We start from the raw sequence: 57,671 nt of genomic DNA on the forward strand, positions 1-57,671 counted from the left end.
AAAGCTCATTATCCGGTCGAGTTCATGGCAGCGCTGCTGTCGAGTGACATTTCAGGACGAAACTTCAAACGCAAGGATGCGCTCGTGGAGCATATGGAGGATTGCGACCGGATGGAGATCGAGATCGTTCATCCCGATGTGAACACCAGTGATGCGGATTTCTCGGTGGCCGATTCAAAGATCTTTTTTGCCTTGTCGGCGATCAAAGGTTGCGGCGGTCCCACGGCGATTTCGATCACCGAAGAACGAAAGAAGCACGGGCCTTACAAAGACATTTTTGACTTCTGCGAGCGTGTTGACCAATCCGCATGCAACAAGTCTGCAATCGAAACGCTGATCAAGGCGGGGGCGATGGACAGTTTCGGCGGCAAGCGAAGTCAATTGACCGCGGTGATTGAACGCGCGCTGCAATCGGGTGCGGCAATGCAAGCCGATAAGAAGAGTGGCCAAGCGAGCTTGTTTGGCGCGCTCGAGGAACAGGAAGACCATTCCGAAAAACCCGTCATCACTCCGCTGCCAGAGATGGACGAGTGGCCCGACCGAGAAAAACTGCTCGCCGAAAAGGAAGTCCTGGGGTTCTATCTCGACAGCCACCCGTTGGCGGAATTCGAAATGAAGCTAGCAACCTTTCGAACGCACACCACCGACGGGCTCGCCGACGTGAAAGACCGTGGAGAAGTGACCCTGGGCGGTATGATCAGTTCGATCAAAATCGCCCACACCAAGAACCCCAAACCCGGCGCCCCGTCAAAGTATGCCAACTTTGATCTGGAGGACATGCAGGGAGCGATTCGCTGCATCGTTTGGCCCAAGGGTTTTGTCGATGTCGGCGACCACGTCCAACCCGACGCCGTTGTGCTCGCCCGTGGCAAAGTGGATCGTCGCGGCGGAGGCGACGAAGCCAATTTGATCATTGACGAGCTGATCCCGCTTGAAGGGCTCGACCAGCGTTACACCCACGGCATGCGCGTCCGCATCGACGAACAAGAACATACGCCGGAAACGCTCAATCGATTGCGAGAAATCCTGCGTGGTTACCCAGGGCCAAAGGAAATGCTGATCAGCTTGAGTCTGATCGAAGGTGAAATCGTCCACATGAAGAGTGACAAGTACAAAGTTGACATCACACCCGAATTGCGGACACGCATCGACGATTTGCTCGGAACCGGTCACTACAAGCTGATGATGAGCAAACCGTCGGGAAGATGATACTTCGTCTTACAGGTATTCGCGTTTTTTGACCAAACCTGGCATCGGAATGCTGTAGCGGCCTTCGGCGTTGGCTTTTAACGGCGATTCGGACTCCAATGTCAGCTTGTCGATTTCGGGTGCAAACTCGTGATTCTGTGACATGAAGTGCTCGAGCGTGATTTCTTGTCCGGTGTGAGCCGCCATCCGCCCCATCGAAGTGACCGCGCTGGCCATCACCCCCCGTTCGACCTCGTTGTAAGGCGTGTCGGTTCGAATCGCTTCAATCAGATCAACCCATTCTTCGTAGTAGGGGTTCGGTTCCGGTTGTGGGAACGCCCATGTGATCTTGCTCTTGTCGAAATTGTGACCTTCGTAAATGCGAGATTTCGCCGGCGTGTGCGAGGCACTGCTGATCACGGCCAAGCCCTTGGTACCATGCGCAAAGCTGGCAAATTCTTGTTTGCATCCTGGAATGGTTCGACCATCGACCATCAACTTCGTTCCATCAGCAAACGTGTATTCGATTCCGTAGGAGTCGAAGTTTTGGTCGACACAATCGCCTCGGTAATGGCGTCCGCCGACTGCAATCGCCTTAATAGGCCAATCGTTTTTCATCCAGCACGACTCGTCGATGTTGTGGATCAAGAAGTCGCTGACCGCACCACCGCTGAGCCACAAGAAACCGTGGAACTTACTGATCTGGTACATCAAATCACTCAACCCCGTGTCGTTGGGCGGAGCCGCAGCCGAGCCCGTTGGACCCGCCATTCGGTACGCTCGCATCATGGTCACGTCACCGATTTCGCCGTCTTGAATCCGGTCAAACAACTCTTGGCGACCCTTGCAGTGGCGGCACATCAACCCCACGCCGACTTTCAAGTTCTTGTCGAGTGCCTGCTTGTTTAGTTCAAGCATTCGATTCGAGGTGGGCCCATCAACCGTGACCGGCTTTTCCATAAAGACGTTCAAGCCTTTTTCGATCGCATAGGTGAAGTGAACCCAGCGGAAACCGGGAGGCGTTGCAAAGATTGCGATGTCGCCAGGCCGCAAACAATCGAGCGCTTTCTTGTAAGCATCGAAGCCGACAAATTGACGCTCTTCGGGAATGTCCACTTTCTTGCCAACCTTCGCGTGTCCCGACAGTGCGGCATGCGTGCTTTTCAGGTTCTTCTCGAAGACGTCGGCCAAGGCAACCAACTGCACCGGACCATTCTCGACCTCCAAACAATTCATTGCGGCTCCGGTTCCTCGGCCGCCACACCCGACAAGGGCGACACGAAGTGTGTTGTCTTCCGCCGCGTGAACCGGATTCGACGCAGCGGCAACGAATGTGGATGCCGCCGCGATGGTTCCCGTACTCTTCAAGAATTGACGACGGGAGGCATGAGACGCTTGGAGTGGATTCATAGCAAATTCCTTAGGGTAGGATCGAAAACAAGGAGGGGAGGGAAACGATGGTTTGGTGGTTACTCTTGGTCGATTTGCAGCGGCTCTGTCTTGCCCCACTTTTCGGCCTTTTCTTGATCCGAAGGCTCAACGAGTGGACGGACAACGCGGAAACCGACGCCGAGCGCATCAGTAAGGTACCAGATGCTCTGAGGCAATTGAGGATCTTGTTCTTTCCACGCCTCGGAAGATCCTTCGCGGACCGCACAGCGAAGCATCTCGGGATCGTCATCCCAACCGCCGCCACGAACCACGCGAGGGAAAAGAGTGTTAGGGATGGCAAGTGGATTCTTTGCTTTCTCGCTCTGTGAGTAGAAATCCTCGACATACTGATCCAACACCCATTCCGCTACGTTGCCGTGCATGTCGTGAAGCCCCCATGGATTGGGCTGTTTCTGCCCCACCTCGTGATAGGTGTCGTCGCTGTTGTCAAAGTACCAAGCGTAATCGTCCAGATCGGCCGGATCGTCGCCAAACGAATAGGCGGTTTGGGTGCCGGCACGAGCCGCATACTCCCATTCCGCCTCGGTCGGCAACCGATAGTATCGCCCCGTCTTCACCGACAACCATTTACAGTACGTCCGTGCAGCGTGCTGCGTCATGCAAATCGCGGGGAATTGCTCCTTGCCCATCCCGAAGCTCATGTCCGTGTAGGGTTCGGTTGGTTTCGAGACACCATCGACCAACGCGTCTCGTGGCGTTGCCGCCAACGACATCATCCGCCGACGAAGCTGGTCCATTTGTAGACCCCATGTATCGTATTGGTCCCAGGTGATTTCGCATTTCCCCATCCAAAACGGATCGATCGTGACCTCGCGTTGAGGACCTTCGTCCTCGTTGCGGTCAGCTTCGGTGTCGGGACTGCCCATCCGAAAGGTCCCACCGGGAATGGGGACCATTGCGATCTCTTGCTCCGTATGCTCGATCGGTTCGAGATACGGCTTCATCTCGGCTTCGGAGGTGGCGACGGCTTCGGGAAGCGGAAGTACCGCATCCTCCGCTGTGGAGATCGCGGTCGAGATCCATCCCGAAAGCGACGCAAAACAGACGAGAATACAGGTAAAAACGGAGCGAGCCGGTGGAGGGGCCAGGTGCATCGACGAAAGAATCCTGAGAGGTGGGAACCCGGACATCGCCAGACAAAAGTGATGTCGCGGAGGGAGGGTGAGGGAGACACAAGGTTAGCACGTGATCGTTGCGTTGACTATTCTAATCAGTTTCGCCGACGGAATCATGTCCGACGACGAAATCATGGCAACCGCAGCAGAGAAAAGCCTCTCTATTTTTTTGCAGCGGCTTCCCCAGCCATCCCGAATCCTCATACTATCTTGCTTCGATCACCATGCACTTCACACGAGGGCTCGACCCCATGCGACGGACTACATTTGCTGCTCTGTGTCTCCTGCTTCTGGGAAACCGCCTGCTCCAAGCCGAGCGGCTGACGCCGGAAAAGCTCTGGGACTTAGCTCGCATCGGCGACGCAGCCGTTTCGCCCGATGGAAAGACCCTAGCCTATTTGGTCACACGCTATGACCTGGAACAGAACGAGGGGACGACCAGTTTAATGCTGCAACCGCTGCCGAGTGGCGATCGCATGGGGGGTGACAAAACGGCGATTGCATTCGAAACCATGCTATTGGCACCGAAAGCGACCACCCTGCTCAAAGACATCAAGGGACTCGGCTCGCTGGGTTGGCTGAATCATCCGTCCGGTGCCAAGCTGGTCTACATCGCTCCCGCCTCGGACGACATGAACGGTGGCGACGAAGCAAGCAAGAAGGAAGCGGATCAAGGCGAGGAGGTAAGCGACAAGGAAGCCGACAAGGACGACGACAAGGAAGCCGAAGGCAAACCCCAGGTTTGGACACTGGATCCTAATGGGGGCGATGCTCAACAATTGACTCATGTCGAGCAAGGCGTTGCCAACTTGAAACCATCACCCCGTGGAGACGCGATTGCGTTCACCGCCGATGTCAAGTTGGACGCCAAGGTTCCAGAGGTCTATCGGGATTTGCCCAAAGCGGACGCACGAATCATCGACTCCTTGATGTATCGCCATTGGAACCAATGGCATGACTACGCCTACAGCCATGTGCATGTTGTTCAGCTGGATGAACAACTCGAAGCATCCGAGCCCATTGATTTGATGGAATCGTTAAAAGCAGATTGCCCACTGCCACCGTTCGGAGGATCCGAGCAGTTTGCATTCTCGCCCGATGGCAAGGAAATCGCACTCACAATGAAATTGGTGAACAATCCTGCCGAGAGCACCGATAGCGGTATCTACTTGGTCAGCGTCGATGGCGGGACGCTGAAGAACGTCACTCCGGGGATGCCCGGCTATGACATGGATCCCGCCTACTCCCCAGATGGACGTTTCTTGGCATTTCATTCCATGCGACGGGCTGGATTTGAATCGGACCGAAGCCGAATCATGCTTTATGACCGAAGCAGCGGCGAGATCGATGAGTTGACGGAGGGGCTTGATCAAACGAGCCACCATGCGACTTGGAGCCACGATAGCCAGCGGGTCTATTTCTCGAGCGAAACGCGCGGAACGACCCAACTGTTTTCCATCGCTCTGGACACCGGACTGTTAGAACAAGGATCGAATGGACGATTTGACTTTTCCGTTGTTTCGGCAATTCCTGACTCCAATCGGATTCTCCTTCGCCAACAAAACATGTTGCGACCGACGGAATTGGCTGTCCTCGACGCGTCAACCAAGCAATTGGCCACCATCACCGACGTCAACGGCAAACTGTTCGACCGTTTGGAATTGCCGAAGATCGAACAACGCTTCTTTAAGGCTACCGATGGCAAGATGATTCACAACTGGGTCATTCTGCCACCCGACTATGACAGCGAAGCGGAGCGTCCGTGGCCCATGCTGACGTACTGCCAAGGCGGTCCCCAGGGACAAATCGGTCAATGGTTCTCCTATCGCTGGAATTTCCACATGATGGCCTCGCATGGCTATGTGGTTTTGGCGGTGAATCGACGTGGCATGCCAGGTTTTGGGCGCGAGTGGAATGACCAAATTAGCGGTGATTGGGGCGGCCAGGCGATGCAGGATATTTTGGCGTCAACCGATGCGATGATGGCGGACCCCAAGATCGATCGAGAACGCGTCGCCGCGATTGGAGCCAGTTTCGGCGGCTACACGGTCTATTGGCTGATGGGCAACGATGCAAATCGCTTCTGCGCGATGGCTGCCCATTGTGGTGTTTACAACCTCAATTCGATGTATGGTGCGACGGAGGAGTTGTTCTTTGTCAACCACGATCTCGGCGGACCTTACTGGAAGAGTGAAGCGATTGCGGAGGAATATGAGCTCTTTTCGCCGCACACCTTTGCTGGAAATTGGAAAACGCCGCTGCTGGTGATTCACGGCGAAAAGGATTTCCGCGTGCCGGTCACCCAGGGAATGGAGGCGTTTACGGCGGCTCAGGTTCAAGGGGTCGAGAGTCGCTTTCTGTATTTTCCCGAGGAGGGCCACTGGGTACTTTCCCCTCAAAACGGGGTATTGTGGGGACGCGTCTTCTTTGACTGGCTCGATCGCTACTGCAAGCCCTAAAACCGAGCGGATGCGGCGGCACCGTTGGCCGACAGCAGGTGCCACCTTTCGCATTTTTGGTTGGTAAGATACGTTTTATGCCGATTGGGAGAGTTTGCGAGGATGCCGAAAAGAAGGGTCTCCGCAATTTGGCTCGATTCTTATTCGACGGTCCGGGGGGGTGCAGATAGACTGGATGCCGATGTTTGCATGACGCTCGGCCCCAATCTGCCGCATCCTCGCAAAAGTATCGACCGTGATCTTCAGTCAAAAAACGCCAATGAACCAAGAATCCAACCCCAGTATCGATCTTGATCGTGTTGTCGATATGGGTGTCGGCCCCAACGCCGTGCTCTTTCTGCACGGGCTGTTTGGGACACCGGATCATTACCGCGAGGTGATGGAGAACCTGTCAAGTCAGTATCGGGTGATTGCTCCTCAGTTGCCAATCGACCCACAGCCAGGTCGCCGCAAACGCGGGATGAAATCGGTTGCTGATCTAAGTGAGGTGGTGGCCCAGTTTGTGGACGAGCTCGAATTGGATCGCTTTGTTCTGTGTGGTAACTCACTGGGTGGCCTTGTCGCGATCGACTTGTGCGTTCGCCATCCCGACTTCGCCGAAGGTCTAATTCTTGCCGGCAGCGCGGGGCTCTTCGAACGCAGCCCGATTCGTGGACTTCGTTCGCGTCCCACACGCGAGTTTGTTCGAAAAACGGTCACAGGTATTCTGTACAACGATTCGCTAGTCTCGGAAGAATTGGTCGATCATTGGTATCAATCGGTCATGGATCGTGACTATGTTCGTTTCTTGCTTCGCGTTTCGCGAGCGACACGCGACCGATCGGTAGAAGAAGAACTCGGGTCATTGGATCTTCCCACCATGATCATTTGGGGCAGCGATGATGAGATCACGCCGCCATCGACCGGCGAAGACTTCAAACGTTTGATCCACGGCTCGAAGTTAGAGTTCATTGACCAGTGTGGGCATGCACCCAATTGGGAACAGCCGGCTGCCTTCACTCGGCTGCTTGAATCATTTTTGCCGGAATGCTTTGCGTGAATCAGCGACGGACGCGCTACGCCAAATGGACGCTTGGGTTGATGGCCTGCGCCGCACCGCTGATTCTGTTTGCCGCGATCTCGGCTCTACGAAGTACGTCAAACGATCCTCGTCAATGGCTACCCAAATCGTTTGACGAAACGGATACCTATGATTGGTTCGGCGAGCACTTTGGAAGTGACGAAATCGCGGTCGTCAGTTGGCCCGGCTGCACGATCAAGGATCCACGTGTGCCAAAGGTCGCGGATGCGATTTCTGCGTCACCTTACTTTGACCGCGTCTTGACCGGTCCCAGCGTGCTGGCGGATTTGACATCGCCTCCGAGTGGCATGAGTCGCGGGTCGGCACTGCGGCGACTACGAGGAATTTTGGTCAATCCGGACACCGAAACGACTTGCTTGATTCTTTCGACTTCGCTTGCCGGTCAAGCGGATCGCGTGGAAGCGATCAAGCAACTTGAACAAATCGCTGCGTCGGAGTCTGGGGTACTTGCCAGCGAACTTCGCTTAGCGGGGCCTACGGTGGATGCAGCCGCCATTGATATCGAGAGTCGCCGTTTGTTGTTTCAGCTAGCAGGTTTCTCGGCGCTGTTATCGTTTCTCGTTGCGTCGTTTCGAATGCGCAGTGTTCGATTGGCGGTGATTGTCTTGATCGTAGCGGTCTACAGCACGGGGGTGGCATTAGCGATTCTGTATCTCAGCGGTAGCAAGATGAACTTGCTGATGACGATGTTGCCGCCGCTGATTTATGTCTTGAGTATTTCCTCGGCTGTCCACTTGGCCAACTATTATCGCGATTCGGCTAACACCCCTCGGTGCCAAGATCCGCTGCGGACCGCGATTGCCCACGGTTGGCTGCCGTGTGTTCTGGCGGCAACGACCACTGCGATCGGATTGGTTTCACTCGTCATGAGCAAGATCGAACCGATCCAATCGTTTGGACTCTATTCTGCCTTGGGAGTGATCTCAAGCATGGTGGTCCTATTCACGATGTTGCCAGCGGCCTTGCATTTATTTCCCCCCAAGGTTGAATCGGGCGCGACAAACGAATCCAGTGCAGGGACACGAAGTCAGCAATACATGGGATGGGTCAACCGACACCATTGGCTGTTGCTGATGGGCTGCTTAGCCGTGATGGCATTTTGTGGATGGGGGCTGCCATACGTTAAATCGACCGTAAAGCTGCAAGATCGGTTCCTGCCCGGCAGTGATGCGATTGAGGATTACCGATGGCTTGAATCCAACATTGGCCCGATGGTCCCGTTGGAGGTCGTCATTCGGTTTGGCAAGGAGGATCCACGAGACACGTCACAGCAATTGCAAGTCGTGGCGAGGGTTCAGAGCAAAATCCACGGGTCGAATGAATCGGTGGCAACGATGTCCGCTGTGAATCTATCATCGGCGCTGCCGTCGGGAAGCAGTCTGCGAGAAGTCATGGAGCGGAAGATCATCAATAGCCCTCAAACGATTCAACGATTGACGGACTCGCATTTTATCGCTGAAACCGATGGCGAGCGGCTTTGGCGAATCACCGTCCGCGCGCCGGCGATCGGCGATTTGGACTATGGTCAGTTTGCCGAGTCGTTGCGTCAGCGCATTGCGCCGCTGCTATCCGAGCAGAACGCGACCGGCACGTTCACCGGCGTGATCCCGCTGATTTACAAGGCCCAACGACAATTGTTGCAGGATCTGTTTCGCAGCTTCATCGCCGCGTTCGCCGTAATTGGTGTCGTCCTCGTGTTGGTACTACGGAGCGTCACGGCTGCGATGTTGGCCATGATTCCGAACCTGTTTCCAGCGGTGGTCGTTTTCGGAGGCCTGGAATGGATTGACATTCCCATCCAGATCGGATCGGTGATGACCGCCAGCGCAGCGTTGGGGATCGCAGTGGACGACACCGTTCACTTTCTGACCTGGTTTCGTCGAGGGGTCCATCAAGGATTGACGCGTGCAGCTGCTCTTGAAGATGCCTTCAATCGCTGCGCCGGTGCGATGGCTCACACGACGCTGATCTGTGCCAGCGGTTTACTGGTCTTTGCAGCCAGTTCGTTCGTTCCGATCTTGCACTTTGCGTGGTTGATGGTTGCGTTACTGCTGTCGGCGCTCGTTGGCGACTTGGTTTTGCTTCCATCCATTTTAGCCGGACCACTCGGCAAGCGTTTCGAAACTCGCACCACCGACTAAGCGACCCTGCGTGTTTCGCCTGTTTGAGCCAAACAGGCATAGCACGCATCGCGAACGGCTTTTTCCCTTGGGTCGTCCGACAAGCGAAACCCCATCTTGTTCGTCAGGTAGGCGAACCCAAGCTGTAACGTGGGGTCCCCCATCCCAAAAGAACCGCCCGCCCCAGGACATCCAAACGCGCGGTGATCGCTGCCAAATTGGAAGCCACGGCTCGGCCGTGAAAAGCCGAAATGGTAACGCGTGTCGATCTTCAAAATCGCATCGTACAGTCCGTCTCGCGGCGAAATTGCCGGGGCGACCAACTCGTGCCACGTCGATCCCTTGATGCCGAGTTCCTTGCCGCCACGTGCCAAGCAGTCATAGATTTTGGCTACGGCCGAGGCCGTTCCAATCCCATTGGCCGAAGGGATTTCGAGCCCTCGGTACTCGGGGCCACTCATGTCAGCGGGATTTTGCAGCCGCAGGGTCCGTATGGATTTCGAAACCAAGGATCCCGGCCAAATCCCCGACAACACCATCATCGGTGGTAACTCGTTCAGATGCCCGAGCATTTCAAGGCGGTGGAACCCCTTGATCGTGCTCACTCGGTTGGGCGAAATGTCCTCGGGAAGCCCGATGTAGAACTCGACGCCAAGCGGCGTGGCCACTTCGTCTTGAAAGTAGACTCCGAGGCTACGGCCTTGTGGATCGACTCGACGCAACAGTTCGTTTTGATACCAACCGAGCGTCAGTGTGTGATACCCATGCCGTGTTCCAGGATCCCACTGGGGGCTTTGGGCCGCGATGATTTCGGCCATCGCGTCGTGATCGGATAACTCCTCGGTCGAAAGCGGACGGCCTGTGGTGATCAAGCCCGCTTGATGGGCCAACAATTGGCGAATCGTAATTCGATGCTTGTTCGCCTGGGCAAAATCTGGCCAATGCTCAGCAACCGGGGTTTCTAAATCGAACAGCCCCTGGCTGTGTGCGACCGCCATGGCTGCAGCCGCCATACCTTTTGTGACAGAGAAGCACAGTGTCAAGGTCTCGGGAGTCCAGGGGTGTCCGCCCTCGGCACACTGTTGGCCACCCCATAAATGGACGACCTTCCTGCCTTGATGAAACAACGTACAGGCGGCGCCGCGTTCACCACGATCGCGAAAATTACGTTCAAATTCGACTCGAACGCTCTCGAAACCTGGCTCGACGGTGCCGGCGATTTCTGGGGGGGCTTGATGCTGACGGTACATAATCGATCCCGAATATGCAAAACACGAGCCAATCGAGTCAACACATCCGCTGGACCGCTCCGGATGCGCGACGCCGATTGGTACGCGAGGCTTGATAAGTTGTGAAACAGCGCCTTGCGGAATGCTAGGAGCTAGACAAGCAGGGGGCAACGCCAATCTGGACCAAATCGCTCTGGAAACTTGCGTTCGAATTCTCTACCTTCGCGCCGAGCCATTCCTCTTCTTTCGTCAAAGAGATCGCGCATGATTCAATCAACACGCTCGTTTTGTTTCATCTTTGTGATGATGTTCCTGTTCGACACTTCGTTTTCCCCCATTTCAGCGCAGCAGGCCACGACGGTTTCCAGCGTCAATCGTCTGCAATCCAACACCGAGCATCCGCTCGATCCCGCTCTGGAAATGGCGGAAGCGAGCCTCCAGCACGTTCGGGCTGATGTTCGCGATTACCGTGCCTTGTTCGTCAAGCGGTGCCGCGTTGATGGTGTATTGCCGGAGCTCCAGTATGCCCAAGTGAAGATCCGAAATCGCAAGGTCGACGGTGGCCAAATCACGACTCCCTTGTCGGTCTACCTCAACTTTCTCAAACCGGATGCCGTCGCAGGGCGAGAAGTGATTTGGGTCGAAGGCCAAAACGAGGGCAGGATGGTCGCTCACGAATCAGGCCTGAAAGGCATGATCAACGTCAACCTGGACCCGAATGGCTATTTGGCAATGCGTGGTCAGCGGCATCCGATCACCGACATCGGGATCGAGAATTTACTGGTCAAACTGATCGAAACCGGCCAGCGTGAACGGCAGTACGGCGAGTGTGAAGTTCAGTTTTATCCCAACGCAAAGATCAAGGACATCGCCTGCACCATGTTGCAGGTGGTTCATCCCGTCAAGCGACCTCACTTCGAGTTCTACACGGCGCGAGTGTACTTCGACAACGAACAGAGGATGCCGATCCGTTATGAGTCGTGGTCATGGCCGACCACGGCGGGTGGCGATCCCGTTCTTGAAGAGGAATACACGTATTTGGACGTCAAAGTGAATGAGGGCATGACGAATCTCGATTTTGACATCCGTAACCCGGCCTATCAATTCCGCTAGCGGGCGATGGGTTTTGTTCAGTACACCCATCGACGCCGTTTGGTGTTAAGCTAACGGAGACACCACGCTGGTGTTCTCGGTGTTGAGATTCTCGACCGACAAGTTTTGTTTTTGAAAGGCGTCCCGCAATGACCGACTCACCCCAAACTCTGCATAAGCCGGAGATTTTTCGAGCATTAAGTAAGATCTGGTGGTTACCACTGCTTCGTGGCATCTTCCTAATCCTTCTCGGTCTGTATGCGTTCTTGAGTCCAGGCATGACGATCGCCGCGCTCGCACAAGTGCTGGGCTTCTTTCTGATTCTCGACGGTGTCATTGCCGTCATCGCTGGGATCACGGGTGAAGTCCCTTCGCGGGGCTGGATCATCATCCGCGGTTTGGTCGCCATCGTGATCGGGATTTTTGTATTCGCAAACCCCGTCATCGTTGCCGGTTTGACGGCGATGACGATCATGTACTTGATTGCCTTCTCCGCGATTTTCACTGGCGTGATGGAAATCATCTCCACGATTCGCGACCACAAGGAAATCGAAGGAGACTTTGGTTTTATCCTCGGCGGTATTTTATCGATCGTGTTTGGTGTCTTGCTGCTGATGTCTCCGTTCTTTTTCGGGATGGTGATGGTTCGCGTGTTGGGGATCGCGGCAATCGTGGTCGGAATCGCAATGGCGACCCTCGCGTTCCGACTCAAGGGACTCGAAAAGAAGATCGAAGCAAGAGTTGCCGAAACGAACGCCGGCAGCCAAAGTGCTGCTGCCGAAGAAGATGCCTAAGCACAACCCTTGCTAGAACAGCTTCGATAGGTTCGGCGGCAGATGACGGGATTGGTGCATCCGAGCCGCGTTGAGCAGTTCGATGGCGACGCGGGATTCGATCGTGACACCCGCTCGGACGCCGACGCAGGGGTCATGACGTCCTTTGTCGAGCTCGAAGTCAATTTCTTCCAGGTTCTTTCGAACGGACTTTTGTGGCAAATTGATCGTCGACGTCGGTTTAAATCCGACTCGCATCACCAGCGGCATGCCGGTCGTGATCCCGCCAATCATTCCGCCGTGGCTGTTACGCGTGTACCCGCGACTGCGGATGGGGTCATTGTTTTCGCTTCCAAATCGGGCGACCACGTCTCGCCCTGCACCGACTTCAACCGATTCTGCCGCGTTGATCCCACCCAGCGATCCCATCAACCGAAGCTTCAAGCTTTCGTAAAGCGGATCACCGAGTAGCGGCGGCACATTGACGGCAACCACCTCAACCATCGCTCCCACGGAATCGCCCTTGATCCGCGTCTGTTTGATCAATTCAGCCGCTTCGTCGGCAAATTCGGCGTCGATCGATTGGATAGTGGCAGCGGCCAGCATGTTTTCGATGGATGCGATTTCGGTTCGCTCGATCGGCACGCTAACGTTACCTTTCATCAAGTCCGCGACTCGCGACGCAAGACTTTGTTTCGCCATCAAGGAACCGACTTGTGAAATTGACGACAGAATCGCTGTTCCAAAATTCTGCGCCAAGACAATGCGGGCAATCGATCCCCCCACGACATCGGAAATCGTGACTCGGTAACTCGATCGTCCCCCGCCACGAATGTCTACAAAGCCACCGGATTGATGGTATTTTACAAGATCGGTGTGTCCTGGACGGACCTCTCCGGTCGGCCCGGTGAACTGGGTGTAGTCAGCCGACTTTTTGGAGGTTGAAAGCACAATCGCAGCGATCGGCTCACCCGTCGTGTAGCCTTCTTCGAAGCCTTCACTTTCAAAGGTTGCTCCATCCACGTTGACGGTCACGGTTGCTCCGTTGAGCAATCGAGTGGTGTCGTCTTGATAGATCCCCGACAAGAAAACAACTTTATCCTTTTCGTTACGAGGCGTTCCATGGCGATTTCCGCCTGGTCGACGACGATCGAGAAAAGGCTGCACATCGGTGCGACGGAGGTATTGACCGGGAGGGCAACCGAACACAATCGTCGTCACCGCGGGACCATGAGATTCACCAGCGCCGGCAACACCGAAAAGGGGGCCACCAAGTATTTCCATCAGAACGGCTCTCACAAGTAAAAGGCCTGCGACGCGAATCGCAGAGCAGGAATCAATCGGCAAACTGTGCGGTCAGGGGAGTGTCGAAGGGAGCTGCAGCTTTGCTGCGAGCACCGTATTGTGCAACAGCATCGCGATCGTCAGCGGACCGACACCGCCAGGAACCGGCGTGATCGCGGACGCGACTTGCTTGGCTTGCTCGAAAGCGACATCTCCGACCAGTCGACCGTCAACGCGATTGATTCCAACGTCGATCACAACCGCGCCGGGCTTGATCATATCGCCTTGGATCATTTCCGGTACTCCGACGGCTGCGATCAAACAATCCGCCGAGCGGCACATCGCGCCGAGATCCTCCGTGCGACTGTGAGCAATCGTCACCGTTGCGTTAGCCACGTCACGGCCACAGCTGCTGTTGCGCTGGGCCAACATCATGGCCATCGGCTTACCCACAATATCGCTTCGGCCAACGACCACCACGTGCTTCCCCGCGACCGAGATCTGACTGCGATGCAGCAGTTGGACGATCCCGTGCGGTGTACAGGGTAGAAAACGGGCTCGGCCTTGCATCAGCAGCCCGACATTCACCGGTGAAAAGGCATCGACGTCTTTGAGCGGATCGATCGCGTCGAGTACCGCTCGTTCGTCGAAGCCAGAGTCTCCGCCACCGGTTTTGGGAAGCGGCAGCTGCACCAAGATGCCGTGGACGGAAGGATCCTCGTTCAATTGCTGGACCAAATCCATCAACTGCTGCTGGGTCGCGTCGACCGGTAAGCGGTGGGTTCGGCCCTCGATCCCAGCCTTTTCACAAGCCCGCTGCTTGTTGCGGACGTACACCTGGCTGGCCGGATCTTCGCCGACCAGGACAGCGACGAGGCAGGGGTGAAAAGGACGTTTGAGCGCAAAACGAGTCTTTTCGACCTCCTCAGCCACTTCCGCTCGAATTTCGGCAGCGATTCGTTTTCCATCCAGTATTTCCGCGGTCATTTCGGCTCCGTATTTGGGCATTCATCGGTGGGTTTGACGACATTTGTGAACGCCATAGTGGCATTTCCGCTCTCTCGTTATAGTAAACGTCAGCCTCGAGGTGACCGGGGGCAAGAAATCGTTAAGCCAAGCGACCCTCGAAATCCTATCAAATTACGCTACACCAAATCACATAGAGTTTGTGTCTCGATGTCTACCGATACCCCAAAACTGCACGCCAACGAAGCCCTCAAGGAAGAAAGCAACTTTCTGCGAGGGACGATCCAGCAGGAGTTGGCCGAGTCGACCGATCAATTCAACAAAGGCAACCTGCAACTGCTGAAGTTCCACGGAACGTACCAGCAAGACGACCGCGACGCACGGGCAACCGCGAAAAAGACCGGTGGCGGAAAGGAGTATTCGATGATGGTTCGCTGTCGGATTCCGGGCGGCCGAATCACTTCGGATCAGTTGTTGGCTCAATTGGATCTGTGCGACGAACTTGGCAACGCGACGCTAAAAATCACAACTCGTCAAACGTTGCAACTGCACTGCATCAAGAAACAGGACCTTCACGCGGCAATCCAGCGGATCAACCACGTTCAGCTCTCCACGTTGGCGGCTTGTGGTGACGTCAACCGAAACATCATGTGCTGTCCCGCGAAACGCACGGGCAGCGTCCATGCCGAGCTTGAAAAACTAACCGACGATCTGACCGTTGCCCTGGCTCCCCAAACGCCGGCGTATCACGAGCTTTGGGTTGCAGATCCCGAAACAGGGGAAAAAACGCTGGAAGGCGGCGGCCCCGCGGTCGAACCCCTTTATGGGCCACGCTACTTGCCGCGTAAATTCAAGGTCGGCATCGCGTTGCCGGAAGACAATTGCATCGACATTTACACACAAGACCTCGGCTTTTTGGCAGTGGTTCGCGATCACAAAATCATCGGCTACAACGTGTTGGTCGGTGGGGGAATGGGGACCACTCCCTCGGCCAAAAAGACGTTTCCTGCGCTCGCCAAACGGATGGCATTTGCGAAACCGGACCAGGCCATCGAGGTCGCCAAGGCCGTTTTGAAGGTGCAGCGAGATTATGGCAATCGCGAAGATCGTAAGGTCGCCCGGATGAAGTATTTGATTGCGAATTGGGGTATCGAAAAATTCCGTCGTGCGGTGGAAGAGTATTTTGGCCAGCCCCTTGCCGATTGCACCGAAGACGAGGTGACCGGATTTGACGATCACATGGGTTGGCAAGAACAGGGTGACGGTAAATGGTCGTACGGCCTCAATATCGAAAATGGGCGTTTGTACGACAACGAAAACCATCAGCTCAAAGCGGCTCTGCGAGCGATCTGTAATGAGTTCAAGACGGAACTTCGTATGACCGGTCATCAAAGCATCATCGTGACCGATATTGAGGAACGCGACAAAGACAAGCTGATTTCGCTGATCCAACAGCATCACACGCCCACGACCGAGCAAACCAGCACCGTGCGCCGCTGGTCGATCGCTTGTGTTGCTTTGCCGACATGCGGATTGGCGATCACCGAAAGCGAGCGACGATTGCCAACGATCATCGACAAACTCGAGCAACCACTCGCGAAACTCGGGCTCGATAAGGAACGTTTTACGCTGCGAATGACGGGATGCCCCAACGGCTGCGCACGGCCGTACAACGCAGACTTGGCGCTTGTCGGCAAAGCAAAGGACAAGTACACGCTTTTTGTGGGCGGCGGATGGCTTGGCAACCGTTTGGCCTATGTCTACAAGGATCTGGTTGCCGACGACGTCGTGGTCGATGAGCTGATCGCAATCTTTGCGGCGTTCAAAGCGAACCGTGAACCCGACGAGTCACTTGGCGATTTTTGTGCCAGGGTTGGCCGAGACGATTTAGAAACGCTCGCTGCTGCGGCGCCACGACCCTAGTAGCGATGCACTCCTCCCTGCACCCTACCACTACGCTTTGACGTCGACGTGTCCTTGGGCGAGCTGTGACTGGAGTTGCTTCGACTGCTCAAGCATCGCGTTGATTGCATCGCCTGATTGCTTTTGAGCGTCAAGCTGCTTCGCAAGACATGCGATCTGCACTTTTTGCCCGAGGGCGTCACTTCGAGCCTGAAGAACGTTGGCGACTGCGGAAGGAATGGAAGACATGCTTAGGGCCAGTGAACGCGAGGAGAGCGGCGTGACAAAACACAGTCGTTTTCGAAATCGTTCGGTCGTCCGGAACCCGTTACGCTAGACCATTCAGAAAAAACCGTTGAATCAGTAAGTCTTAATGCGGAGAATCGTTTTATTGGGAACTTTTTGGGAGCGAGTGGGTCCATTCGCTTTACAATGGCGTTCAAAACGCCCGTTCACCTGATCCGCTTTTCTGCCTCCAATCCAACATGCCGTCGTCCCGTTTTGCGACGAGAACCTCTCTACCTATGCAAGATTCACTCATCAAGCTGCGAACGATCTCGATTTGGGTCTCCGCAGCGATCCTGACGTCTTTGCCATGTTTGGTCGCGCTCGATTATGCGGGAGTCCTGAAATGGACCCAATGGGCTGCGGCCATCGCGATTTTCGTCGCAGCCTTGTTCGCTTTGCCGGCCCTGAACGATCGTGAAAACCAAGGAAACCCTGGTTTTCATTGGTTTTTCTGTATTCTTGTGGGTTGGGCCGGATTCGCTTGGTTTCAAACGCTACCGCTTCCTGCGTCGATCCAGTCGCTGCTGAGTTCCGGATCGGCAGAGGCCTACACGACTTGGATTATTCCGATCGTCGGCTCGGCCGCCACCGAATCGATGCATCCGATTTCAATCGATCCGTGGAATAGTCGGCACGGAGTTGCCGTGTTATTGATGCTGGCGACGTTGGCATGGACTTCGGGGACGGTGTTCCAAACTCGCGCTCGCTTGGCGACGGTTCTCGTCGGATTAGCAGCCGGTGCTGCGATCCACGCCGGACTTGGTATTTTCAGAATGGTCGTTCCCGACGCGGATGCATTAGGGATGGATGTGGTTCGCTACGGGTCTCCCTTCGCAGGCTTCGTTTGCCGTAACAATGCTGCCTTGCTGATGAACATTGGCGTTGGCACCAGTTTAGGACTTTTGGCTTGGCGTTTATCTGCACTGATTGGTCAAGAAGTGGATGATGAACATTTTGAGGTCAATGACTTGATCTCGCTGGTGAGCGACCGTGACAGCAGCATCGCGCTGGGAAGCTTGGTGCTGTGCACCGCGGCATTGTTGGTGTGCGGGTCGCGGGGAGGGCTGGTTGCGGCATTGTTCGGTTTTCTGTTGGCGTTTGGTTGGATCCGGGCACGACGAGGATTGCTCAGCATTCCCGTTATTCTCGGGGTCGTCACGATTGCGACGGTTTTATTGCTCGTTCCCTTGAATCTGGATCTCAAATCGATTCAACGTCTGGAGCTGTTTGTCAATCGTGACAACTCGACGTTGCTACACGATGGTCGCATTCCCCATTGGACGGACGGTTTCACAGCAGCGAAGGCCTATTTGCCAATGGGCAGCGGATTAGGCACCTACGCCGACGCTCACCTGCCTTATCTGGATCGCAGTGCAGAGGCATGGTTTTACCATGCCGACAACCTTTACCTCGAAATGTTGACCGAACAAGGGATCGTGGGCATCCTCCTAACGATCGCGATTTTGGTCGGGCTCGTGATCTCACTTCATCGATTGAAGGAATCACCGGACCCAGTCGACCACGGCCTGCGGGTTGCCGGTTGGTACATCCTTGCTGCGCTGGTGGTTTCCCAGTTTTTCGACTTTGGATTGATCATCCCGGCCAATCTGATTGCCTGCTGCGTTTTCTTTCCCATCGTCGCCAGCCGTCGTTTCCTGCTCGCCAGTCACATGACCGAAGAAGATGAGCGATTGGATGATTTGGAGGCATACGAGGATGATGCTGCCTATAGGGACGAGGCTGCTTATGAGGATGAGGATCGTGAGCAAGCCCTTGCCGCGGCGGAGCAGCCTCCACGGGTTCGTTTTCAAACTCCCCGCACGGTCGCGGTGTCAGCGGGCGTCGCTGCGGTTGCAATCGTACCGGCGGTCTGGGCGATCTCGGTTTTGGGTGCCGATGCGAAGGTCGATGCGCTCGCTCGTCAAGCTCGTTTTGCGTTGAATGACAACTCGGTTGAAGCCGAGGAGCTCGAAACCCTCACCGGACAGCTTGAGAAGATTGCGGATCAGACCGGGGCTCCCGAAGCTTACCGGGCTCTGTCGGACCTTCATCACCGCATCGGTCGTTACGACGAAGTCGCCAATTCCAATCCCAAGAGCATTGAACAGATCCAGGAGCTGTATCGCCAAACCTCACCGTTGATTCGCCGACAGTCTTGGCTCAAGACGCAGCCAGCGATTTCGACAACTTCCGAAAGCACCCAGATTCCATCAACCACCGATACGCAAACGATGGAGCCCTCCCCGACGAATCCTGTCACGTCAACCCACTACGTCATGGCACTCCAAAACGCAAAATCGGAGCTATTATCGAGGCCGCTGTCACGCGAGGCACGTTCGTCGAGCCTTTACCTCGATTTTGTCGATGAGGATCGAGAACGTACCAAGGCCTTGCTTAAGCAACTGCAATCGCTTTATAAGACCAACACTCCCGCGATGCAGAAGATCGGAAGTTTGGCACTCGACAGCAATGAACGCGAGATCGCTGCGGAGTGCTTCCGAACCGTCTTGAAACGTCGTCCGTCGAGCACCAATAGCATTTTGAATGTGATTCAATCCCACCCCGATTTGTCGGCAGCTGAGATTGTGCCACCGAGCGCCGTCAATTACCGAAACGCGGCGAGATTTTATATTTCGCGGCCTTCACCGGACTTAGGCTTCTTAGAAACGGCGTTCGGAGAACTCGCCTGCGATCAATGCCAAACCGTTGCCGAACGTGCTGCTTGCGAAGAACTCGCTGGCGATACCGCTTACGTCCTCGAAAAGTACACCGAGGCTTTCGAGAGCTATAAAAAGGCCATCGAATTCAAACCCAACGATGTTCGCTTAAGGATCAAGTTGATCGGCCGATTGCGAGCTCAAGGAAATCGTGATGAAGCGTTGGTTCAAGCGCGCGACGCAAGGAATGATATGCCGAACGAAGACCGCTTTGAAGTGATCATTCGTCAGATCCGTGACGCGGAATTGCAAGAGTTTGAAAAGCAGTAGTCGAGAATTCGGTGATCCTTTTGGAATGTCTCTCCGCGGATAACGACGCATGGGTTGTTTTTCCAGCGAAATGAGCAATCGTCTCAAACAGCGTGTCGGGTTCAATGGGTTTGGGGAGATGCCCGTCCATTCCTGCCTTGCTGCAATCCTGCCAGATTTGAGCGCCGCTATGGGCCGTCATAGCGATGATCGGAAGCAACCGGCTCGATTCACTCGGCAATTTTCGGATCGCCTTGGTCGCATCAATGCCGTCCATTTTGGGCATGTCGACGTCCATCAGACAAAGGTCGTACGTTCCGGATGACGCGAGCTGAACCGCCTGTTCGCCATCGTTTGCGACGACCACCTCATAGCCTTCCATTTCGAGGATACCGACGATCACTTCTTGATTGATGATGCCGTCCTCAGCGACGAGGATGCGTGTGGCACGTGATTCGCGCGCCGAGGCTTCGATTCCGAAGGTCAAAGGCGATGCTGGTTTTCCAGGGTTAACAATCCCGACGAGCGCGTTGTCCTCCGTCGCTTGACCCGCAGCGAATTCCTGAATCGTTTGCGGATCTGCGATTTGCATCGGAATCATCACGGTGAAGGTACTGCCCAAACCGACGGCGCTACTGAGCTCAATCGATCCCCCCATCATTTCCGCTAACTCTCGACAAATCGCCAGCCCCAATCCGGTGCCACCATAACGCCTGGTGGTACTACTATCGGCCTGCGAGAACGATTCAAACACCTTGGCCTGCTTGTCGGCGGGAATCCCCACACCGCTGTCCTGGACCTCGATGGAAATCATCACCGACAAATCGGCAACCGGACGCGATTGAATGCGAAAGGCAACGAAGCCGTTATCGGTAAACTTGATCGCGTTGCCAATCAGATTGACGATAATTTGTCGAAGTCGTGAGGGATCCCCCATTACGACATCGGGGACATCCGAAGCCACGTCACAGATCAGTTCAACCCCTTTTTGCCAAGCCGATGCAGCCATCAATCGACTAATCTCACCTGCCAACGGATCCAAGCCAAAGGGAATCTGCTCGAGCTCCATTTTGCCTGCTTCAAGTTTCGAGAAGTCAAGCAAGTCGTTGATCAGGGTTAGCAACGATTGGCCGCTTTCGTGAACGGTGTCCAGGTAGTTGGTTTGACGTGGATCTTGAGAGGTTTGTTGTGCGAGACGCGTCATCCCCAAGATTCCATTGAGCGGGGTACGAATTTCGTGACTCATGGTCGCCAAGAATCGGCTCTTTGCTTCATTGGCAGCATTGGCTGCTTTAATCGCCTCGCGAAGTTGTCCTTCGATTTCTCGCAGCTGATCGTTTCGTTCTGCTAGCTGTATTGCCCGCTCTTCTGCAGCCTGAGTGCGTTCAAAAACACGTTGCTCCAGGGTATCGTTCATTTGCTGCAACTGTTTGAACCCATCCGCGTTCTCCAAGGCTGCACCCGCCAACGTCGTGACAAACTCAGCGATTCGCAATTCATCGTTACCGAACAGATCTTGAAGCTCGGTATGCGAAACGAGCATCATTGCGACAATCTCACCACGAAAAACAATCGGAGCTGCGAGCGCGCTGCCGCTTGACGTACATCCCCTGGGCCGCTGCTCGGCATGGCAGACCGCGTGACCTTGATCAAACGCCGTTTGTAGCAATGCCCCATTGGCATCGATTCGGCATTGGCCATTCGCGTCAAGTCTTGCTTCACTCCAACAACAAAACTGCACATCTGTTTGATGGCGACGAATTAGAGCGATGTCAACGTGTTGAGCTCGCAGCAAACGGCGAGCCGAATCGCTGGTTTGTAAATAGACTCCGTTGGCTGTTAATGCCTGGGCGATTCGGCGACCGGATTGAAGCAACGTGACAAAACGATCCGCCAAGGACAGGTTGACGGGAATGCTGACGCTCTCGGTCAAGGGGCGATGCACCTCTTGAATGCATTCGTTCAGATGATCCAAACGGGCCCGCTGAAGCTTCGGAAACGAACCCAAGCGTTCCGGTTCATGTTGATACAAATCAGCAAGTATTTGCAGCGTATCACGTTGCTCAACGAGCTGGTTGAATTCGATTGCGACCGCCAAACTACGGTGCAGATGTCGTATCGACCGATCGGTCTTACCTTGCATTGCATCCAACAGCGCGATCTCACGAAGGCAATGAGCCCGATCGGCCGGGTAGGCTTTTGAGATCCGGTAGGCCTGTCGCGCCGCACGGCGTGCTGCTTTGAACCGACGCTGTAAACGTCGTCCGTCGCGGCGATCGGTTTCCTCGAAACGCTGTCGCATTGCGGTTGCCAGCCAAGCGTAAGCAGGGCTGATGTAAGTGTTAAGGTGTCCCGCAAGGCGACATCGCTCGATCGCTTCTTGCAAAACTTCAACGGCATCATTCGTGCGGTGATGGTGAAGCAGTACAACTGCGTAAGCCAATTGCGTTTGAGCGTGGCTCTGGGCATCAAGCCGATTTAAAGCCGCCTCATGTTTGACCAATTCCAAGGGCAGTGTCGATGGCGAACTGCGAGCCCAAACGTCCAAGCTAATCCCTGTCGCTTGCACATCCCCAATCTCCTGGCCAGAGTGGTACATTTTAGACGCGGTTTCGACTGCGCCTAACAGATCCCCGATGCGATACTGCGCATTGGCCGCCTGGTAGCGAGCCATGTTCATTTCCCAGAAGTCACCCGTTTGACGCAGCAGTTCCACCGCGGTGCTGGACGTATCAATCGCCTCTTGAAATTGGCACGCGGCGAGCTTGACGACGCATTGGTAATGCCGAGACTGGCCCTGTCCCCAAACATCACCTCGATCACGACGGATTTGGAGCGACCTTTCGATGTATTGGTCGGCCCGAGAGAACCAACGCAGCAAACTCATGACCGGGCCGTGTTCGCTATAAATGGCGGCCAGGGTCTCCGAGGGAGCGTATCGTTCCGCTTCGTTGAGGGAATGGAGATGGTTCCCAAGCGTCCATAGTCGATGTCGGCTAAACCAATACACTCGCGAAAGGCGGCTAAGCAGTTGCAATCGCAGTCGTTCGAGTTCCGACGGTGGGCCCAAACGTGCGACCAAAACGCGGGGTAACGCTGCGTGCATGACCTGGCGGACGACTTGAAACAACAAACACACCAACATCGTCACGACGTTGCTGGGGAGGTGAATGCCGGTCGTCACCAACGCCTGTTCGTACTCCGTTGCTGCATCGACGAAACGACCGCGTTTGAACGCAACTTCGCCGATTTGCTGCCGTACGCGCGATTTTTCGAGCGGTGTCTGAGCCAACGCCAAAGCCTCAGCCAAGAACACCGCGGCCGTGGTGTAGCGTCCGGTCAACAAATGGATCTCACCAAGCCCTTCGGAGATCAATAGACCCGTCGCCAAATCGTGGCGCGACACCCACCGCTTGGCGATGGTCAATTGGTCTTCGGCAACGCTCAGTGAGTGACGCTGGCGAGCATTTTGCGCTGCCTCGAGTGCGTACTTCAAGGCCGCACTGCCAATTCCCGCGGCATCATAGTGGAAGGCCAAATCGAAAACGTTGGTTGGATCTTGCTTTTCCTGATACAACGCGGTTTGCTGATGCAGCAACTGACGCTGCGATGAATCAAGACTCATGTAGAGTTGTTGGTGAATCTGATCGTTGGCAAAACGAAGCCAGCCCGCCTGTGCATCTCGCCACAACAATCGTCGGCTCAATGCGTCGGTAACGACTTCCAATGCGTCCGCGTATCGCACGCCTGCAACATTCGCGAGCACCCCCATTTCGAATCGAACGCCAACAACCGCAGCCGTTGCCATCACCTTCACTTCTCGGCTTGACAGTTCGGAAACCTGGCGTTCCAACAACTCAGCGAAGGATTCATCCACTCGTAACGCGTCGATCAGCAATCCCTCCGCCACCCATCCCTCGTCGGTGGGTCGGATCGCTTTGGAATCCATCATCCGTCGCAGCATTGCGGAAGCTCGGGTGGGACTGCCGCCAGCCACTTCAACGATCGAGTGTTTGATCGAATCATCAAGCTTGCCAGCGGAGGATTCAAGATGCAACCGCATGGCTTCATCGGTCAGCGGCGCTAAGTAGCGAACCGAATGGTTCTGAGTGTAAGGCAACGAAGCGGTTGAATCACACGTGATCATTAAGAACAATGAGTTTCCCGATTCCTGTTCTGCCCGCTCGATCAGAGAGCGGACCACGTTTCGCGTTAAAACGTCCGCTGAATCGAGGTCGTCGAATAGAATCGTGACGCCACCTCGCTCATGCGCCAAAGCGGCAAAGAGCTCTTCCAGGGCGATTTGTGCTCGTTGACTCCCGTAGGCATCGGGCCCTGTCACCTGATCGGCAGTGGGCCAAAGCGAAGCGAGGTCAGGCAATAATTCCGCTAGCGTTGCTGCGTGTTCGGTCGTGGCAAGGGAAAGCCGTGATGACAACGAAGCATCGCCTGCGCAAAGTTGGGCAATCGTTGCGAGCACCCGTTCAATCGACTGAAGTGGCTTCGGGTTGGTCGTGGTTGTGGTACCGCTACGGAGAACAATCATCGAGCGGGAAGTCGCAATCCGCTCGATCTCATCCACAAAGCTGCGCCGACAACTGGGCTCGGATCCCGTGACGATCTGAAGCTGGAATTCTCCCGAACATGCGGTTTCCATGGATCGCTGAGCTCCTGCCAAATCCGACTCACGGCCCACCAAGGCCGGTTCCGTCATGGCTTGCCGAACGTCCTGTGTCCCGATAGCGAATCGAGTGCTCCGGCCGTTCGGCGTATCGCACTGTGCGATCCAATCGAGGTCGTACCGTAATGCAGTGGCTGTTTGATAGCGGTCGCGAGGATCTCGCTGCAACAAGCGGCTGACCAGGTCGTCCAACGGTTTGGGGACATCAAGCCCCAATTCTCGTAGCCGAGGAGCCTCATCACACAATTGACGATTGAGATAGTCGCTTGCATTCGATGCCTCGATTGGCAATCGACCCGCGATCATGGTAAACAGCAGCACTCCGACAGAATACAAATCCGAAGCAGAGCGGATTTCCCGTGCCAACGATCCGCTCGATTCCGGTGATAGAAAGGCTAGATCCGCAAGTTCGAGGGTTAAGAAGTCGTCTTCCGCATGAAGGTTGCTTAGCGAAGCGTCTTGAATCTCAATCAAACCGTCGTCGCTGCGATACAGACAATGGCTGTTCAACCAACCGTGAACAAGCGACATCGCATGCCACTGCACCAAGCACTCCGAAACCTCGATCGCGGTAGCCAATGCCTCGGAAAGGCTGTAGCGACGTTCAAGAAGCCAATCACGAAGCGGCTGCCCCGTGGGCAAGGCAACCACGCGGGCCAGCACACCGTCGTCGTCGACCAGTAAGTGCTGACGCAGGCTACCTTTCGGTTGATGCTTCGCATTGTTGCGCCATTGTTTGCGAACCAAGGCGAACAACTCGGGCGACGTACGTGACTCGTCGAGCCACTCTGCGGTGTAGAGACCCGAAGACGAACTGGATTGCACGCGGCAAGTCGCGATCGGTCCAGCGAATTGGAGCTCTGACGCTGGAACATAACCACGAAGTTCAGGAAAAGTCGCCGCGACCTGCATCATCGTGTTCTTGCCCTGACAGAAACGTTTCCCCTCGTACCCTTTCGAAACTTAGCTCACAAAATCACGTCGAGCGCCGCTACTCACAAACCGCAGACATTTTTCAAAAATATCTTGACGGGTCCAGACCTCCTGCTGCAGAGTGTCTGGTGCGTGCCATCACGTGAAAACGATTCAGAAAAATCGAAATTCGAACGTTTCCAGAGAGAGTTATGACAATTGAAACGATTCGCATGGCTCTGACTTGCACCCAAGGACGCATCAAGATCTGGAAGTTGCCGTTCTGCTTCTCGAGATCGTTCTATGGCCTTCGTGTTGTGCGCGTCCTACGCGTTTGATGGCGATCGTTCGCGCTTGACAACTTCGTTTGTAAGGAGATATTGCCGTGACTGATTAGGGGATCGCCCGACGTGGCGTTCCCTCAGCACGTACAGAACACCTATCCACTTTCACTAGGGTCGCGGGGGCAACCAAAGATGAGCATAGTGACACCCGATCGTCTGGCACTTTCAGCAAGAGGTCAGCAGGTCTACCATCGCCAACAGCAGATTGAACGTCCTTCCCACGATGAACCTCTTGACTCACTACTTGATCAAGTCGATTCGGTATTCCGGTCACCCGAATCGAGGGTGAGCGTCATCGAGGATGCAGTGGATCAACTGTTTCGCGGGCTCCGCGGATTGCGAGAGAACGCTTCCGTGGAGCAGTGGAAGGCAATGATCGAAGCGGGACGATCCCATCCGGTATGCACACTCATCCACCAGGACCCCTTTACGTCTCGCGCATTTCACAAGCCACGCGGCTATGCCGGGGACGCCGTGATGATGGACTATATCTATGGACGTCAAGAAGGTTGGAAACAACCGAAAGCCTCGGCGCTCGGTTCGGCCATCTATCAATACACCACAGGTGCCCCGGCATCCGCAGGGGTGCGTGAACGGCGTTGCTACATCGCCGAATGGCTTGATCAAGCAGGACGACTTCGTTCGGATCAACATGTCCTTGCGGTCGCCGCAGGTCATCTTCGGGAAGCGAGCCTTTCATCGGCTGTGCGACGAAATCGCTTCGAGCGATTTGTCGCCATGGACGCTGATGCCCAGAGTTTGGAAGAGATCCGTCAGTGTTACGGACGGTTTGGTGTGGAACCGGTCGTTGCCAATATTCGGCGTATGCTGACCGGGCGACTCGATCTCGGGATGTTTGACTTGATCTACACAACAGGCCTGTACGATTATCTCGCGGACTCGACGGCGAAGAGGTTAACAGCGAATCTCTTCAAACATCTGCGTCCAGGAGGTCAGCTCGTGATTGCAAACTTCTTGCCAGGAATCCGTGACGTTGGCTACATGGAGATGTTCATGGATTGGCACCTGATCTACCGCAGTCGTGGCGAAATGATGGTTCTGGCCGACGACCTTGATCAGTCGCTGGTCGAAGAGGTACGGATTTTTGCCGAGAGCAACGAGAATGTCGTGATCATGGAAATGACGAAACGGTAAACCGTTTGACGGCAAGCAAAGGGCCGCCGCCACCTGCACGCAGGTGGCGCGTTAAGTACAAGCCGTGGCATTCGGTTGCGGTGATGATCGCATCGCGTCATTGCACTGACTCATCGGCAAAAACTCGGAATCCTCGTTTTCAGGAGCATCGTTCATCCGGCGTTTGATTGCTCGAAACTCGGACTCAAGTTTCAAGAAGGCTTGAACCAAGTTCGGATCAAAGTGAGAACCCGAACCGTCGGAGATGATTTGCACGGCTGTGTGGTGGCTGTATGCCGGCTTGTAGACACGCGGGCTTGTTAGCGCATCGTAGACATCCGCGATTGCAACAACGCGCCCGCTCAACGGAATCGCTTCGCCGGCAAGCCCATTGGGGTAGCCGGTTCCATCCCATCGCTCGTGGTGCGACATCGCAATTTCGTAGGCCATTCGAAGAAAAGCCGCCTCAGGATGAGCCTCGGCAACCGCTTGCAGCGTATCGCCACCGATCTTGGCATGCTGTGTCATGATGGCGAATTCTTCCGTCGTCAACCGTCCGGGCTTTAACAGAATTCGATCCGGGATCCCAACCTTTCCAATGTCGTGCAGCGGACTTGTTTCATAGATCGATTGGATATAGATGCCATCGATGGTGTCTTGGTACTGTGGCCAAGTGGAAAGCTCAAGGCACAGTGCACGACAGTACTCACGAATGCGATCGAGGTGGCTACCGGTATCGTGGTCACGACTGTCAGCGAGCTTTGCCAGCGCAAAGATCATCAAGTCGCGGCTTTCAAGCAACAAAATCCGCTCGCCAGCACGAATGCGCATTTGCATTTCCCGTGGTGAAAACGGTTTTGCAATGTAATCATCTGCACCGGCATCAAGTCCCTCTACGATGCTGGCGGTATCGCTGCGACTGGTTAGCAAAATCACATAGGTGTAGTCACAACAACCACGCTGCCGAATCTCACGACACAAATCGATGCCGTTCATCTGTGGCATCTCAACATCCGAAATCACAATCCGATATTTTCCACTGCGGACGTGCTCGAGCGCTTCGATCCCATTCAACGCGATGGTGCTGCTGTAGCCGAACTGTGAGAGTGCATGACACAACGTCTCGGCGGCAATCGGATCGTCGTCGACCACGAGTATTCGAATCGGACTCGCATGCCTTTTCATTCTTCTCGCCCTTGATTGCAGGGAAGGTTCGATAGTCCGATCTCTTCGATTCGGCTCACCTCGCCATGCAATTGACGTAGCTCGTCAACGAGCCCGAGCAATTCGGACGTTGAATCGCTGTGCGCTCTTCGCTCAAGTTCGGCGGCGACCTCCGCAACCCGAGGCATCGCCATGGTGCGAGCCGTTCCCTTGTGACGATGTGCAAGCGAGGAGAGCGTTGATTTGTCGCCCAAACGCACGGTGGATTCAAGATCGTCACAGTCAACGCGTGCAGTCTCTACGAATCGCTTTAACATGCGACTCGCCATTGCTGCGCTGCCCATCATACGATCAATCAGTTCGTCGTAGTCGATGATCGACGAGTTGGTGGTGGTTGTGGATGTCATTGGGTGCCCCTAGTCCTGCGGAGGATTCTTTTCCTTGCCTCGATTTCGCGATACAAAAAACATGGTCCGCTGTCAGGAAAAACCTACGTTGTCCTTTTAAATGCAGATCAAGATTTGTAGGCTTTTTAGTGACAGGGACGTTAGAAAGACAGGCTTTCATCTGCCTCGACGCGCCTGATCGATGCAACCGCTACATTCGGATGCGACCCCACGCGGCTTGCACCTGCTATCAGGTGAATGCTTGTTAACTGCGACGCGTTGTCCCCGGGCGGCAGGCCAGGCGGGTGGTTGCTGCCAGCGTTTTCTTGAACGACTGTGTCAGGGAAAAGATCCTCTAAGAACCTATCCGAAACGGGGTCTGACCTTCTCTTGGTCTGAGCGCATCGGCAGCGATTCCATTGGAAAACAACGAGTTTTTGAGCAATCGAAACGTCGGTCGACAAAGGGTCAGCCCCCTTTTCGGATAGGTTCTAAATGTCACGAGTCCCCTGAGGGGTCTGGTAGCGAACACCATACAGATCTCGGCGACGATCGTGCCAATTGGTCACGCTACCTTGCTCTCGATGACGACGTAACAGTTCGAGATCGACATCGTGAATCACGACCATTTCTACATTCGGGTTCGCTTCGGCTCCGATCGCGTCGCGAGCAAACGTCACGTCGGCAGGCGTGAAGATGGCGGATTGGGCGTAGTGAATGTCGGCGTTCTCTACGAAAGGCAAGTTGCCTGTGCATCCGGCAATGGCGACATAAAAATGGTTCTCAACCGCGCGAGCTTGAGCGCACAAGCGAACTCGCAAGTAGCCAAGTTGCGTGTCCGTATTGAACGGCACAAACACAAGGTTTGCCCCCTGTTCGGCTGCGATCCGCGAAACTTCCGGAAACTGGCAATCGTAGCAAACTTGAATGGAAATCGGACCACAATCGGTTTGGAACACTTCGACCTTGTCACCGCCCGCCACACCCCACCAACGCCGCTCCGATGGAGTAATATGCAACTTGTATTGCTTTTCGATGCTCCCGTCACGACGGAACAAATACGAGATGTTATAGAGGGTGTCGTCTTCAACCACGAAATGCGATCCTCCAATGATGTTGGTATCGAAAGAGACCGCCATCTCGGCAAACAACTCCAAGTACTGGGGCGTGAACTCCGACAACGCTCGCGCCGCGCTTCCAGGTCGCTGGCTCGGCAAACACGACAATAATTGCAACGTGAACAACTCGGGGAATAAAAGGAAGTCACATTTGTAGTCACCAGCAACGTCGACAAAGTAACGAGCTTGCTTCGCGAACTCATCAAAATCTTTGACTGCCCGCATCTGGTACTGAACGGCGCCAATGCGGACCAGTTCGACACTCCGGCGAAAGCGCCGACTCGGTACGGCCGAGTAGTCCAAGTTCTTCCATTCCAAGAATGTCGCGTAACCGCAACTCTCTTGATCCGAAGGCAGGTAGTTGGGGATCAAACCTTGCAAGGCGAACCCATTGGCAATCTGCGCGGTCAGGACGGGATCGTACAGCGACTTATCGATGACCCGTTCGACATACTCTCGGGCCGACATCGTATCGGCGTTCTTGTGGTAACCAGGGATTCGGCCACCGATGATAATGCGAGCAATATTTCTTTGCCGACAAAGATCCTTGCGAGCTTGATACAACCGGCGTGACAGACGCATTCCCCTGAATTCGGGGTCAACCATGATTTCGATGCCGTACATCGTGTCGCCATCTGGTGCATGACTTCGGATGAACCCACCGTCAGCCATCTTCATCCAATTGTGCCATTCCAAGTTGTCGTCGAAATTGACCAACAAAGAACTCGACGATGCGACCACCTCGCCATCACATTCGACCACGAATTGCCCTTCGGGAAATCTCGACAATTGGCTCTCGATCTGCTGCCTTGTCCAAGTTTCCATCTCGGGGAAACACTTATTTTGAATGCGGACCAGTGCAGGGTAATCCTCGATTCGAGTGGGACGGACGATCAGATTCCATTCGAACTGAGACAGATCAATCTCGTCGGTTAGTTCGCTGGCGGAAACTTCGTCCTGCATGGCTTCACGAGCGAGTGACTTTTGCAATACAGCATCCTTGTCAATCTTGTCATTCGTATCACGGGTTTCCTGACCGATGACAGTTTGATGTTTGGCGTCGTGGGGTCCCTCGGGGCGAGTGGTCACGGCGGCTCCTGGTGAGTTTCAGTGGGAAAAAATTAGATCGGAATCAGGCACCGCGGATCATATCCGACTGGGGCGATTCGACGAGTGGTGACACACGTGTGCCACGAAGGCTTCTGCTCTCGAAAAGGTCTCGTTTTCGCAATGGTGTGTTCACCGCCACGGCTCTGCAATAGTGCATCGTGTCACGCGATAAGGACGATTCGCGTTGCCCTGTCTCTAGCGTGATCGCCCGTTTATTGCTTTAATAGAAGTTGTCTGGCTCGCTGGGCCCCCCCATTCGGCCGCGTGGCTTGCTGGGCTTCCCATACGGCGCACCCCACGGGGGGGCAGCGTTGTTTGAAGTTGATACGTACGAGGAAAATTGATGGCGGATTTGGAACCTGAAACACAACCTTCGGAAGCTGCGGGCGAAGCTCCGGCAGACGCAAACGCCACAAAAACAGGAAGCGATAAGGCATCCGAACTCGAATCCGCCCAAATTGAAGTCACCGAACGTAAGCTGACGCTATCGGATATCAAGGCGTTACCCGAAGACGTCGACGAGGATGGATTTGTCAGCATTTGGAATGTTGCCTCAACCACTTGTGCCAAGGACACGGCTCAAGCTCGTGAATTGGCGGCCAAAATGCTTTGTTTTCTTTGCAAAAAGAAATGCGATTTTGTGGTCACCAGCACAAACAATGCACAATATCTTGACGAATGGTTTGAACGCGATACAAAAATTCTTTACGACTGGAAGCCCGAAAGCGAACTCGTCGATGTCGTGTCGCAGCATGCCGAAGTTCCTTACGAGGCGTTTCTCTCTTTCTTGTCGAACCAGAAGTTTTCACCCGATTCGAAGTACACCGCGACTCGAGCTGCTCGTGTCGAGTGGTTTCAACAAATGTGGTGCGTGGGATAGGTCGTTCGGCACCAACGAATTTTTCGAGCGAGTCCGTTTGTGTCCATGACGTCTCAGCCGAGCGACACCGAGATCCCTGCGTCTGCCAACGCTCCGCCTCGTCATCAACCGGGGTGCTGGATCTACGGTTGTCTTGGGCTTGTCTTTTTCTCCTCCGCGACACTGGTTTGCGGGGGACTTGGCGCCTACTGGTACTTCAAAGACCAAGTCGAGAAGTATACCGCCAGCGAGCCGGTGCTGATCCCTTCGATCCAATATGCGCCGGAGAAAATCAAGCAGCTTGAAACTCATCTCGAGACGTTTGCGAAGACGGTTGAATCGGCGCCGACCGAGGCTCAGGATTTGGTCTTATCGTCAGACGACATCAACGCACTGATCAGCAGGAACGAGAAACTCAAGGGCAAGGTTCATTTGGCCATTCGAGATGGCCAGATGGTTGGCGATATCAGTGTCCCAATGGACAACCTTCCCGGAGGATCAGGGCGTTACTTCAACGCGAAGGTGACCTTCCATGTCTCCCTTGAAAACGGAGTCTTAATCATCACCTTATCGAATGCAGAGGTGAAAGGCGAACCGGTTCCCCAAAGCATGGTCGATGCGATCGCCAATAAGAACTTGGCCAAAGAAATTTACAAAGATCCCGAGGCGGCGAAATGGCTGAGCCGATTTGAACGTCTTCGGATCGACAAGGATCGATTGGTCCTAACGCCACGCCAGCAGCTTGATCCCGATCCCGTCCAAGCAAGCGGCGAGCCACCGATTTAGGCGGCATAAACAATCACTTGCAAACTTCTTCAACCGGCACTTGAAGGGCCTCATGCTCAACCATCGGCGGTAGGATTTCGTCGCCACCGTGTCAAAGTTGTTTCAGGATCCGCTGGACAATTTGCTCGAGGGTATCGACCGGCAAGTCGCACCGTGCACCATCCTTCGGCACGCTTTGCTGGGTCACCTTGTTGACCAAGGCGTCAATTTCCTGCTGGGTTTTCGCGATCGCTTCGCGTTGCTGCGCTGAAAGCGGCACACGTCCTGGGCCAAGGTTCCATCCTCGTGATCTTGCACCGGCACGAAAGCCCTCGGGGAACTCTCCGAGTCCAAGCATCACGTCAAACATCGGCAGCAGTTGATATTGAAGCCTCATGGCATCGTCGATCTCGCCAGCGACCACTGCGCGATGGATCGCACGAGTCAGTTCTGGTACGACGCCGCTGGTCGCATTGGTTCCTCCGTCGGCCCCCGCAATCAACATCAACGCGAGAGAAGCGTCCCACCCGGTTAAGAAGGCAAAGTCCTCTCGCATCGGCCGAATGGCAGCGATCATCCGCATCATCGTCGGCAAGTCACCGGTACTGTCTTTGATTCCAACCACACGAGGACATTCCGAGGCAAGCCGAATGACCGTTGGGACGTCGATTGGAGAAGCAAATAACGGAATGTTGTACAACGTGACATCGACCGAGACGGTGTCGGCGATCTCGCGAAAATAGGCATAAACCCCTTCGGCACTGAGCCGATAGTAAAACGGGGCGACAATCGCGACGGCGCGAACCCCCATCTCACCATAGGCATCACAAGCCGCAATGGTCTCTTTGACGTTGGCTTCGGCAGCCCCTGCCAAAACAGGGACTCGCCCCGCAGTTTGATCTACCACCACCTCGACAATACGTCGACGTTCCGCCGCGGTAAACCGCACAAATTCTCCGGTGCTCCCGTTCGGATACAAACCATCGACGCCACGTTCAATCAACCAGTCGATGTAACCACGGAGTCGATCCTCATCAACACGCCCATGATCATCGACAGGTGTCAGGTGCGGCGTCAGGATCCCAGAGATGCGATTCATGTTAACGTTTCAATGTTTCGCTCAAAAACTGATGAAGAACCGCAGCCGGTTGGTACCCCAGTCGGTGACCAACGATCTTGCCTTCTGGCATGCCGATCAGCGTCGTCGGGTAGGTCGTAATCTTGATTCTTCCTAGCGTGGCTTCGTTTTGTTGCGGTGTCAAATGAATTGCGACAAAGTCATGCGAGATTCGATCCTGGACCGAACGATCGCACCAGGTATCCCGCTGCATCGCATCGCAATAGACACAAGGATCACTGGAAATGTAAATCAGCATGGGAACATTCCTGCGACTCGATTCCAGCCATCCCTCTCGCAGGGTCTGGTACCACTTAACCGCAGGGCGTGGGTTCGATCCGACCGGCTTGATGTGCGTGAGGATCGGCAATTCAGCAGAACAGGGCCCTGCACTGCTAAGCCACAGCGCTACGGACATGAGCGACACGAGCATCGGGATCGCCGATGTCTTTGAAACCACGAATCTTTGCATGGCCATTGACTCCAGAAATAAGGAGGAAGAAGAAAACAGAACGCGGGTGATGACAAGAAATAACACCCTAAGTTCCCGAGACAACCTAAGCGTCGCGAATCCCCTTTGCAACACTTCTCCCCCCTCGGAGGAATCGTTGTCAGGAAAATCTTCGTTCTGGCGATCTTTCGCCATGCACGTGCAGGACGCCATCGGCAAGAAACGCATCCTACTACGGTATCTTTGAACAGCAGGGCGTCCCAATCCCTACCTGTACAAACCTACTGGCGATAGCGTCCAAGCTGGGATTCCAGCGCTTCGAGCGAAGGGACCAACCGAGACGGTTTTCGACAGCTGACTGATCGAACACCACATCGCAAGGTCGACATGCTAACATGCAGCGGCCCCTAAACCGTCCTTCCGTCGTCCGCCTTCCAGAGCCAAGCATTTTCATGGATTCAGCTAGCCCGTCCCGCTCCTCACTGGGAAACGAAAAAGTTCAATCGGACCGCGAAATGTTGCTGCAGGCCCAAGACGAAGGAAGGGTACTTGGAGCCTACGTGCGATTGTCTGGCCCTGGATGGCTGCAAAGCGCCATTACGCTTGGTGGCGGCTCGCTGGCTAGCGCACTGTTTCTTGGCGTCCTTGGCGGAACCAGTTTGCTGTGGTTGCAACTCGTTGCCATTCTGTTCGGTGTGATCATGCTGTCAGCGATCAGCTATGTCACACTCTCGACGGGTCGGCGTCCGTTCGAAGCGATCAATTCCGAAATTAACCCTGCACTGGGATGGGGATGGCTGATCGCAACTTGCACGGCAAACATGATCGCCTGTATGCCCCAATTCAGCCTTTGCTATGACGCGTTGGATCGCAACCTGTTTACGCTCGCAGGCGGTCAAGGACTCGGCGATGCGACACAGACCAAGCTGATCGTATCGGCCGTGTTGTTGATTGCCGCCGGCGCAATCGTGTTGATGAACACACATCGAGGTGCCACTGCCAAATTATTTGACTACTTTCTGAAGGCCCTCGTCGCGATGGTGGTGCTGTGCTTTTTTGGAGTGGTGGTCCTGCTTGCGGTCAACGGCAAGTTAGACTTCGGCAGGATCGTAGCGGGATTCATTCCGAGATTCGATCAGTGGACCACGCCAACGGGCGAATTGGGGGGGCTCATCGCAGGCTTGCCCGAAGAAATGCAAGCGTTTTGGTCCCAGCGCATCGTCGCGGCCCAGCGCAGCGTGATGATTGCTGCGGCGGCGACGGCGGTAGGGATCAACATGACGTTTTTGTTGCCTTATTCGATGCTAAGCCGAGGCTGGGACAAACCTTTCCGGGGCCTCGCGCGTTTTGATTTGTGCACAGGCATGGCGATTCCGTATTTGCTGGTCACCAGCTGCGTGGTGATCGCTGCATCGTTCACTTTCCACGCGGCAACGGATGAGCAGCTTGCGAGCGACGACCTGACGGAAATGAAGACCAGTTCGGTTTGGGCATCGGTCGAGCCCATCCTGATCGCTCGTGTGGATCAAGAGCTTGGGGCAGCGGCGGCAAGCACCGATGTCGAAGAAAAACTAGCCCTGGCTGCCGGTTTGAGTATCGAGGAGAAGACATTGGCTTTGTCGCTGGTTAAGCGGGATGCGTTTCAATTGTCGCAAACGCTCAGCCCGCTATTGGGCGAATCCCGTGCCAAGTTGGTTTTCGGGCTTGGTGTGTTCGGCATGGGCTTTTCCACCATCATGATTCTGATGCTGATCAACGGGTACGCGTTCCGCGAAATGGTCAATAAACCAGACGCAACGGCGCCGTTCGTGCTCGGTTGCATCGTCGCAGGTCTGGTCGGCGCCTGCTGGATCTATTTGTGGTCCGGTAGCGCGAGGTTCTGGCTAGCCATTTTTGCCCATTCCTTCAACGCAATGCTGTTGCCGATCGCTTATGTGACTTTTTTGTTGATGATGAACAGCCGTCGGATCTTAGGCAAGGAAAAGCCAACCGGGACACGCATGCTGGTTTGGAACCTGCTGATGACCCTTGCGGTCATCGGTTCGATCGCAGCAGCGGCGACCGCCATTTACGATAAGGCTATGGACAAGGACCATCCAATGGCGTTCTATGTGGTGATGGGAATCTTGATCACTTACGGCGCAATCGTGATCATTGGGTTCATGACGCGCAAACCCGATCGTCTAGCCGAGCAGAGCGAGAAATAAGCATGGATTGGATACGAATCGTTGACGCCCGAAAACCGGTGTCGGCCGGTACCTCATGCGAGGTGCGCGGTTGGGTGCGGACGCGCCGCGACAGCAAGGGGGGCTTCAGCTTTATCGAAGTCAATGACGGCAGCTGTCTCGGCAATTTGCAGGTCGTCGCCCCGTCCGAATTGGCGAATTACGCGGAGCAGGTCCAGAAGTTGACGGCGGGCTGCAGCGTCGTGATCGGCGGCAAACTCGAAGCATCACCCGCCAAAGGACAGGCAACGGAGCTTCATGCCAACAGCGTCCGTGTGCTCGGGTGGGCTGATCCAGAAACGTACCCGCTACAGAAGAAGCGGCACTCATTCGAGAAGCTGCGTGAGTGGGCACATCTTCGACCTCGCACGAACACCTTTGGCGCCGTGATGCGCGTGAGAAACCAAATCTGCCAATCCATTCACACCTTTTTTCACGAACACGGGTTCCTCTACACCCAAACACCGATCATCACCGCAAGTGATTGCGAGGGGGCCGGTGAAATGTTTCGGGTGACGACACTGGACCTCGAAACCTTGGCCCAATCCGGCGGCCCCGTGAAATACGAATACGACTTCTTTGACAAACCGGCTTTCTTAACCGTCAGCGGGCAGTTGGAGGGAGAAACGTTCGCGACAGCATTGGGACGGATTTATACCTTCGGCCCAACGTTCCGAGCAGAGAACAGCAACACGTCGCGTCACTTGGCCGAGTTCTGGATGGTTGAGCCCGAGGCCGCCTTCTTTGATCTGGCCGATGACATGCGATTGGCGGAAGACTTCTTGAAGCGAATCTTTACGGATTGTCTGAACCACTGTGACGAAGACATGCAGTTTTTCAATGAACGGATTCAGAAAGGGGTACTCGATCAAATCCGCAGTGTGGTCGAACGACCCTTTGGGCATATGACCTACACCGAGGCGATCGAGGTCTTGGAAAACTGTGACGCCAAGTTTGATTTCCCGGTGTCTTGGGGAACCGATTTGCAAGCCGAACATGAGCGTTTTTTGACGGAGCAACACGTCAAGGGCCCAGTGATCCTGACCGACTATCCTGCCACGATCAAACCGTTCTATATGCGTGTCAGTGACGATGGCAAGACGGTCGCCGCCATGGACGTTCTGGTTCCTGGAGTGGGCGAGATCATTGGCGGCAGCCAGCGTGAGGAACGACTCGACGTCCTCGTTCGGCGGATGGCGGAGGCGGGGCTTGAGGAAGCGGACTATTGGTGGTACCTCGATCTGCGTCGATTCGGAACCGTGCCGCATGCGGGATTCGGGCTGGGACTCGAACGAGCCGTTCAGTATGTAACGGGCATGGCGAACATTCGTGACGTGATTCCGTTTCCACGAACACCCGGCAATGCGGAATTCTGATGGGCTGCGGACGTTTAGCCCCCTCACCGACCGGAGCCCAACACCTCGGCAATGCTCGAACCTATCTGCTTGCCTATTGGGCGGCTCGAAACGAAGGGCAGCGCTTGCTGTTGCGGGTCGAAGACATCGATTCGCCGCGCGTGAAGCCCTGGGCCATACAACAGGCGATCGATGACCTTCGCTGGCTAGGAATCGAATGGGACGAGGGCCCTGACATGGGTGGCCCCCACGCGCCTTACCTACAAACCGAGCGACGTGACCGCTACGAAATTGCCGTCCAAACGCTCGTCGAAGCGAACCAGATTTATCCGTGTACGTGTACGCGCCGTGACATCGCCGATGCGGGATCGGCGCCCCACTTTGAGCACGAGGGCCCTCTCTATCCTGGAACCTGCGCCGCGTGGAGCGTTGGTGATCCACTTCCCGATCCAGGAACCTATTGCTGGCGGTTTCGTGTCCGTGACGAGGTCGTCGCGTTCGATGATCAGGTGTGTGGATTTCAGCAATGCAACCCGGCCCAGCATCTGGGTGATTTCCCAATCACTCAAAAAAGCGGAAACATCTCTTACCACTTGGCCGTCGTGCTTGATGACGGTGAAATGGGCATCACCCAAGTGGTTCGTGGTGATGATCTCTTGCCAAGTACGTTTCGGCATCTCGAACTCGCCAATGCGTTGCGAATAGAAAAACCGGCTTACGCCCACGTCCCGCTGGTTCTTGGGCCCGACGGCCGACGCTTGGCAAAGCGACATGGCGACACGCGTTTGAGCCATTTGCGTGAACAAGGGGTGTCACCCGAGCGGATCGTCGGCTGGGCCGCGGCGAGTGCAGGGCTTACCGATCACGACACACCGATCCCCGCCAAAGCGATGATTCAGCAGTTCTGTTGGCAGAGATTGAACCGATTCGCGGTCGTTGTGGCCGAATCGGATTTGCAGTAGTCCCGCGCTGTCGTTGCGTGGGATCGCCTGGGTTCTTGCCACCAATCGGGCTTGGGGCTTTCAAACTGTACCGGCTGTCCTAGGTTGGGGTCGGTCAAGGACAACCGATGAGCGTGCAGGCACAACGGTGGATCAAGGAGCGAATGAGTTTGCTGGTTCCCCAAAACGCCGCCTGGCCGATAAAGCAAGTCGCCCAAGACGGGGAAACCGAGTGACCAAAGGTGAACGCGGATTTGGTTGGTTCGCCCTGTAACGGGAACCGCATGCAAGAGCGTCGTCTGATCGGCAAGCCGCCCGACGACGTGAAATTCCGTTCGAGCGGGCAGTCCACCTTGGCTGGCGAATCGGGCACCGGCGGTATCGTGGCCCAAATGCTCACTTGCATTCGCGATCGGTCGTTCGCAGCAAAACGTTTCCCAGGGAACGTGTCCAACGACGCGGGTGAGGTAGAGCTTCCCCACTTCACGTCTCTCAAATTGGGGCTGGACAAAGCGAGCCGCCTCGCGTGTTCGGCAGAACAACACAACACCGGTGGTATTGGCGTCAAGCCGATGGGCCAGACGAAGCTTTTCGCCTGGATAGAATGGCTGCAACATCGAAAGCAGCGAGTTTCGGTTGAACCGCCCACAGGGATGAATCGGAAGCGGTGCCGGCTTATCGACCACAACCATGGATCCGTCCTGATGGAGAATGCCGATCGATGCATTGACATCGGGTTCCGTGACTTGTCGCATCACATGGACGTAGTGATCGCCAGCGTGAACAACCCGAGCAGCTTCCACCGCCGATGACTTGAACTGAATGTCACCGTCGTCGATCCACCTCAACCAAGATTGTCGCGGCGTCGGCGGATGGTACTGGCACAGGAAATCGATAAAACGCATCCCCGCGAACTTTGCCTTCACCCGGATCGTCCGCCGGTTTTCATAGGGCAGCCGGCCCGGCAAGGGATCGATAAGCAAACGTTTCATTAGCGAGATGCACTACAGCGACGTCTTCGCGCCACTGATCAACTTGATGAATTCATCGTTGGTGTCGAAACGTCCCAATTGTTTCGTCAATTGCTCCATCGCATCGACCGGATGCATGCTGCTCAACGTTCGCCTCAGCATGGTGACTGCTTCGTAGGTTTCTTCGTCATGAAGCAACTCTTCGCGACGCGTTCCACTTTGGCTGATGTCGATCGAAGGCCAAACCCGTCGGTCGGCCAAGCGTCGGTCGAGGACCAATTCCATATTCCCCGTTCCTTTGAACTCTTGGAAAATCGCTTCGTCCATGCGGCTATTGGTATCCACCAAGGCTGTGCCGACGATGGTCAGCGACCCTCCTTCGTCGAATGCACGGGCGGTTGCAAACAACTTTTTCGGGATGTCCATTGCCTTGATGTCCAAACCGCCGGTCATCGTTGCGCCACCACGTCCGCCACGGCCAACCCATTTGTTAAAAGCCCGCGCCAAACGAGTGATCGAATCGAGCATCAAGAACACATCTTGGCCCATCTCGGCCAAGCGGCGTGCTCGGTCGATGACCAATTGGCTGAGCCGAACATGGCTTTCAACATCCATGTCCAAACTACTCGCAACCACCTCGCCTCCATGCACGCTTCGGCGCATGTCGGTGACCTCTTCGGGGCGTTCGTCGATCAGCAAAACGATCAAGGTCACTTCAGGATGATTCGCCGACATCCCCGCTGCGATATCTTGCAGCATGACCGTTTTTCCGCTTCTTGGTGGAGCGACGATCAATGCCCGCTGGCCGCGGCCGAGCGGTGCCAATAAGTCGATGACGCGATTGGTCAGCGGTTTGCGCCCACATTCGAGCCGGAGCCATTTTTCGGGGTTGATCGCGGTCAGCGAATCGAAGTCTTTGACATCCAAGAACTTCTCTGGCTCCATCCCATCGACGTCCAAAATCTCGCGGACCCGAGGCCCCTGTTGACGCCGGGCTTGTTGAACCATCGCTTTGAGCATCACGCCTTGGCGAAGTCCAAACTTTTCAATCATCGTACCGGGAACGAACGCATCGCTGCGTTCACGCGAGTAGTTGTTTTCGGGGCTACGCATGAAGCCGTAACCGTTCGGGTGCAGTTCCAGGATGCCAACATTCTCTTCCAAAGGCGCATCGCTCGCGAAATCAGCGGGCTCGCCGGTTGGATTCGATTGAGGCCCCTGACCGTTTTGCGACCCGCCTCCTCCTCCACCACCACCGCCACGGCGGCGGCGGCGGACACGCGGCTTGCCATTTCCGCCATTGCTATTGTTGCTGCTGTTCCCGTAAGAGCCAGAAGATCCGTTGCCCGAACCACCTCGGCCACGACTGGTACGCTTTTTTTTCACCATGTTTGATCCAGATACGCTGTACACAATGTCCTAACCGACGCGAAGAACAAACTCGCAAGGGGCCCTTCAATGATGCGTTCGATGCCAAAAAACAGGCGTTGGAACTCAATTGACGTGGCCGCGCTGGGGATTCGCTAAGACAAAGCTGGTAGCAGCGGGAAATCGAAGAAATACCGCAGTAAACAAATGGAAATGAAAACCACTTAGGCAACGGCGGTTACAAAGCCTAAGCAGCTTGATTTGTCCCCAAACTGAGGACTCGCTGAATGACAGATTTTTCTCAGGGGAGAGATGCGACTAAAAAATCGTTCCGTAATTCCGTTCTGAAACGCATGGCATGATACGATTGCGCTGAACCAATTTCATCGCGACAATCTTCGGCTGACTGTCCGGATGGACTCGCAGGACCCACAACCGTTGTCCAAGAACCAGCCGATCCTAGTGATCCTTTGTTGTGACCGAACCGAAACCCTCAATCTCAAGCCATTCTCATTCGGCGAGTGCAATTGCTTTTCCGGAGCAAATTACTGAGAGGGACGCAGTCGAGATCGTCCACAAGAAGAAGAGCGGTCACACCTGTCGCAACCACCTTCATTACATGCCTGAAATATAGACTCAGGAAACTCACTGTCAAGAGTGATTGGAGAGCGGGGGGGGCGGAACTCCAAAAAAACTCGGCAAAACACTCGCTTTCTGCGCCGGAAAAAGGAATCAGACCGCCACGACACCCCCATTTTAGCGTGAATCCAAGACTCCCTCCGGCGAAAAGTGCCCAGTACCCGCCTGGGAAGGTCTAACGGTTGTGACGGATTTCCACCATGCATCCCGGTGATCCGTGGTCACCGGTCCAGTTTCGCAGGCAACGGGTGTACCGGTTATCCGATTCAAAACCCTATGCCGGCCCATAGCGGATGCACGGATTGTTCGCTCGCCGATCCATGAGGTCTGGGGCGGTTCCCAGCAGCCGGACGGCTGAACTCCAACAGGATGGACGGAAAAAATCGTGACCCGTAGTCAAATCAACGCCAAAAACGATTGCAACGGCAGCCGTTCCTCTCGTGGCAACCCGATGGTGGTGCTGCTGCTTGTGGCCGTCTTGCTTGGCTTGGTCAGTTCCGATCTGGTGATGTCAACCGTCGTGCGATTGGGCGCGGATTCCCTTTCGGCTCAGCCCCATTCGCCAGCCCTGGAAACGGTCGATCGCTCCTCGTCCCACGCGACGCCCTCGGAACAGAGCGTCTCCGCAATCAACAGTACAAGCAACGCAACGGCCAAGCGGATCGAATCGGCGCGGCCGCATAGCGAACTCGTTTCTGGCTCCCAAGCGAGTGATGGGGTTGCCCCCAGTCGCCCCGATGAGACCTTGCCGCCACTTCCCGCAATCAAACCCAACAGCTCCCGAACCTTAGCGTCATCCCGACTCCCTCATCCCGACTCGCTACAGCAATGGCCCGGCACGGCGCTCGAGCCCTCGCTTCCCTACACCAGCACAACCGAATTCAAATCCACGTGTCGCCGGTTGCTCAATCAAGCGGCCCACGAATACCGAGTGGGAGCATGGTTATCGGCAGAAACGTCCGCTTGGTCGGCACTCGCCTATTCCACCGAAGCGATTCAGATATCACTACGTGAAAACCGCCAGCACCGAGGCTACGACGTACAACAACGAATGCATGCCTCGGCCGATCCGGTTGCCCTCTTACAATCCGCTCGAACGGCCATGTTCGAGGCGCGCGATTTTGACCAACAATTGAATGCCGAGAACCCGCTCCGTATCCAAACGGTTGTTCGATCCCACCGATCGAAAATTTTCACGGACGTCGATTTGCAAACCGTTTCAGCTGTCCAGGCGGTGGAAGCTTATTTGGAGCACGCGAGACAAACGTTCGGCAGCTTGGCGAGCGAGAATTGGCAAGCAGCCGAAGCGATGGACTTGCTTGCCACCATCTATTTAGCTCGCAACGATCCTGCGACGTTGCCGAGCGGTACGGCGCTGTGTTTGCGCCGAGCGGCACTTCAGGGCCAACCTTCCAATGCCGACCTGGCATCACGACTCGGTATGCAACTTGCCCAAGTCGGGTTGTTCGATGAGGCGCGCCGCGTCCTTCAACACTCGTTGTCAATTCGCCCCGATCGGAACACGCAAGTATCGCTCGCCGGCGTTTTGCGATCGACCGGTTATGACCAACAGGCCGCAATGCTCGAAAGTGCAATCGCTCAGTCCAACGCGATGAACCCTTCCTCCGTCGAGTCGGTCCGCATCCCGGACGTGGTGCAATTGTCACCCGAAGAATTCGCTTCGATTTCTCGCCCCATCGTTCCCGAAATGTCATCGAGTTCAGACAGCCAAGTCACAGGGCGGACAACGGCCAGACCGCAGGCCGCTTTGGCATCAGCGCGATTGACGCAAACAGCGTCCATCGCCGTAGCGTCGCAGCGACAAGCGGTCACCGAAGAGAGCTCCCACGAAGCGACCGTGGACGAAGAAGAACCGATCTTAAAACATTCGCCGATTCGCCGAACCCTGCAATCGATGCGAAAATGGTGGTAGCACGTCATGAACATTGAGCGACGCCAAACCGATCACTTCCATCAGCGATCCGACGCGACAACAACCACAAATCAAATGACAAGACAGCCCCAATATCGATGTTTGTTTTTGATCTTCATCGCCATGGCGGTTTGTACGTCCGTCATTGTGTCAGCAAGACCAAGCGCGGCTCAGGAGTGTCAATGCCGAAACGTCCCCGGTGGCTATCCCTGCCCCAGTGGCTGCGAGAAATGCAGTGTCGGCGTTGATTGTAGCGACAGTTGTGGCGCCGAGCTTCGTTGGGAAAACATGCGTCCGTTGCCATTCGGTTTGTACGGGCCGGGAGGCTATGCTGGGCCGTCGCGCTTGGCACATCTGGGGGAATACCGGTTGCGGCCTGGGGACGAAGTCCAAGTGTTCTATCTGATCACTCGCAGCCAATCGTCGGGCATGTACCGATTGACCCCCGGCGACTCCATCTTGATTGAATCGGTGACCAATCCTGAGTACACCCGCGGAACGCTGGAAAACGGTCTGGTGATTCAGCCGGATGGGACGATCACGGTGCGGTTGCTCGGACAAGTTCGTGCTGCAGGCTTATCGATCAGTCAATTGAAAGAGGTCTTGAACGAAGAATACGAAAAATACTCGAATGAACCTGCAATCGATGTCACGCCAGTGAAAACCAACACCCTTGCCGAAGATGTCCGCGCAGCGGTGGGGGGGCAAAACGGGTTCTCGCAGCAGGCCATCACGGTAAGAGTAATGCCGGACGGAAAAATCCGCCTGCCCGGAATCGGCGAAGTTTGCGTCCAAGGTTTCTCGCTCGGCGAGCTGAAACGCGAAATGAATCTAAGATACCGCGAGATCGTCGTTGGATTGGAAACCGAACCGATCCTGGCGACTCAGGCACCCCACTATGTTCACGTCTTGGGCGAAGTGGGTACGCCAAACCGAATCCAGCTGGAAGGACCGACGACGGTGCTCGGCGCGATCGCCTCGTCGGGTGGCCATCTGCCAACGGGGAACCTGCGGCAAGTTGTCGTGTTCCGACGGGCCGAAGATTGGCGATTGATTTCAACGATGTTGGACTTGCAGGGGGCCATCTATGGCAAACGCCCAACACCAGCTGACGAAATCTGGGTCCGCGACGGCGATGTGATCATCGTGCCCGCCCGCCCCATTGTCCGATTCGACAACTGGGTGCAACAAATCTTTACTAACGGAGTCTACGGGCTTATCCCACCCGGACTGCAATACGGCAACAGCTCCAACTAAGCGTCGCCGTGTCGCGTTCCGTTTTTACTCTACACAATCGGCTGCTCGGCGGGAGTCTGCGCCAATGCTGCCTGGTCTTCCGCCCGCTTGAGTGCTAGCTCCACTCGCGCGAGCAAATCATCCGCCTTCTCGGCGTGCTCGGAACCGCTGACCTGCGCCGAGGCAATGAATTCGGCATTGCAGTGTTGACACGCCACGGTGCATCCCAAAAGTGATGCGCGAATCTCAACCCTTCGTCCACATCTGGGACAAGATTGCGTGAAACGAACACGGTGTGAAGATGTCATCATCAAAATCCTTGTAGTTGACGGTTCCATAGGCGACGTTCAGATTCTAACCCTTGCGGGGCCTTAAGGCAAGGAAATTGCCTCAAGCCGATCCAGGCTGATTCAATTTGCCACGGCTTCCCTGCTCGAGAAACCGAGTGCCCGATTCTCACCCCCCTTTCAGGGTGGTCAAAAAACACACACTGGATTCCACCTGTTCCGTTGCAGCAGATAGGAGCCCCGTGCCCTGTGCCCTGTGCAAGGAGCTCCGTACAAGCAGAACTTCGGAATCTCGTTCGAATGCTCCATCGAACCAAAACGTGTCCAAAAAGGCACCTCCTCGCAGGTCCTATCATTGGCGCTTTGGGTATCGTTTGGCAAGTCGTCAATATGACACCACTGTGTCGTCATCAGGTTCGGGGTACCAGAATCGGGATCGGAATGGCAACGTCTTTCCCGGTAAATCTGGTGAATCGAGGGGATCCACCCACCACGGAGACGCAGGGAAAGAAAATCGCTTGGGTTTCGCTTTCCGCCCAGACGCCTTACGATCTTTGGATGAGTTCCCGTCCGGATCGGCGCGGGGTGTTTCGAGACTTTCACCGGCGAACCAGGTGAGAATTGCCAATGATCAAGCGTGTTTTATTCGTCTGCATGGGAAACATTTGTCGATCTCCCGCTGGCGAGGCCGTGATGAAACGGTTTGCCCAAGAATACGGGATCGATGTGATCGTGGAATCGGCCGGGACGCATGACTACCATATCGGAAAAAAGCCTGATCCGAGGATGCAAACTGCTGCCGAGGCCCGCGGTTATGAAATGACCAGTCGGGCGCGGCAAGTGAAGGCAGCCGACTTGAAACCGGGACGCTTTGACTTGGTATTAGCCATGGATGCTGAAAACCACGCGGATTTGCATCGTATGGCCAAGGGGTCGAAGCTGCACATCCGAATGTTTGGAGACTACCTCGACGATCATTGGCCCAAAGATGTCCCTGATCCTTACTATGGTGGTGAGGAAGGTTTTGCAGAGGTGTTGGACATGCTCGAAGAGGGATGCCCTTTGATTCTGCAAACGCTCGCCGGCGAGGATATTTTTGATGGGGCATTTGACGACGAGTAGCCCGCTTTTCTGCCATCGCGTCTTGACTCGCAAGCGTAGCAAGATCATCACGCCTAGCCGTTCCGGGGACGCTGCGTGGGCAGGAGGCTTCCTTTCACAGAGCCCTTCGCCGCCGAGGATCGGTTCGACGGCCGCTTTCGGTGACGCCACGGAGTGATTTTTTTAATGCGAGTTCTTTTCCTTGGCGATCTTGTTGGCAAACCGGGTTACTCGGCGACGCTTCAATACGCGCGGGCGCTTCGACACGAGTTGGATTTGGATGCGCTGGTGGTGAACGCGGAGAACGCGGCCGACGGATCCGGCTTGACGAATCGTCAGTTTTCGCGACTCCTCGATGCGGGGGTCGATGCGATCACGATGGGCGACCACATCTATCGCGAATGGGAACTCGCCAAAACACTTCGCAAGAGTGATCGAATCGTCAAGCCCGCGAATTTCCCTCCGGATGCGCCCGGACGCTGCTGGACCACGATCACAACGAGTGCGGGGGAAACGCTTGCGATCGTCTCGCTACTCGGGCGAGTCTTCATGCGGCCTGTCGATTGTCCTTTTCAAGCGATCGATCGAGTGCTGCATGAACTCGACGGCGTGACCAGCCATATCCTTGTCGATCTCCACGCCGAAGCGACTAGCGACAAACAAGTCATCGGTCGCTACTTAGACGGGCGTGTTTCGGCCGTGTTGGGGACTCACACCCATGTTCCGACGGCTGACGCATGTCTCTTTCCAGGTGGGACGGCATTTCAGTGTGACGTAGGGATGTGCGGTGCGTATGAGAGTATCATAGGCCGTGACATCGCGAGAGTGACACTCACGACGCGAACGAATGAACCGTGCCATTTCTATGTCGCAACCCATGACGTCCGCTTGTGCGGCGCGCTTGTCGAAACGGATTCAGCGGGTCGTGCGACATCGATTGAACGATTTGAGAAAAAAATACCCACGAGCTAAACCATGAAACGTCGCCTCTTTCTTCAAAGTCTACTGGCTGCCGGATCGGTCGGCTGCCTCGCCTCTCCCTTGCTGGGCCGGGCTCCCATTCTGCGACAAGGGCCGTCGCGATTCCAAATCGGATTAGCGGCTTACTCGCTACGCGACTACTTTTCCTTCATGAAAGGTAAACCGCGAAAGGCGCGCGAGGATGGCCCTGCGATCGATATGCAGGGGTTCCTCGATTACTGTGTCCGCGAGGGCTTCGATACTGCCGAATTGACCAGTTACTTTTTTGAACCGACTCCCTCCAAGGACTATTTTTTGGAGCTGAAACGTAAAGCGTATGAGCAGGGCTTGATCATCTCGGGGACTGCAATTGGCAACAACTTTACGATCGGCAAGGGACCAAAGTTGGATGCAGAAATCGAGCAGGCAAAGTACTGGATCGACAACGCCGCAACCCTTGGGGCACCGCATATTCGCTTCTTTGCGGGAACGCGGCAGCAACTTGACGAACAACCCGAGCGGATGGCTGAGGCGATCGACGCGATTGAAACGTGTGCTCAATACGCAGCAACCCAAGGCATTTTTCTGGGGGTGGAAAATCACGGCAAGCTGACAGCCGAACAATGCTTGACGATCATGCGGCAAGTGCAAAGCCCTTGGGTGGGGATGAACCTCGACACCGGCAACTTCAGCTCCGACGATCCCTACGCCGACCTCGAAGCATGTGTCCCCTATGCGGTCAACGTGCAAGTAAAAGCCAGCATGCACTCCGCGAGTGGGAAAAAAACGCCGGCAGATTTCGATCGGATCGGCAACATCCTTCGTGACGCTGGCTACCAAGGTTTCGTCATTTTGGAATACGAAGATTCGCAACCCTACGAGAACATTCCTCGCTTGACCGACGCACTTCGCAAAGCGCTCGGTCAATAAGGTACGCCATCGCGGTCTTGTGGCGTCTCCGTTTTATTTAGAGCATTTCCATAAAACACGTAGGTCCGGTTCCTTCAGGTCATCGCGGGGCAGGCGTGGAGGGCTATTCATCCGTCCAAACCTATTCCCCGTAACCCTTTGTATGCAATCAGCTTACACCGATTGAGTAAGAAACAGACTGCGCGAGTTGGAGTCGTAGGCTTTAGCCAATTCAGCAAGGATCCAGCACGCAATCGGCTAAAGCCTACCACTCCAACGAATCATCCGGGCTCGTGCATTTTGATCTTGAACGATAGGCGCCGTCGCCAGACGGTGCCTATCAATCTGGCGAACGCGGCGACGATTGGAGGCCACATCATGGTTCCAAATGCGACTAAGCGAAGGCTTTTCTCAGCATCGCCAAGCTTTTTGGGATTGCGGTTTCGTGCGGTTCGCTTCCCTCGAACTCCAGCGAAATGTAGCCTCGATAGTTCACATGACGCAGGATGCTGGCAACTCGGTCGTAGTCGATGTCCAGCGTGTACCAAGTGCCGCCACCATAGTACGTCTTCGCCTGAACGAAGACGGCCTCGGGGGCAAGTTGTTTGTACTGGTCGTACTGATTCTCTAAGAAGTTGCCCGTATCCATGGTCGCTCGCAACCAAGGCGAATCGACCTCGCCGATCACCCTTAAAACCCCTTCTGCCGTGCGTCCAAGTCCCCAGTGGTTTTCCAATCCCAACACGACACCACACGTTTCGGCCGTGGGCAAGCATTTTTCAAACGATTCACGAACCCATCCAAATCCGTCTTCATCGGTGTATCCTTCAAGTCGCGGCTCGATCCCTTTGTTGGCCATCAATTCGTCGAAGTTTCCCGACGTGCCCCAGCGCCCCGTGTTCACACGGATCGTTGGGATGCCCATTTTGTACGCCATTTCGATACAGCGGATCGTGTGGTCAATGTTTTCTTGACGCTTGTCCGCGTCGGGTGAAACAAACGATTGATGAGTGGACATGCCGCAAAGGTCCAAACCGAGTCGGAAGGCGCGCTGTTTGATGCGCTGCAGCATCGCATCCGATTCATCTTCCATCTGCACGTGTAGTATCTCGACTGCATCGAAGCCCGTGTCAGCTGCCAAATCAATGCACTCAAGAATCGACAACTTGCTATCGCTGCGGTAACGCCAATACGAGTAGGTCGATACCGCAATGGGATTGGGTGGGGTCGAGCGGGATGGTGAAGCATCCTCGGCGAAAAGAAACTTTGGCAAACAGGCCACTGCCGCGGCTCCGACCGACCCGATTGCCAATTGACGCCGATTAAGATGCATACCTGCCGTAGAAACGTTCTTGTTCATGTCTTGCTCGCGGGAGTTTGTCATAGACCGATTGGTTGATGCGATCGCTGCCGATCGTCCATCGTCGTTTTGAAGGCCTGATTGTAGCCTGTGCAATCTGCTCACGTTTCGAACTCGGATCGGCTGGGAACGAATGAAGCGATGTTTTCTTGCAGCACGTACAAGAAATTCAATCCAGTCGCACGATCGAATCCTTTTCGATTAGCAAGTATCGCGCCCCGGGTTGGACCGCGTTGTGCCGCTGGGTACTGCCATCGGGCCATGTGACCCGAATGTCCACCTTGCCAACGCGATTTCCGAGGCCAAAGTGGACCAACGGTTCGGGACGCCCAGCGTACCCGGTGCCAGCGGTCACCATGGCGATTAACGGCGGAATGGAGTCGAGGATCTCAATTCTTGTTCCGATCGCTGAACGCTCCGCTCGGGTTCCCACGACTTGAAACTGCAAGAATCCAGGATCTGCTTCCGTCCGATTCTCGATCACGGCGACCGGCAACTCCAAATCCGTCGTGACCGCATCAAGCCGCCCGTCACGGTTGTAGTCACAGGCGATCACGGTCCGGGTCAACTGCAGTGTTGACCAAAACAATTCGGAGGATGACGGCATATCGGCTTCGATGAAATGGTCACCTCGATTGACAAGCAACTGCGGACGCATGCGGAACGCCTGTCCGCTGTGAGTAAAATCATCAATGTGCCCGTTACCAATCATCAGATCGACCCAGCCGTTGTTGTCATAATCAATCGCCTGCAACCCGAAACCTACATGGTGGTCGCTGAACCGATCCAAACCGTACAGCGGCGCCGTATCGCGAAACACGCCATGCGACTTCTGCTGGTAATAACAAAGCCATTCATCAAACCAATTTGTCACGACCAGATCAGGCATGCCATTGCGGTCAAAGTCAGCAACCGTGACTCCCATGCATGCCGTTGTCTTGCCTTGACAACTCGTTGCCAAGCCCGCAGTGGTTGCCACCTGCGAGAGCTGGACCGATTCCGGTGGGCCTTTGACCCGCCAATACTGGTTTGGCCGAGTGTCATTGGTGATAAAAAATTCGAGGCCCGTTGATCCATCGAAGTCGGTAACGGCTAAACCCAAGCCAGGATTCGCATCGTCACCGATTTGCGGAACCGATTTACGATCCGACATGCCGGTGGTTTCCGCCGCTTCCCGATTGACTTCCGAGACTTCGCTACCAAGGGGAATCCGTTTTGCGGTTCCATCGGGGTTGGCTAACCATACGACATCCAAACCGGACCTGAATTTATTGGGGCCGGGATAATTGGCAGCCATGCCGCTCGGCATGACGATGAGCGGGTCGAAGATACTTGGATCATCCGCATAGTTGACCTCGATCAAATCGACCAAAGTATCCGAATTGACGTCGGCCAAGGCAAGTGACGAGGTGAACGTATCCGCGTCAATTCCAATCGACTCGGTACGATCAACAAAGGAACCGTCGCCTTGATTGATAAAGATTCGATTGACGCCGAGATTCCCAACAACAATGTCATCAAAACCATCCTGATTCCAATCACCTGCGGTGATACAGATCGAGTATCCCCGATCGTCGACCCCGGCAAAATCCGTCACATCCAGAAAGCGGTTGCCGACATGACGAAACAAGGCATTCGGCCGTGTCCCCATGATCTCGGGTGGATCGGCGGACGATTGGCCGAAGTAGAAATCAATCCAACCGTCAAGGTCATAGTCCAGGACCGCGCCGCCGCCGCCAAGGCTTTCGTGCAATCGCATCAGACGCGACACGCGGTCGGGTAGGTTGTGGTACGCGAACTCGATGCCGACTTGCTCGGCGACATTGACCAAAACGGGCGTCGCGGGAGGGCCATCGGGCACAAACGCTTGCTTCGCATCGGATCCTGACAGCCTATTCGACAACTCGATCCCCATGTCTGGATTGGGATAGTCCTGCAATTCCATGCCGGCTAAGACCACTCGGCGACGTTCCTCCTCTGGCAAGCTCGTCATCTCACGACACTGTCGAGTAACCGCCTCGGAATCACCAAACGCTTCTGGGTGCCGGGGGGCAACGCTACGCAGCCATGCGCACGCCTGTTCCAGTTGCCCGAGTTGCTGCAAGTCAGAAATCAAGTACTTCGCGGCCCGAATGTCTTCGGGTTGACGAGGCCCCACCGCCACAAAGGCCTCGATCGGCCCCGGCAGCGCAAACCGGCGTTCGTCGATCTTGCGAGCCAACTCGGTTTCACCTTTGCGAAGCAGTGCCCCGATCAGTCGTTGGTGTGACAATTCGAAAGTCGGTTCAACCCACAGTGCTTGAGCATAGGCGGCGATGGCATGATCGTCCTTTTGTTGTGACGCCCAATCATCACCGATCGCGATCCAATACCCGGGATACCGCTTGATTCCCTCCGTCCCTAGGCTGACCGTTTGATGCATCAAATCGTATTGCTGAAGATCGGTTTGGGTCATCGCCAACAGCGACAATGCCTCGTTCGATGGATCGGTATCAACAATCCGCTCCAGCAGTTGCATTGCGATGCGAAACCGTTTTTCGTGAATCAAGTCCCACGCATCACCCAGGGTCGACGGCTGCGAGGCTTCAACGGCTTCCTCGGAATCGGCAGGTTGCTCGGACGCTTTGCGTTGCTCCTCGACAATTTGCTCGCGAGATTTGGGCCAACGCGTTACGTTTAGCAATCGGCGTAAATGATCTTCGTTGGCCACTCCCCGCCGGACCATTTCCGCAAGTTCCCAGCCAGCTTCGACACGCTTGCCCGACGCATAAAGATCATCCACCAGAAACTCGCGGACCGAATCGAGGGAATCATCGAGCTGCAAGATTTCACGCCAAACCTCGATCGATTCATTGAGTTGGCCAATTTGCCGCAAATAGTCGGCCCTTTGCCCCAGCGCTGCCAATCCAAACATCCGGTCGTCTGAGGGAATCGCAGCCAAGAGATCGATGGCTTCATTTAGCCGATCCGATTCGCCATTGAGCCGAGCCATCAGAAACAAGGCTCGGACGTGGCCAGGGTCTTGAAGCAACAATTCTTTCAACGCAAACTCGGCCGCAGCTTCGTTTTCATCGACGATGGCCTGTTCCGCTTCGCCTAACAATTGCTTGACCGAAGCGCGAGATCCATCGGCGGATCGAATCATCGATCGTGACGTCGCCACCTCAACGGGGCGAGGTGGAAGCGGGGGCGCTGCGGGTTCGCAGCCAGCAAAGAGCACCACCGCAAACAGCGACACTCTCGAAACCACCAGCACGCCAGCCGCCACGCAACTCGACCCCTGCGGGCGAGCAGAATCCAAGAACGATTTCCGACCGATCCGAAGCAGGGGCGGCAGACCTAACATCTACTTCTCAAATTTCCGACTTGAGCTCATCATAGAACTTGACGAAGTCATCCTTTGTCTCTGACTTGCGATACTTGATCGCGTGCTGAGGATGCAGGTTCAATTGTCCCGTAATGTTGAAGGGAATCAACGGCCCCCATTCTACCGTGTCACGCAGCGGGATGATGTGGTCTTGCAGCAACTTGATCACGGGCCGCAGCGAGAATTTTGGGTTTCGGAGGAAACCGAGCAATATTTCCATTGGGCAATTGCCGGCACCGCGACCGAGTCCCAACATGGTCGCATCGACTCGATTCGATCCCAGAATGATCGCTTCGATCGTGTTGGCAAACGCCAACTGCATGTTGTTGTGAGCGTGAATCCCGATCTCTTTCCCGGTACCTTCCATCGCGGCAGCGTATTTCTTGTAAAGTCGGTCGATCTGTTCTCGGTACAAATGCCCAAAACTGTCGACAATCACCATCGTACCTGCGGGCGTGGGAGCAATGCTCTCGAGAACCGTGTCGATTTCGGTTTCGGTGATGTTCGAAACCGCCATCAGGTTGGCCATCGTTTCGTAGCCCAGATCATGGAAATGGTTGATCATTTCGACCGCCTCGGATACCTGGTGGGCATAGAAGGCCACGCGAATCAGGTCCAGCACGCTTTCACTGCGTGGCACGACTTGAACCTTCCAGTCGCTTTTTTCGGCATCGGCCATGGCCGCCAATTTCAGCCCGGTCTTTTCCGCATCGTGGCCACCCACGACTCGATTCAAATCGTCTTCGTCGCAATGACGCCAAGCACCAAATTCCGATTTGGGGAACAACCGCGGCGAGTTCTTGTATCCAATCTCCATGTAGTCGATGCCGGCTTGGATGCAAGTATCGTAGACCGCTCGGACGACTTCATCGGTAAATTGGTGGTTATTGATCAACCCCCCATCCCGGATCGTGCAATCCAAGACTTTCAATTCGGGGCGATAAGTAATCCACGGTGCTTTCTCGGACATCTAGTTCCCTTTTCGTAACCACAGCCTAGGAGGAATTTCTCAAGCAGTCATTGTGATCAGGATCAGGAAGGAACTCAAGGCGGGACGGACCGAAGGCAGGCGGGATCAGAAATCGGTATTGGCCGAGGGGTACTCCATCGGCTTAATCCAGATGTTCCGGTACAGCACTTCGTGGCCTTCGCACTGCAATTTGATACCGCCCGGCGTGTCGGTGATCCCCTTTCCTTGATCATCATTGTCGCCATTGATTCCCGAATTCGGACCTCCCCATACTCGAGTGATCGGTTGGTTTTCATGAACCTTGTTGCCGTTGAAGTACATCGTCACAAGCGCCTTGTGAGTTCGCTCCCCGTCGTTGAATCGAGCTGCACGGAAAACAATGTCGTACGCGTTCCATTTGCCAATGCCGTTGTAGGCTTCGTAAGGAGACTCCGTTTCGTTGATCACCGCAGCCATGCCATGCTTGGTCTTGTCACCGTCAAGCACCTGGATTTCGTAACGGTTTTGCAGGTACACGCCGCTGTTACCACCTGGTTTGGTGATCAGAAATTCCACATGCAAGCGAAAGTCGCGGAACAATTTCTTTGTCACCACGTCCGCCGTTCCATACAATCCGCCAGCCGCAACCGGATCGTCGGTCATCAAGACGGTCCCCTCGCCAACCGGGTCCTTTACGATCTTCCATTTGATCGGAAGCGACGATGCAAACCTGGGGCCCTGCCAATAGGTCCATTTTTCATCCAGCATCGCACGTGAACCGTCAAACAGAACCTCCCCGCCGTCGATCGGTTCGGCCCCAACACCCATGTGCTTGGACGCATTCGTTTGCGTCGCTTCGGCAGGTGACGCTGCCGGAGCGATTGCAGCGGACGAGTTCATGACAACAAAGACAAGAGCAAGACGTAGAGGCCGCAACATGATGGGGTAACCTTCGAGGACGTGTAGACAAACAGGGCCCCCCTTTGCAGGGGAATGCCCCATGGCAGCGGGTGGCCCCAACTTGATGTGATCTTCCAAAGCGATGAGATGAACGGTCTCCGTTCCAACACCGCCCTCTGAGTCTAGTGAAAATCGCAGCTCACTGCAAAGTTTGGGGTGTCGAAATCGATCACGGAGCAACGAGGATGCGAGCCGGCAGATCCTGACGTCCTCGAAATCGCTCGTTCCTGCGTGTTTCCTCCCGTTTGTTCCAATTAGGTAAACCTCGCGGGCTCGGCATGCCGATGCCTAGAAGGAGACACTCTTCGTGCGTTGGGGATTCGGTATGGGCCTTCTCGGGACGATTCAGCAAGCAAAAGGTGGGCTGGATGTTGCGCAAATTGGGCTGCAGGTGGTCGGCAATAATGTTGCCAATGCCAATACGCCCGGCTATATCCGCCAGCAACTACAGCAGGCGTCTTCGGTCGCGGTTCGTGACGGGAACCTGATCAAAGGTCATGGCGTGTTGCCGACCGGCATCGTCCAAGTCATCGACCAGGCACTCGCCGAGCGAATGATGAATGCCAAGACCGCACTGACGGGTGCCGAGGCATTAGAAAAGGCCTACAACCAACTCGAAGAGCTGTCTTCGGACTTGGACAATACGGGCTTGAGTCAACAATTCTCACAGTTCAACAACTCGATTCATGAATTGTCCGCTCAACCCGGTGACACCTCGTTGCGAGAGTTCGTGATCTTGCAAGGCGAGACGCTGGCGAGCAACCTTCGTCGAACTCGCGAAAACGCGGTCGCTCAGCAGATCACTTGGGACGGTGATTTCAAAGAAATGGCCAATCAAATCAATCGCTTGACCGAGCGGATCGCAGAACTGAACCTCGAGATCTCGACCATCGAGGGGGGTGGCGGACTTCGCAATAGCGATGCGACGGGGCTGCGCGATCAACGGTACCGCGACCTCGAAGAGCTTTCCACCTACGTCCAAATCAACTACCAAGAACAAGCCAGCGGTGCGGTCAACGTCTTTGTCGGTGGCGACTACTTAGTCAGCAATAGCAACCAACGAGACGTGTTCAGCGACTACAGCGAATCGGCGGGTGGCCAGGAAATTCGGATCATTGAAACAGATTCGCCGCTCCAGGTGACCGGTGGAAAAATAGCCGCTTCCAAACAAGCACGCGACGGAGTCTTTGGAGACTATATTCAAAAGCTTGATAAGATCGCCGCCGCTCTGATTCGCAGTGTGAACGAGGTGCATTCGCAAGGACAGGGACGCGAAGCGTACCAATCGTTAACCTCAAGCTTCCAGGGCGAAGGTGGCGTTCCGTTAGCATCGTCCGGTATGACCTTCATTCCGGACAACGGCACCTTTGACATGAATCTGGTGGACGACGCAGGCGAGATCTTGTCGACTCACCAAATCGCTGTCCGACGACTTGGCCAAGTCAGTGATTCGTCGATCAATTCGGTTGTCGCAGAGATCGACGCGATTGCGGGAATCTCGGCCAGTGTCACCAGCGAGGGATACGTCGAGATTATCTCGGATTCGCCAACCTCAGGATTCACGTTTGGCGAAGACACCAGCGGTTTTTTGGCGGCGATTGGAATCAACACGTTTTTCGTCGGCAAGAACGCAGTCGACATTGACGTCAACGCACAACTCAAACGCAATAGCGATCTCTTGGCGATCAGCAGTGGGGGCATTGGAGAAGACACCGATGCACTCACTCGCTTGGTGGATCTGGTCGATCGTCCGCTCGATGAACTCGACGGTCGCAGCGTTCGCGGAGTCTACGAAGGCACGCTGGCAAGCCTCGGGCAAAAGGTCAGTTTGCAGAGCAGTGAAACCGAAGGGCTGCGTAATTTTCACTCAACCTTGGAAAGCCAGCATCTCTCGATCACCGGCGTCAACATTGATGAGGAATCGATCAAGATGATTGCCTATCAACGCGCCTTTCAAGCATCCTCCAAAGTGATCGCGACCGCCGCCGAGATGCTTGACATCTTGGTCAACCTCTAGCGACCTATCGCACGCGTCGCATGTAGGTGGTGAACTCGGCATCGAGTTCGTTTAGCGTCATGGCGAACGCTTTTTCGAACATCTCGATCCGCTCGCGTTTGGTACGCTCGACCTTCGTTTTCCCCGCGCTCAACGTTCGCAAATACTCGACATACTGTTCCCGTTTGGTTCGCAACAAGAAATAGGTCAGGGCCCAGCCTTCGGCATAAGCCGCTTCCGCCGTCGAGGCGTTTCGGAATCTGGTATCATCCGCGATCAGCGTCGTCAACGATTCTTCGGGCCGATTGCGAACGTAGTGGTTCCAACGCAGGAGATTCTTTTCATTGACCCGGCCAATGCCACGCCAACCGCGTGGGTTACGACGGTCGGGCGACTCGAAAAACATCGCCAATCCTTCGCTGACCCACATCGGATTGTCCGCGTAACGTCGTTGCAGCCCACAATTGTAGGACAATTGATGGGTTGCTTCGTGAATGATCGTCGAAACATTGCGTTCCCAATCTGGATTGTTGAATATCATCATGCGGTTATTTGCAAGGTGATAGTATCCAATCACCGATTGAGCCGCCTCACCGACTTCCTTTCCCGCATGCTTCAAGAACGATGAGCGATCGGCCAACACTAACGCCACCAAGGGGAAACGGGGTTTGGGCAACTCCCAACCTTGGTTCTTCCAATAGGCAAAGAAGCCACGATAGAGTTGTTCAAATAAACCAGCGACTTGACGAGCGTGCAGATCGTTCGTGTTGTAGACGATTACGTAATTGACGGTGCGATAGACCGAAAAGCCCGCAGGCATCTCCGCAAGCATTCGCGAGGCCATGGCATCGGCATCGATTGGCACGAGCTCCTCCTCATCCGACTGGCGCTGAACGATTTCCTCTGGCTGGATCGTCCAGATCTGTCCGTCATCTGCCAAAATCATGATGGCGCCATCTTGAGCTTCGACCAAGACCTCACCGGTCACTTCGCTTTCCTTCGAATCGCTCGTTTTCTTGAGGTTAACCGTTTCGACGCCGTGGGCATTTTCTAAACGGCAACAGAGCGCCATTGCGATCAGCATTGGGTACAACAGCAAGGCCGTTCGAAACATCGAGGTTCTTTCGTCCAAAGTCGTTTGCGAATCAAAGCGGAAAG

40 protein-coding genes (1 of these 40 cut by a window edge) are annotated in these 57,671 nt (G+C 55.1%); 20 read left to right on the plus strand and 20 right to left on the minus strand.

Annotated elements, in window-relative coordinates; genetic code table 11:
• On the plus strand, window positions 1-1,209 hold the end of the coding sequence (dnaE, locus tag Poly41_RS00250) for a DNA polymerase III subunit alpha (RefSeq protein WP_146523939.1). 2,373 nt of this gene lie to the left of the window's left edge; only the last 1,209 of its 3,582 coding nucleotides appear in the window; the start codon falls outside the window, past its left edge; the stop codon is at window positions 1,207-1,209.
• A 9-nt stretch (window positions 1,210-1,218) separates the two neighbouring features.
• Here dnaE and Poly41_RS00255 read toward each other — a convergent pair whose 3' ends face one another.
• Window positions 1,219-2,598, minus strand: a complete 1,380-nt coding sequence (locus tag Poly41_RS00255) for a Gfo/Idh/MocA family protein (protein WP_146523940.1) — start codon at window positions 2,596-2,598, stop codon at window positions 1,219-1,221.
• Window positions 2,599-2,657: 59 nt separating this feature from the next.
• Window positions 2,658-3,734, minus strand: a complete 1,077-nt coding sequence (locus Poly41_RS00260; protein WP_231615295.1) for a formylglycine-generating enzyme family protein — start codon at window positions 3,732-3,734, stop codon at window positions 2,658-2,660.
• Between the two features lie 272 nt (window positions 3,735-4,006).
• Between Poly41_RS00260 and Poly41_RS00265 the strand changes: the two genes are divergently transcribed.
• The 3 genes from Poly41_RS00265 (at window position 4,007) to Poly41_RS00275 (ending at window position 9,436) form a co-directional block, all read left to right on the plus strand.
• The gene (locus Poly41_RS00265) at window positions 4,007-6,214 is read left to right on the plus strand and encodes a S9 family peptidase (RefSeq protein WP_197230960.1); all 2,208 of its coding nucleotides are present in this window, start codon (window positions 4,007-4,009) and stop codon (window positions 6,212-6,214) included.
• Between the two features lie 259 nt (window positions 6,215-6,473).
• Window positions 6,474-7,253 carry an alpha/beta fold hydrolase gene (locus Poly41_RS00270; RefSeq protein ID WP_146523942.1) on the plus strand — a complete coding sequence of 260 codons (780 nt, stop codon included), beginning with the start codon at window positions 6,474-6,476 and terminating at the stop codon, window positions 7,251-7,253.
• Window positions 7,250-9,436: an efflux RND transporter permease subunit gene (locus tag Poly41_RS00275; protein ID WP_197230961.1), complete on the plus strand. Its 2,187-nt coding sequence runs from the start codon at window positions 7,250-7,252 to the stop codon at window positions 9,434-9,436. The genes Poly41_RS00270 and Poly41_RS00275 overlap by 4 nt, the downstream gene beginning before the upstream one ends.
• Here the strand turns inward: Poly41_RS00275 and Poly41_RS00280 are convergent.
• On the minus strand, window positions 9,433-10,665 hold the full coding sequence (locus Poly41_RS00280) for a serine hydrolase domain-containing protein (protein ID WP_146523944.1): 1,233 nt from the start codon (window positions 10,663-10,665) through the stop codon (window positions 9,433-9,435). The genes Poly41_RS00275 and Poly41_RS00280 overlap by 4 nt on opposite strands.
• A gap of 243 nt (window positions 10,666-10,908) precedes the next feature.
• On the opposite strand from Poly41_RS00280, the gene Poly41_RS00285 reads away from it, so the two are divergent.
• The gene (locus Poly41_RS00285) at window positions 10,909-11,757 is read left to right on the plus strand and encodes a DUF1571 domain-containing protein (RefSeq protein WP_146523945.1); all 849 of its coding nucleotides are present in this window, start codon (window positions 10,909-10,911) and stop codon (window positions 11,755-11,757) included.
• 128 nt (window positions 11,758-11,885) lie between these two features.
• On the plus strand, window positions 11,886-12,530 hold the full coding sequence (locus Poly41_RS00290; RefSeq protein WP_146523946.1) for an HdeD family acid-resistance protein: 645 nt from the start codon (window positions 11,886-11,888) through the stop codon (window positions 12,528-12,530).
• 12 nt (window positions 12,531-12,542) lie between these two features.
• On the opposite strand, the gene Poly41_RS00295 is transcribed toward Poly41_RS00290, so the two are convergent.
• Window positions 12,543-13,793 (minus strand): chorismate synthase, encoded by a 1,251-nt coding sequence (locus tag Poly41_RS00295; RefSeq protein ID WP_146523947.1) that lies wholly within the window; start codon window positions 13,791-13,793, stop codon window positions 12,543-12,545.
• Between the two features lie 72 nt (window positions 13,794-13,865).
• Window positions 13,866-14,780: a bifunctional methylenetetrahydrofolate dehydrogenase/methenyltetrahydrofolate cyclohydrolase FolD gene (folD, locus tag Poly41_RS00300; protein WP_146524894.1), complete on the minus strand. Its 915-nt coding sequence runs from the start codon at window positions 14,778-14,780 to the stop codon at window positions 13,866-13,868.
• A 189-nt stretch (window positions 14,781-14,969) separates the two neighbouring features.
• Between folD and Poly41_RS00305 the strand changes: the two genes are divergently transcribed.
• The gene (locus tag Poly41_RS00305; protein ID WP_146523948.1) at window positions 14,970-16,682 is read left to right on the plus strand and encodes an NADPH-dependent assimilatory sulfite reductase hemoprotein subunit; all 1,713 of its coding nucleotides are present in this window, start codon (window positions 14,970-14,972) and stop codon (window positions 16,680-16,682) included.
• 30 nt (window positions 16,683-16,712) lie between these two features.
• Here Poly41_RS00305 and Poly41_RS00310 read toward each other — a convergent pair whose 3' ends face one another.
• Window positions 16,713-16,910, minus strand: coding sequence for a hypothetical protein (locus Poly41_RS00310; RefSeq protein WP_146523949.1), 198 nt, complete (start codon window positions 16,908-16,910; stop codon window positions 16,713-16,715).
• Between the two features lie 275 nt (window positions 16,911-17,185).
• On the opposite strand from Poly41_RS00310, the gene Poly41_RS00315 reads away from it, so the two are divergent.
• Window positions 17,186-19,936 (plus strand): O-antigen ligase family protein, encoded by a 2,751-nt coding sequence (locus Poly41_RS00315; protein ID WP_197230962.1) that lies wholly within the window; start codon window positions 17,186-17,188, stop codon window positions 19,934-19,936.
• On the opposite strand, the gene Poly41_RS00320 is transcribed toward Poly41_RS00315, so the two are convergent.
• Window positions 19,887-25,511, minus strand: coding sequence for a trifunctional serine/threonine-protein kinase/ATP-binding protein/hybrid sensor histidine kinase/response regulator (locus Poly41_RS00320; RefSeq protein WP_146523951.1), 5,625 nt, complete (start codon window positions 25,509-25,511; stop codon window positions 19,887-19,889). The two genes, Poly41_RS00315 and Poly41_RS00320, sit on opposite strands and share 50 nt — an antisense overlap.
• A gap of 482 nt (window positions 25,512-25,993) precedes the next feature.
• Here Poly41_RS00320 and Poly41_RS00325 point away from each other — a divergent pair, with 482 nt between their 5' ends.
• The gene (locus Poly41_RS00325; RefSeq protein WP_146523952.1) at window positions 25,994-27,007 is read left to right on the plus strand and encodes a class I SAM-dependent methyltransferase; all 1,014 of its coding nucleotides are present in this window, start codon (window positions 25,994-25,996) and stop codon (window positions 27,005-27,007) included.
• Between the two features lie 51 nt (window positions 27,008-27,058).
• On the opposite strand, the gene Poly41_RS00330 is transcribed toward Poly41_RS00325, so the two are convergent.
• The 3 genes from Poly41_RS00330 to Poly41_RS00340 form a co-directional block, all read right to left on the minus strand.
• Window positions 27,059-28,171, minus strand: a complete 1,113-nt coding sequence (locus tag Poly41_RS00330; protein WP_146523953.1) for an HD domain-containing phosphohydrolase — start codon at window positions 28,169-28,171, stop codon at window positions 27,059-27,061.
• Window positions 28,168-28,557: an Hpt domain-containing protein gene (locus Poly41_RS00335; RefSeq protein WP_146523954.1), complete on the minus strand. Its 390-nt coding sequence runs from the start codon at window positions 28,555-28,557 to the stop codon at window positions 28,168-28,170. Before Poly41_RS00335 ends, Poly41_RS00330 begins: the two co-directional genes overlap by 4 nt.
• A gap of 470 nt (window positions 28,558-29,027) precedes the next feature.
• On the minus strand, window positions 29,028-30,617 hold the full coding sequence (locus Poly41_RS00340) for a bifunctional GNAT family N-acetyltransferase/carbon-nitrogen hydrolase family protein (protein WP_146524895.1): 1,590 nt from the start codon (window positions 30,615-30,617) through the stop codon (window positions 29,028-29,030).
• 490 nt (window positions 30,618-31,107) lie between these two features.
• On the opposite strand from Poly41_RS00340, the gene Poly41_RS00345 reads away from it, so the two are divergent.
• Both Poly41_RS00345 and Poly41_RS00350 read left to right on the plus strand, forming a co-directional pair.
• Window positions 31,108-31,644, plus strand: a complete 537-nt coding sequence (locus Poly41_RS00345) for a hypothetical protein (RefSeq protein WP_146523955.1) — start codon at window positions 31,108-31,110, stop codon at window positions 31,642-31,644.
• Between the two features lie 39 nt (window positions 31,645-31,683).
• The gene (locus Poly41_RS00350) at window positions 31,684-32,409 is read left to right on the plus strand and encodes a hypothetical protein (protein ID WP_146523956.1); all 726 of its coding nucleotides are present in this window, start codon (window positions 31,684-31,686) and stop codon (window positions 32,407-32,409) included.
• Between the two features lie 91 nt (window positions 32,410-32,500).
• Here the strand turns inward: Poly41_RS00350 and Poly41_RS00355 are convergent, their stop codons facing one another.
• Both Poly41_RS00355 and Poly41_RS00360 read right to left on the minus strand, forming a co-directional pair.
• Complete coding sequence (locus tag Poly41_RS00355) at window positions 32,501-33,487, minus strand: dihydrodipicolinate synthase family protein (protein WP_146523957.1); 987 nt, start codon at window positions 33,485-33,487, stop codon at window positions 32,501-32,503.
• 1 nt (window position 33,488) lies between these two features.
• Window positions 33,489-33,977 carry a thioredoxin family protein gene (locus Poly41_RS00360; protein WP_231615296.1) on the minus strand — a complete coding sequence of 163 codons (489 nt, stop codon included), beginning with the start codon at window positions 33,975-33,977 and terminating at the stop codon, window positions 33,489-33,491.
• Window positions 33,978-34,408: 431 nt separating this feature from the next.
• On the opposite strand from Poly41_RS00360, the gene Poly41_RS00365 reads away from it, so the two are divergent.
• From Poly41_RS00365 to gluQRS, 3 genes are read left to right on the plus strand one after another with little or no spacing between them, the layout of a single operon-like run.
• Complete coding sequence (locus Poly41_RS00365) at window positions 34,409-36,163, plus strand: divalent metal cation transporter (protein ID WP_146523958.1); 1,755 nt, start codon at window positions 34,409-34,411, stop codon at window positions 36,161-36,163.
• 2 nt (window positions 36,164-36,165) lie between these two features.
• A complete protein-coding gene (asnS, locus tag Poly41_RS00370; RefSeq protein WP_146523959.1) occupies window positions 36,166-37,557 on the plus strand; it encodes an asparagine--tRNA ligase in 1,392 nt (463 codons plus the stop codon).
• A complete protein-coding gene (gene gluQRS, locus Poly41_RS00375) occupies window positions 37,557-38,498 on the plus strand; it encodes a tRNA glutamyl-Q(34) synthetase GluQRS (protein ID WP_146523960.1) in 942 nt (313 codons plus the stop codon). Before asnS ends, gluQRS begins: the two co-directional genes overlap by 1 nt.
• Here gluQRS and Poly41_RS00380 read toward each other — a convergent pair.
• Together Poly41_RS00380 and rho are read right to left on the minus strand one after the other, a co-directional pair.
• On the minus strand, window positions 38,432-39,469 hold the full coding sequence (locus Poly41_RS00380; RefSeq protein ID WP_146523961.1) for an RluA family pseudouridine synthase: 1,038 nt from the start codon (window positions 39,467-39,469) through the stop codon (window positions 38,432-38,434). The genes gluQRS and Poly41_RS00380 overlap by 67 nt on opposite strands.
• Window positions 39,470-39,481: 12 nt before the next feature.
• The gene (rho, locus tag Poly41_RS00385; protein ID WP_146523962.1) at window positions 39,482-40,837 is read right to left on the minus strand and encodes a transcription termination factor Rho; all 1,356 of its coding nucleotides are present in this window, start codon (window positions 40,835-40,837) and stop codon (window positions 39,482-39,484) included.
• 1,003 nt (window positions 40,838-41,840) lie between these two features.
• Here rho and Poly41_RS00390 point away from each other — a divergent pair.
• The gene (locus Poly41_RS00390; RefSeq protein ID WP_146523963.1) at window positions 41,841-43,388 is read left to right on the plus strand and encodes a tetratricopeptide repeat protein; all 1,548 of its coding nucleotides are present in this window, start codon (window positions 41,841-41,843) and stop codon (window positions 43,386-43,388) included.
• A 75-nt stretch (window positions 43,389-43,463) separates the two neighbouring features.
• Window positions 43,464-44,645, plus strand: a complete 1,182-nt coding sequence (locus Poly41_RS00395; RefSeq protein ID WP_231615297.1) for a polysaccharide biosynthesis/export family protein — start codon at window positions 43,464-43,466, stop codon at window positions 44,643-44,645.
• A 29-nt stretch (window positions 44,646-44,674) separates the two neighbouring features.
• Here the strand turns inward: Poly41_RS00395 and Poly41_RS00400 are convergent, their stop codons facing one another.
• Window positions 44,675-44,842 (minus strand): hypothetical protein, encoded by a 168-nt coding sequence (locus Poly41_RS00400; protein WP_231615298.1) that lies wholly within the window; start codon window positions 44,840-44,842, stop codon window positions 44,675-44,677.
• A gap of 696 nt (window positions 44,843-45,538) precedes the next feature.
• Between Poly41_RS00400 and Poly41_RS00405 the strand changes: the two genes are divergently transcribed.
• The 3 genes from Poly41_RS00405 to Poly41_RS00415 all read left to right on the plus strand — a co-directional run bounded on the left by Poly41_RS00405 (window position 45,539) and on the right by Poly41_RS00415 (window position 47,902).
• A complete protein-coding gene (locus Poly41_RS00405; protein WP_146523964.1) occupies window positions 45,539-46,033 on the plus strand; it encodes a low molecular weight protein-tyrosine-phosphatase in 495 nt (164 codons plus the stop codon).
• Window positions 46,034-46,198: 165 nt separating this feature from the next.
• Window positions 46,199-46,984, plus strand: coding sequence for a TIGR00282 family metallophosphoesterase (locus Poly41_RS00410; RefSeq protein ID WP_146523965.1), 786 nt, complete (start codon window positions 46,199-46,201; stop codon window positions 46,982-46,984).
• A 3-nt stretch (window positions 46,985-46,987) separates the two neighbouring features.
• A complete protein-coding gene (locus Poly41_RS00415; protein ID WP_146523966.1) occupies window positions 46,988-47,902 on the plus strand; it encodes a sugar phosphate isomerase/epimerase family protein in 915 nt (304 codons plus the stop codon).
• Window positions 47,903-48,275: 373 nt separating this feature from the next.
• Here Poly41_RS00415 and Poly41_RS00420 read toward each other — a convergent pair whose 3' ends face one another.
• From Poly41_RS00420 to Poly41_RS00435, 4 genes are all read right to left on the minus strand, one after another.
• On the minus strand, window positions 48,276-49,265 hold the full coding sequence (locus Poly41_RS00420; RefSeq protein WP_231615299.1) for a sugar phosphate isomerase/epimerase family protein: 990 nt from the start codon (window positions 49,263-49,265) through the stop codon (window positions 48,276-48,278).
• 145 nt (window positions 49,266-49,410) lie between these two features.
• Window positions 49,411-52,542, minus strand: a complete 3,132-nt coding sequence (locus Poly41_RS00425; protein ID WP_197230964.1) for an FG-GAP-like repeat-containing protein — start codon at window positions 52,540-52,542, stop codon at window positions 49,411-49,413.
• A gap of 52 nt (window positions 52,543-52,594) precedes the next feature.
• Window positions 52,595-53,578: an aldolase catalytic domain-containing protein gene (locus Poly41_RS00430; RefSeq protein ID WP_146523968.1), complete on the minus strand. Its 984-nt coding sequence runs from the start codon at window positions 53,576-53,578 to the stop codon at window positions 52,595-52,597.
• Between the two features lie 105 nt (window positions 53,579-53,683).
• Window positions 53,684-54,496, minus strand: a complete 813-nt coding sequence (locus Poly41_RS00435) for a 3-keto-disaccharide hydrolase (RefSeq protein WP_146523969.1) — start codon at window positions 54,494-54,496, stop codon at window positions 53,684-53,686.
• Between the two features lie 328 nt (window positions 54,497-54,824).
• On the opposite strand from Poly41_RS00435, the gene flgK reads away from it, so the two are divergent.
• Window positions 54,825-56,534, plus strand: a complete 1,710-nt coding sequence (flgK, locus tag Poly41_RS00440; protein WP_231615300.1) for a flagellar hook-associated protein FlgK — start codon at window positions 54,825-54,827, stop codon at window positions 56,532-56,534.
• 4 nt (window positions 56,535-56,538) lie between these two features.
• Here the strand turns inward: flgK and Poly41_RS00445 are convergent, their stop codons facing one another.
• Complete coding sequence (locus Poly41_RS00445; RefSeq protein WP_146523970.1) at window positions 56,539-57,627, minus strand: DUF1570 domain-containing protein; 1,089 nt, start codon at window positions 57,625-57,627, stop codon at window positions 56,539-56,541.
• Between the last annotated feature and the right edge of the window lie 44 nt (window positions 57,628-57,671).

Origin of the sequence: Novipirellula artificiosorum (assembly GCF_007860135.1) — a bacterium.
Lineage (GTDB): Bacteria > Planctomycetota > Planctomycetia > Pirellulales > Pirellulaceae > Novipirellula_A > Novipirellula_A artificiosorum.

Bases quoted from the DNA above. Each gene is read 5' to 3' on its own strand.
- asnS (WP_146523959.1), top strand. From the start codon at position 36,166: ATGGATTGGATACGAATCGTTGACGCCCGAAAACCGGTGTCGGCCGGT.
- Poly41_RS00380 (WP_146523961.1), bottom strand. From the start codon at position 39,469: ATGAAACGTTTGCTTATCGATCCCTTGCCGGGCCGGCTGCCCTATGAA.
- Poly41_RS00405 (WP_146523964.1), top strand. From the start codon at position 45,539: ATGATCAAGCGTGTTTTATTCGTCTGCATGGGAAACATTTGTCGATCT.
- Poly41_RS00430 (WP_146523968.1), bottom strand. From the start codon at position 53,578: ATGTCCGAGAAAGCACCGTGGATTACTTATCGCCCCGAATTGAAAGTC.
- Poly41_RS00410 (WP_146523965.1), top strand. From the start codon at position 46,199: ATGCGAGTTCTTTTCCTTGGCGATCTTGTTGGCAAACCGGGTTACTCG.
- Poly41_RS00345 (WP_146523955.1), top strand. From the start codon at position 31,108: ATGGCGGATTTGGAACCTGAAACACAACCTTCGGAAGCTGCGGGCGAA.
- Poly41_RS00290 (WP_146523946.1), top strand. From the start codon at position 11,886: ATGACCGACTCACCCCAAACTCTGCATAAGCCGGAGATTTTTCGAGCA.
- Poly41_RS00360 (WP_231615296.1), bottom strand. From the start codon at position 33,977: ATGCAAAGATTCGTGGTTTCAAAGACATCGGCGATCCCGATGCTCGTG.
- rho (WP_146523962.1), bottom strand. From the start codon at position 40,837: ATGGTGAAAAAAAAGCGTACCAGTCGTGGCCGAGGTGGTTCGGGCAAC.
- Poly41_RS00415 (WP_146523966.1), top strand. From the start codon at position 46,988: ATGAAACGTCGCCTCTTTCTTCAAAGTCTACTGGCTGCCGGATCGGTC.
- Poly41_RS00295 (WP_146523947.1), bottom strand. From the start codon at position 13,793: ATGGAAATACTTGGTGGCCCCCTTTTCGGTGTTGCCGGCGCTGGTGAA.
- Poly41_RS00330 (WP_146523953.1), bottom strand. From the start codon at position 28,171: ATGAAAAGGCATGCGAGTCCGATTCGAATACTCGTGGTCGACGACGAT.
- Poly41_RS00305 (WP_146523948.1), top strand. From the start codon at position 14,970: ATGTCTACCGATACCCCAAAACTGCACGCCAACGAAGCCCTCAAGGAA.
- Poly41_RS00280 (WP_146523944.1), bottom strand. From the start codon at position 10,665: ATGTACCGTCAGCATCAAGCCCCCCCAGAAATCGCCGGCACCGTCGAG.
- Poly41_RS00255 (WP_146523940.1), bottom strand. From the start codon at position 2,598: ATGAATCCACTCCAAGCGTCTCATGCCTCCCGTCGTCAATTCTTGAAG.
- Poly41_RS00365 (WP_146523958.1), top strand. From the start codon at position 34,409: ATGGATTCAGCTAGCCCGTCCCGCTCCTCACTGGGAAACGAAAAAGTT.
- Poly41_RS00265 (WP_197230960.1), top strand. From the start codon at position 4,007: ATGCGACGGACTACATTTGCTGCTCTGTGTCTCCTGCTTCTGGGAAAC.
- Poly41_RS00285 (WP_146523945.1), top strand. From the start codon at position 10,909: ATGATTCAATCAACACGCTCGTTTTGTTTCATCTTTGTGATGATGTTC.
- Poly41_RS00260 (WP_231615295.1), bottom strand. From the start codon at position 3,734: ATGCACCTGGCCCCTCCACCGGCTCGCTCCGTTTTTACCTGTATTCTC.
- Poly41_RS00335 (WP_146523954.1), bottom strand. From the start codon at position 28,557: ATGACATCCACAACCACCACCAACTCGTCGATCATCGACTACGACGAA.
- Poly41_RS00395 (WP_231615297.1), top strand. From the start codon at position 43,464: ATGACAAGACAGCCCCAATATCGATGTTTGTTTTTGATCTTCATCGCC.
- Poly41_RS00340 (WP_146524895.1), bottom strand. From the start codon at position 30,617: ATGCAGGACGAAGTTTCCGCCAGCGAACTAACCGACGAGATTGATCTG.
- folD (WP_146524894.1), bottom strand. From the start codon at position 14,780: ATGACCGCGGAAATACTGGATGGAAAACGAATCGCTGCCGAAATTCGA.
- Poly41_RS00445 (WP_146523970.1), bottom strand. From the start codon at position 57,627: ATGTTTCGAACGGCCTTGCTGTTGTACCCAATGCTGATCGCAATGGCG.
- Poly41_RS00315 (WP_197230962.1), top strand. From the start codon at position 17,186: ATGCAAGATTCACTCATCAAGCTGCGAACGATCTCGATTTGGGTCTCC.
- Poly41_RS00310 (WP_146523949.1), bottom strand. From the start codon at position 16,910: ATGTCTTCCATTCCTTCCGCAGTCGCCAACGTTCTTCAGGCTCGAAGT.
- Poly41_RS00435 (WP_146523969.1), bottom strand. From the start codon at position 54,496: ATGTTGCGGCCTCTACGTCTTGCTCTTGTCTTTGTTGTCATGAACTCG.
- Poly41_RS00420 (WP_231615299.1), bottom strand. From the start codon at position 49,265: ATGACAAACTCCCGCGAGCAAGACATGAACAAGAACGTTTCTACGGCA.
- Poly41_RS00320 (WP_146523951.1), bottom strand. From the start codon at position 25,511: ATGATGCAGGTCGCGGCGACTTTTCCTGAACTTCGTGGTTATGTTCCA.
- Poly41_RS00270 (WP_146523942.1), top strand. From the start codon at position 6,474: ATGAACCAAGAATCCAACCCCAGTATCGATCTTGATCGTGTTGTCGAT.
- gluQRS (WP_146523960.1), top strand. From the start codon at position 37,557: ATGGGCTGCGGACGTTTAGCCCCCTCACCGACCGGAGCCCAACACCTC.
- Poly41_RS00355 (WP_146523957.1), bottom strand. From the start codon at position 33,487: ATGAATCGCATCTCTGGGATCCTGACGCCGCACCTGACACCTGTCGAT.